Source organism: Candidatus Symbiopectobacterium sp. 'North America' (genome assembly GCF_015762685.1).
GTDB lineage: Bacteria > Pseudomonadota > Gammaproteobacteria > Enterobacterales > Enterobacteriaceae > Symbiopectobacterium.
The window spans coordinates 57672-115342 of sequence record NZ_PEHF01000001.1; the positions used below are offsets into that span (position 1 = coordinate 57672).

The 57671-nt window shown below is 53.7% G+C and carries 46 protein-coding genes and 13 pseudogenes (2 of these 59 cut by a window edge); 20 read left to right on the top strand and 39 right to left on the bottom strand.

The annotated features are described in order from the left end of the window. A protein-coding gene (locus CS369_RS00260) for a helix-turn-helix domain-containing protein (RefSeq protein ID WP_196905545.1) crosses the window boundary here: on the top strand, positions 1-329 show its 3' portion. Its footprint begins 250 nt before the window's first position; only the last 329 of its 579 coding nucleotides appear in the window; the start codon falls outside the window, past its left edge; its stop codon occupies positions 327-329. A gap of 21 nt (positions 330-350) precedes the next feature. Here CS369_RS00260 and CS369_RS00265 read toward each other — a convergent pair. The 3 genes and pseudogenes from CS369_RS00265 to CS369_RS00275 form a co-directional block, all read right to left on the bottom strand. Then, a pseudogene (locus CS369_RS00265) lies at positions 351-1128 on the bottom strand (DUF3750 domain-containing protein). Continuing rightward, positions 1128-1268: a hypothetical protein gene (locus CS369_RS00270; protein ID WP_196905546.1), complete on the bottom strand. Its 141-nt coding sequence runs from the start codon at positions 1266-1268 to the stop codon at positions 1128-1130. The pseudogene CS369_RS00265 and the gene CS369_RS00270 overlap by 1 nt, the downstream one beginning before the upstream one ends. 44 nt (positions 1269-1312) lie before the next feature. Then, the gene (locus CS369_RS00275) at positions 1313-1585 is read right to left on the bottom strand and encodes a helix-turn-helix transcriptional regulator (RefSeq protein ID WP_196905547.1); all 273 of its coding nucleotides are present in this window, start codon (positions 1583-1585) and stop codon (positions 1313-1315) included. A 51-nt stretch (positions 1586-1636) separates the two neighbouring features. On the opposite strand from CS369_RS00275, the gene CS369_RS00280 reads away from it, so the two are divergent. The 4 genes and pseudogenes from CS369_RS00280 to CS369_RS00295 all read left to right on the top strand — a co-directional run bounded on the left by CS369_RS00280 (position 1637) and on the right by CS369_RS00295 (position 3823). Next, positions 1637-1891: a helix-turn-helix domain-containing protein gene (locus tag CS369_RS00280; RefSeq protein ID WP_196905548.1), complete on the top strand. Its 255-nt coding sequence runs from the start codon at positions 1637-1639 to the stop codon at positions 1889-1891. A gap of 169 nt (positions 1892-2060) precedes the next feature. After that, positions 2061-2450 (top strand): annotated as a pseudogene (locus CS369_RS24770) (SHOCT domain-containing protein). Between the two features lie 284 nt (positions 2451-2734). Continuing rightward, complete coding sequence (locus tag CS369_RS00290; RefSeq protein ID WP_196905549.1) at positions 2735-3157, top strand: hypothetical protein; 423 nt, start codon at positions 2735-2737, stop codon at positions 3155-3157. A gap of 15 nt (positions 3158-3172) precedes the next feature. Next, positions 3173-3823, top strand: a complete 651-nt coding sequence (locus CS369_RS00295) for a glycoside hydrolase family 28 protein (protein ID WP_196905550.1) — start codon at positions 3173-3175, stop codon at positions 3821-3823. 195 nt (positions 3824-4018) lie between these two features. Here CS369_RS00295 and CS369_RS00300 read toward each other — a convergent pair whose 3' ends face one another. After that, positions 4019-4789 carry a YdcF family protein gene (locus CS369_RS00300; RefSeq protein ID WP_196905551.1) on the bottom strand — a complete coding sequence of 257 codons (771 nt, stop codon included), beginning with the start codon at positions 4787-4789 and terminating at the stop codon, positions 4019-4021. Between the two features lie 103 nt (positions 4790-4892). On the opposite strand from CS369_RS00300, the gene CS369_RS00305 reads away from it, so the two are divergent. The 3 genes from CS369_RS00305 (at position 4893) to CS369_RS00315 (ending at position 7044) form a co-directional block, all read left to right on the top strand. After that, the gene (locus tag CS369_RS00305) at positions 4893-5747 is read left to right on the top strand and encodes an AraC family transcriptional regulator (RefSeq protein ID WP_196905552.1); all 855 of its coding nucleotides are present in this window, start codon (positions 4893-4895) and stop codon (positions 5745-5747) included. Positions 5748-5804: 57 nt separating this feature from the next. Beyond that, positions 5805-6212: a DUF2000 domain-containing protein gene (locus CS369_RS00310; protein ID WP_196905553.1), complete on the top strand. Its 408-nt coding sequence runs from the start codon at positions 5805-5807 to the stop codon at positions 6210-6212. A 196-nt stretch (positions 6213-6408) separates the two neighbouring features. Further along, the gene (locus CS369_RS00315; protein WP_196905554.1) at positions 6409-7044 is read left to right on the top strand and encodes a glycoside hydrolase family 25 protein; all 636 of its coding nucleotides are present in this window, start codon (positions 6409-6411) and stop codon (positions 7042-7044) included. Between the two features lie 134 nt (positions 7045-7178). Here the strand turns inward: CS369_RS00315 and guaA are convergent, their stop codons facing one another. Together guaA and guaB are read right to left on the bottom strand one after the other, a co-directional pair. Next, positions 7179-8756 (bottom strand): glutamine-hydrolyzing GMP synthase, encoded by a 1578-nt coding sequence (guaA, locus tag CS369_RS00320; protein ID WP_196905555.1) that lies wholly within the window; start codon positions 8754-8756, stop codon positions 7179-7181. A gap of 111 nt (positions 8757-8867) precedes the next feature. Continuing rightward, complete coding sequence (guaB, locus tag CS369_RS00325; protein WP_196905556.1) at positions 8868-10331, bottom strand: IMP dehydrogenase; 1464 nt, start codon at positions 10329-10331, stop codon at positions 8868-8870. Positions 10332-10511: 180 nt separating this feature from the next. Between guaB and xseA the strand changes: the two genes are divergently transcribed. Further along, positions 10512-11888, top strand: a complete 1377-nt coding sequence (gene xseA / locus CS369_RS00330) for an exodeoxyribonuclease VII large subunit (protein WP_196905557.1) — start codon at positions 10512-10514, stop codon at positions 11886-11888. A gap of 218 nt (positions 11889-12106) precedes the next feature. Here the strand turns inward: xseA and CS369_RS00335 are convergent, their stop codons facing one another. The 11 genes and pseudogenes from CS369_RS00335 to ndk all read right to left on the bottom strand — a co-directional run bounded on the left by CS369_RS00335 (position 12107) and on the right by ndk (position 23193). Further along, positions 12107-12337, bottom strand: a complete 231-nt coding sequence (locus CS369_RS00335; protein ID WP_196905558.1) for a zinc ribbon domain-containing protein — start codon at positions 12335-12337, stop codon at positions 12107-12109. A gap of 19 nt (positions 12338-12356) precedes the next feature. After that, positions 12357-13320 (bottom strand): annotated as a pseudogene (locus CS369_RS00340) (AEC family transporter). A gap of 90 nt (positions 13321-13410) precedes the next feature. After that, positions 13411-14895 (bottom strand): ribosome biogenesis GTPase Der, encoded by a 1485-nt coding sequence (gene der / locus CS369_RS00345; protein WP_196905559.1) that lies wholly within the window; start codon positions 14893-14895, stop codon positions 13411-13413. Between the two features lie 144 nt (positions 14896-15039). Further along, the gene (gene bamB, locus CS369_RS00350) at positions 15040-16221 is read right to left on the bottom strand and encodes an outer membrane protein assembly factor BamB (protein ID WP_196905560.1); all 1182 of its coding nucleotides are present in this window, start codon (positions 16219-16221) and stop codon (positions 15040-15042) included. A 10-nt stretch (positions 16222-16231) separates the two neighbouring features. After that, entirely contained in the window at positions 16232-16852 is a 621-nt protein-coding gene (locus CS369_RS00355) for a YfgM family protein (RefSeq protein ID WP_196905561.1), read from the bottom strand. A gap of 13 nt (positions 16853-16865) precedes the next feature. Continuing rightward, positions 16866-18140, bottom strand: a complete 1275-nt coding sequence (gene hisS, locus CS369_RS00360; RefSeq protein ID WP_196905562.1) for a histidine--tRNA ligase — start codon at positions 18138-18140, stop codon at positions 16866-16868. A 122-nt stretch (positions 18141-18262) separates the two neighbouring features. Next, on the bottom strand, positions 18263-19384 hold the full coding sequence (gene ispG, locus CS369_RS00365; RefSeq protein WP_196905563.1) for a flavodoxin-dependent (E)-4-hydroxy-3-methylbut-2-enyl-diphosphate synthase: 1122 nt from the start codon (positions 19382-19384) through the stop codon (positions 18263-18265). A 40-nt stretch (positions 19385-19424) separates the two neighbouring features. Continuing rightward, a complete protein-coding gene (rodZ, locus tag CS369_RS00370) occupies positions 19425-20414 on the bottom strand; it encodes a cytoskeleton protein RodZ (RefSeq protein ID WP_196905564.1) in 990 nt (329 codons plus the stop codon). Further along, positions 20404-21172, bottom strand: a pseudogene (gene pilW / locus CS369_RS00375) (type IV pilus biogenesis/stability protein PilW). Before pilW ends, rodZ begins: the two are co-directional and overlap by 11 nt. A 189-nt stretch (positions 21173-21361) precedes the next feature. Continuing rightward, a complete protein-coding gene (locus CS369_RS00380; protein WP_196905622.1) occupies positions 21362-22570 on the bottom strand; it encodes a bifunctional tRNA (adenosine(37)-C2)-methyltransferase TrmG/ribosomal RNA large subunit methyltransferase RlmN in 1209 nt (402 codons plus the stop codon). Positions 22571-22761: 191 nt separating this feature from the next. Beyond that, positions 22762-23193, bottom strand: a complete 432-nt coding sequence (gene ndk, locus CS369_RS00385) for a nucleoside-diphosphate kinase (RefSeq protein ID WP_196905565.1) — start codon at positions 23191-23193, stop codon at positions 22762-22764. A gap of 422 nt (positions 23194-23615) precedes the next feature. Between ndk and CS369_RS00390 the strand changes: the two are divergent. The 4 genes and pseudogenes from CS369_RS00390 to CS369_RS00405 all read left to right on the top strand — a co-directional run bounded on the left by CS369_RS00390 (position 23616) and on the right by CS369_RS00405 (position 28276). Beyond that, positions 23616-25132: pseudogene (locus tag CS369_RS00390) on the top strand (PTS transporter subunit EIIC). Positions 25133-25145: 13 nt separating this feature from the next. Beyond that, a pseudogene (locus CS369_RS00395) lies at positions 25146-26525 on the top strand (6-phospho-alpha-glucosidase). Between the two features lie 140 nt (positions 26526-26665). Further along, positions 26666-27463, top strand: a pseudogene (gene sseA / locus CS369_RS00400) (3-mercaptopyruvate sulfurtransferase). 21 nt (positions 27464-27484) lie between these two features. Beyond that, complete coding sequence (locus tag CS369_RS00405; protein ID WP_196905566.1) at positions 27485-28276, top strand: MurR/RpiR family transcriptional regulator; 792 nt, start codon at positions 27485-27487, stop codon at positions 28274-28276. 35 nt (positions 28277-28311) lie between these two features. On the opposite strand, the gene sseB is transcribed toward CS369_RS00405, so the two are convergent. The 11 genes from sseB to trmJ form a co-directional block, all read right to left on the bottom strand. Further along, positions 28312-29118 carry an enhanced serine sensitivity protein SseB gene (gene sseB / locus CS369_RS00410; protein ID WP_196905623.1) on the bottom strand — a complete coding sequence of 269 codons (807 nt, stop codon included), beginning with the start codon at positions 29116-29118 and terminating at the stop codon, positions 28312-28314. Between the two features lie 35 nt (positions 29119-29153). Continuing rightward, on the bottom strand, positions 29154-30446 hold the full coding sequence (gene pepB, locus CS369_RS00415) for an aminopeptidase PepB (protein ID WP_196905567.1): 1293 nt from the start codon (positions 30444-30446) through the stop codon (positions 29154-29156). Positions 30447-30571: 125 nt separating this feature from the next. Then, complete coding sequence (iscX, locus tag CS369_RS00420; protein ID WP_196905568.1) at positions 30572-30772, bottom strand: Fe-S cluster assembly protein IscX; 201 nt, start codon at positions 30770-30772, stop codon at positions 30572-30574. Between the two features lie 12 nt (positions 30773-30784). Then, entirely contained in the window at positions 30785-31120 is a 336-nt protein-coding gene (gene fdx / locus CS369_RS00425) for an ISC system 2Fe-2S type ferredoxin (RefSeq protein ID WP_196905569.1), read from the bottom strand. A gap of 2 nt (positions 31121-31122) precedes the next feature. Further along, a complete protein-coding gene (hscA, locus tag CS369_RS00430; RefSeq protein WP_196905570.1) occupies positions 31123-32973 on the bottom strand; it encodes a Fe-S protein assembly chaperone HscA in 1851 nt (616 codons plus the stop codon). An 89-nt stretch (positions 32974-33062) separates the two neighbouring features. Beyond that, the gene (hscB, locus tag CS369_RS00435) at positions 33063-33581 is read right to left on the bottom strand and encodes a co-chaperone HscB (RefSeq protein WP_196905624.1); all 519 of its coding nucleotides are present in this window, start codon (positions 33579-33581) and stop codon (positions 33063-33065) included. A gap of 87 nt (positions 33582-33668) precedes the next feature. Beyond that, on the bottom strand, positions 33669-33992 hold the full coding sequence (iscA, locus tag CS369_RS00440) for an iron-sulfur cluster assembly protein IscA (protein ID WP_196905571.1): 324 nt from the start codon (positions 33990-33992) through the stop codon (positions 33669-33671). A 73-nt stretch (positions 33993-34065) separates the two neighbouring features. After that, positions 34066-34452 (bottom strand): Fe-S cluster assembly scaffold IscU, encoded by a 387-nt coding sequence (gene iscU, locus CS369_RS00445; protein ID WP_196905572.1) that lies wholly within the window; start codon positions 34450-34452, stop codon positions 34066-34068. Positions 34453-34476: 24 nt separating this feature from the next. Then, a complete protein-coding gene (locus CS369_RS00450; protein ID WP_196905573.1) occupies positions 34477-35694 on the bottom strand; it encodes an IscS subfamily cysteine desulfurase in 1218 nt (405 codons plus the stop codon). 74 nt (positions 35695-35768) lie between these two features. Further along, the gene (gene iscR / locus CS369_RS00455; protein WP_196905574.1) at positions 35769-36263 is read right to left on the bottom strand and encodes a Fe-S cluster assembly transcriptional regulator IscR; all 495 of its coding nucleotides are present in this window, start codon (positions 36261-36263) and stop codon (positions 35769-35771) included. 165 nt (positions 36264-36428) lie between these two features. Beyond that, complete coding sequence (trmJ, locus tag CS369_RS00460) at positions 36429-37163, bottom strand: tRNA (cytosine(32)/uridine(32)-2'-O)-methyltransferase TrmJ (RefSeq protein ID WP_196905575.1); 735 nt, start codon at positions 37161-37163, stop codon at positions 36429-36431. A gap of 128 nt (positions 37164-37291) precedes the next feature. Between trmJ and suhB the strand changes: the two genes are divergently transcribed. The 4 genes and pseudogenes from suhB (at position 37292) to CS369_RS00480 (ending at position 41269) form a co-directional block, all read left to right on the top strand. Next, positions 37292-38095 carry an inositol-1-monophosphatase gene (gene suhB, locus CS369_RS00465; protein ID WP_196905576.1) on the top strand — a complete coding sequence of 268 codons (804 nt, stop codon included), beginning with the start codon at positions 37292-37294 and terminating at the stop codon, positions 38093-38095. Between the two features lie 183 nt (positions 38096-38278). Beyond that, positions 38279-39403, top strand: a complete 1125-nt coding sequence (locus tag CS369_RS00470) for an ABC transporter substrate-binding protein (RefSeq protein ID WP_196905577.1) — start codon at positions 38279-38281, stop codon at positions 39401-39403. Between the two features lie 3 nt (positions 39404-39406). Continuing rightward, a pseudogene (locus CS369_RS00475) lies at positions 39407-40482 on the top strand (FecCD family ABC transporter permease). A gap of 5 nt (positions 40483-40487) precedes the next feature. Next, a pseudogene (locus CS369_RS00480) lies at positions 40488-41269 on the top strand (ABC transporter ATP-binding protein). A gap of 58 nt (positions 41270-41327) precedes the next feature. On the opposite strand, the pseudogene CS369_RS00485 reads toward CS369_RS00480, so the two are convergent. The 9 genes and pseudogenes from CS369_RS00485 to glyA form a co-directional block, all read right to left on the bottom strand. Continuing rightward, a pseudogene (locus CS369_RS00485) lies at positions 41328-42456 on the bottom strand (ABC transporter substrate-binding protein). 131 nt (positions 42457-42587) lie between these two features. Further along, positions 42588-43644 (bottom strand): annotated as a pseudogene (locus CS369_RS22700) (nickel/cobalt transporter). 23 nt (positions 43645-43667) lie between these two features. After that, positions 43668-44309, bottom strand: a complete 642-nt coding sequence (locus CS369_RS00500; RefSeq protein ID WP_196905579.1) for a DUF1007 family protein — start codon at positions 44307-44309, stop codon at positions 43668-43670. Positions 44310-44390: 81 nt separating this feature from the next. Next, entirely contained in the window at positions 44391-45539 is a 1149-nt protein-coding gene (locus tag CS369_RS00505; protein WP_196905580.1) for a 3-phenylpropionate MFS transporter, read from the bottom strand. A gap of 135 nt (positions 45540-45674) precedes the next feature. Beyond that, positions 45675-45932 carry a hypothetical protein gene (locus tag CS369_RS00510; RefSeq protein ID WP_196905581.1) on the bottom strand — a complete coding sequence of 86 codons (258 nt, stop codon included), beginning with the start codon at positions 45930-45932 and terminating at the stop codon, positions 45675-45677. 91 nt (positions 45933-46023) lie between these two features. After that, the gene (locus tag CS369_RS00515; protein WP_196905582.1) at positions 46024-47571 is read right to left on the bottom strand and encodes a tetratricopeptide repeat protein; all 1548 of its coding nucleotides are present in this window, start codon (positions 47569-47571) and stop codon (positions 46024-46026) included. A 151-nt stretch (positions 47572-47722) separates the two neighbouring features. Beyond that, a pseudogene (locus CS369_RS24965) lies at positions 47723-48573 on the bottom strand (autotransporter outer membrane beta-barrel domain-containing protein). Between the two features lie 220 nt (positions 48574-48793). Continuing rightward, positions 48794-50518: a hypothetical protein gene (locus CS369_RS00530; RefSeq protein ID WP_196905585.1), complete on the bottom strand. Its 1725-nt coding sequence runs from the start codon at positions 50516-50518 to the stop codon at positions 48794-48796. A gap of 313 nt (positions 50519-50831) precedes the next feature. After that, positions 50832-52085 (bottom strand): serine hydroxymethyltransferase, encoded by a 1254-nt coding sequence (glyA, locus tag CS369_RS00535; protein ID WP_196905586.1) that lies wholly within the window; start codon positions 52083-52085, stop codon positions 50832-50834. Between the two features lie 325 nt (positions 52086-52410). Between glyA and hmpA the strand changes: the two genes are divergently transcribed. The 3 genes and pseudogenes from hmpA (at position 52411) to pemA (ending at position 56693) form a co-directional block, all read left to right on the top strand. Next, the gene (hmpA, locus tag CS369_RS00540) at positions 52411-53601 is read left to right on the top strand and encodes an NO-inducible flavohemoprotein (protein ID WP_196905587.1); all 1191 of its coding nucleotides are present in this window, start codon (positions 52411-52413) and stop codon (positions 53599-53601) included. Positions 53602-53934: 333 nt separating this feature from the next. Then, positions 53935-55496 (top strand): annotated as a pseudogene (locus CS369_RS00545) (GDSL-type esterase/lipase family protein). Positions 55497-55592: 96 nt separating this feature from the next. Continuing rightward, positions 55593-56693 carry a pectinesterase PemA gene (gene pemA, locus CS369_RS00550; RefSeq protein ID WP_196905588.1) on the top strand — a complete coding sequence of 367 codons (1101 nt, stop codon included), beginning with the start codon at positions 55593-55595 and terminating at the stop codon, positions 56691-56693. Between the two features lie 46 nt (positions 56694-56739). On the opposite strand, the gene glnB is transcribed toward pemA, so the two are convergent. Both glnB and glrR read right to left on the bottom strand, forming a co-directional pair. After that, on the bottom strand, positions 56740-57078 hold the full coding sequence (glnB, locus tag CS369_RS00555) for a nitrogen regulatory protein P-II (RefSeq protein WP_196905589.1): 339 nt from the start codon (positions 57076-57078) through the stop codon (positions 56740-56742). 103 nt (positions 57079-57181) lie between these two features. Then, a protein-coding gene (gene glrR / locus CS369_RS00560; protein ID WP_196905590.1) for a two-component system response regulator GlrR crosses the window boundary here: on the bottom strand, positions 57182-57671 show its 3' end. 866 nt of this gene lie beyond the right edge of the window; 490 of the gene's 1356 nt are visible here — the last part of the coding sequence; the start codon falls outside the window, past its right edge — the gene reads right to left on this strand; it ends in the stop codon at positions 57182-57184.

Genomic DNA, 57671 nt, shown 5'->3' on the forward strand with positions numbered 1-57671 from the left:
AGGGTGAAATTGTCGCCGCTGAACAGGCACATTATTTTGTGACACTGCTCGCCGTCTGTCCGAGAGGAATGCAACGCGATATCTACCGCGTGACAGCGCAGCCGGGAAGTATACGTCGCTCAGTCCCCCATCAACCCGGCACACTGGAACATGTCATGCTCAGCCGTGGGCGTGCCGTACTGGGTCCTGAAGGGCATGAGATTACGCTTAACGCCGGTGATTACGTCAGCTATGCCGCAGATGGGCCGCACACCTTTGAAGCATTGGAGGAAGATACCTGTGCGGTGATGATTATTGAGCACCCACTCTTCGCAAGACGTATCGGCTAGCGCGCACCACGCCTTTTACCGTCAGCGTTCTTGCTGCTGATCGACATTGTCAAAATCTAATCGACCAATGAAAGGCAGACGCAACGCTGGCGGATTCACATCAATACCCAGGTTCATCCCCAGCATGTTCACTTCCAGGCCTTCTTACAGCGCCAACATGACGCCCAGCGCCCCCAGAACCGAAATCTGAACGCCCCTGCCCGAGGGAGCCAACCCCACCGAATTCACGATTGAGCGGTAATCTTTACCAATAGCGTTGGCGGGCATATCCAGCTTTAAGGCAGGCACTTCACGGCCAATATGCGCGAGAAAGGTGTTGCTGTTCGGGTCCAAGCCAGGCGCGATAGGTCTGCGGCCAGGGATAGCTTTTGATCGCGGCATCGATCTGCGGGATCATCGCCTGCACCGCCTCACCGCGATGTTCAACCAGCAGTTTCGGCGTGGCCCCGTACCAGAATCCATCCGGTAGCGTGTAATTCAGGCGTACCACATTGTCACTTCCCCAATTGATCACTTAATAACGCCGGTAGCGGGTTTCACCTTTGGCTTTCAGGATAATCCAGGGGTGAACCGCCACCAGACCGCGCCAGCCTTAGGTCGGTGCGGCATACACTTGAACAATAGCAGTATCTCGCCAACGCACGGGATCGGGTGCGACGCCCGCGGAGTCACGCCGAGCGGACCACCATCCTTGGCCGCTCAGCGCTTCACCACCGCGCGTCGAGTGCGCCCAGCTTTGCCAGAATGACAGCAACAATACGCTGACGATGGTCACACCTACGATCTTGGTAAACTTCATCAACCCCATCCTGTTAATGCCGGCAACAAATAACGCTTCATTGTTGCATCATCAAAGAAATCAAGGCTGTCAGCAATACCTTTCGCCGTAAAAACGTGCAGAGCGACCATGATGCCAAACCTGTGCTGAACATCAGGCAATCTCAGCCACCCGCGTAGGGCGGATGGCTATCAAGCTGCCCTGCTCAGTGGCGATTTTTCAGGTAGCGTGAAGGCCAGATCTCTTCCGGGCTCACGTTTATCGCTTGTGCAATAAGCAGCTCCCCCTTAGGCCACCGTCGTGTCAGTGCATTCGCCAGCGTTGATGATGCCAACCCAGACGCCCGAGACAATGCTGCCAGCGACGTCCCCTTCCTTTTTATGGCAGCAATGATATCTGCTGGGTGCCAATCCTGTTTTCCATTTACGCCTCCAGTTCGTTGACTATAAGTCACTGAGTTACCAAAAAATCTTACCATTATGACTAATAGTCCGTGGACTGATAAGCATCAAAAAACAATGCTTACTCCATGAAAACACCCAACTCTATCAAAGCCCATATGGGTCAGCACGTGAGATCACTCAGATTGCAGGCGAATCTGTCGCAAGAAGCTTTTGCTGAAAAATGTGGGTTGGACCGCACATATCTCAGTGGCGTTGAGCGCGGCGTGCGCAATCCAACGCTGGAAGTGCTCTATATCATCGCCGTTGGGTTACACATCGATCTGGTGACTCTGTTTGCTTTTGAAGATGACGTTCAGGCTGCACCATCGCCAGATCAATAGCGCGCAATGTCTTTGGCAGTTATTCCTCACTGCTTATTCATCCATTCATCGCAATAGCCCCCTCATTTCTGTTTTTCCCTGTTGTGTGGAAAAAATAAATCTGTGCTATACCTTTATTATGTTCATCTGGACGCCTAATTTAATTCATTAAATCCTGAGGAAACACAAAATGGCAACGCACCTACTGACGCTGTGGGATATATTGGTCTCGGCATTTTCACTGTTCTTTTTTATTGCCTATCTTTTTATTCTCTTCCAGGTGGTGTCCGATCTGTTTCGCGATCAGGAAGCCATCGGCCTTTACAAAGCGGCGTGAATTGCTTTCTTACTGTTTATTCCGCTACTTACCTCTCTCATCTACCTTATCGTACGTGGCAAGGGCATGGCAGAACGACATCGCGCTCAGGTGAAAAAGTCTGTCTCAGCAACTAACGAGTATATTCGTGAGGTCGCGGGAAAATCGCCCACCGAGCAGATATCCGATGCCAAAAAATTGTTAGACGATAGCATCATAACTGAAGATGAATACCAAAAGCTGAAAGCGAAAGCCCTGGCTTGATTGAGAGATATTATTTATACGCCGCTATTTTATCCTGCTGCGACAGCGGAAAAGGAGCGGCGATAGTGATAAAACGAAGTATAACTTTGTGACACTTTCTTACGCGGCAACGAGAGTGCGGCGTTTGCGGTTCTGTTTTAATTATCGTCTGGAAGAAAACAACGAATTTACCTTAGAAGATGGTTAGCAGACTACGCCGATGAAAGTAAAGACACTCACAACGTTACTGTCGCTTTGCCCCGCATTTTTATTGAGCATCGTGCACGGCCGCCGATCGCCGCCAGGTGCAAGAACCCACCTATCCGCAGCACATTTGTACCACCCTGACGCCCGAACCGGGAAACAATCAGCAACGGATTCAGCAGGCCATCGATCGCTGCCCTGCGGGTCAAGCCGTGAAATTAATCGCCACCAACGGCCAAAATACCTTTTTAAGCGGCCCGCTGACTATGCGTTCCGGCATATGGCTATGGGTGGATAAAGGTGCCGTACTCGTAGCCTCTGCCAACCCTGCCGATTACGACAAAGGCAATGGCATTTGCGGCACGCTCAGAAATCAGAAGGGGCAATGTCAGCCCTTTATTCATATTGATAACGTACAGGGCGGTGGCCTGGTCGGCGAAGGCACAATTGATGGGCGAGGCAACCAGGTCATGGAGGGTAAAACTGAAACCTGGTGGCAGTTGGCGCGACGTGCGCAAAAGTAAGGGGGCAACCAGAACGTGCCTCGTTTTATTCAAATCGATAACGCCAAAAATCTGACCTTTTATCACATCCGTTTAATCAACTCGCCTAACTTTCATCTGGTGCTGAATAAGTTACAAGAGATCACGGTGTGGGGAATTGTTATCGATACCCCAGCGGATGCGCGTAATACCGACGGTATCGATCCAGGCGCAGCAACCGATGTGACAATAGCGAAAAGCGTTATCCGCACCGGTGATGACAATATTGCGATTAAAGTAGGCAACAGCGGGCCAACGCGTTTTATCTCTATTCTGGATAACCACTTCTATTCCGGTCACGGCATGTCTATCGGCAGTGAAACCAACAGTGGCATCAGCGATATTCTGATTAAAGATCTTACCTTGAATGGCACAACGTCAGGCATCAGAATTAAAAGTGATTCCAGCCGCGGCGGAATCGTCGAAAACCTCCAGGTTGAGAATGTGTGCTTACGCAATAACAAATGGCCGATTACGCTGGATACGGCCTATGAAGGCAAAAAAGGTAACCTTATTCCCTGGTACCACCCTATTTCGCTGAAAAATGTGTCCGGTAACGGCGGCAAGGTGGTACTTAACGGCTATTACAGCGATCATCCCCTTGATGTGACCTTTGACGGTGTCAAAATCGATAATCTTCAAGGATGACATCAACAGAACACCATTGTTCATGTAACCGAAGGCGGCTTGACCCCAGCGCCATCGACCATCGCCAACGCAACAGCGGTGAAAACGGCGTATTCCTGTGAAGGCAAATGGCTGCCTTTCCCGGCAACGCGCCAATAATATCAATAACCAAACTTGACAGCGCAACTCTGCCGTCGGCACTATTCGACGGCAGGTTTATCTGACATTCACCTGAACGCCCTCATTTTCAATAAGCCGCCGCCAGGCGTTTTCTACTGCATCAGGAATATCAACATGGCCGATAAAACCGGCTCCTGCTGGCCCATAGCCGGTTGCATCATCGCGCAAGCGCTTGACCTCAAATAATATCATGGCGATATAGCGTTCAAGCGCCCATATGCCCGCACGTTGTCCGCCGGTAATCACCAGAGAACTGCCCACCTTAACTACATGCGGCACAAATACCGGCCAGTTGATAAATCGACCAGTTATATTTTTCTGTCGCCAACTGTGCTGAAAAGATTCGAAGGTTCTGCGCTGCATGAGCGGGTCCTGAACCAGCAGGATCGTCGAGGGAAAAGATGACTGGGCCAACAGCCTGTCTCTGCTGAAATCCGCATTTTGACCACAGTTGGTCGAGTGATTTTCTATCTCTATTTTTTCCCAGGGGATCGCGAAAACCTGATGTGCTATCTCGGCGAGAATATCTGCTTCCCCCTGCCCTTCGGTCTCAATGGCAGCCGTGAGTGGGTCCTGTTTTACCGCCTGCTGTAACAGCGTGGTTGAATGGCCGATCCCCCCGCTCAGTAACACAGGAACGCCAGTTTGCGCGGCAAAATCAAGCGCACCGATAATATTCGGCATGATAGCGTGTCCCGCCAAAATCAGCAGGTCCGGGTTCAGATTTTCATGGGTGCCAAGATCGTAAAGGGCTAACCAGCCCGCCAGCGTATTCAAATCGAGAATGGCTTCATCAGAGATGTGCATTGTGTTTTCTACCCTATCGGATGCACGGAAAGCGACATCGGCGACAACAAGATGGATGATAGTTTAAAACAGAGATACCCTAGACTATGACGGAACTTACCCAATGACAACGACCATTAATCAAACGGCCAGCAGAGATTGGGTGAATCTTCGTCGTGATGAAGAAACTGGCATAGAGAGCTTACATGCCCATTTTCGCGGGCATGCCTATGATTCCCATGACCACGACGAAGTATTAGTCGGGGTCACACAGCAAGGGCAACAACAGTTTACCTGCCACCGCGCGATGCACACCAGCCATCCAGGGCACGCCATCCTGATCGAACCGGAGGCTGTGCACGACGGCCATGCCATACAAGCAGAGGGTTTCACCTACGTCATGCTTTATCTCCCGCAAGCCTGGGCGACAGAAATGATGCAGCGGCGTGGGTTACCCAACGTGTCCGCATTAGAGGCCGCGTTTAAAAATACCCTGACCGACGATCCGAGGTTAATTTTTGCGATTCAACAGGCCTTTTTCGCTATCCATCACCACGAAGGCCGACTCGCTCGCGATCAAAGTCTGGATCATCTGCTTTCGTTGCTCGCTCGGCATATTGTGACCCGGCCAGCCTCCGTTGGGAACGAATCGTTGCGCCAGATGTATCAACTCAAAGATCATCTGCACGACAACATGCATCTGGATATTGGGCTGGATGAACTGGCTCGCCATTCGGGTATCGACCGATTTCGCTTAAGCCGCCAGTTCAAAAGCGCGTTCGGTCAGTCTCCACACGCTTCTCTGGTTCGACTCCGACTGCGCACGGCACGTACCCTACTTGCCATGGGAAATGAGCCCGCCAAGGTTGCCTCTCTGGTGGGCTTTTCGGATCAAAGTCATATGGGTCGTTGGCTTCAACGCGCTTATCGGCTTTCTCCGGCTGCCTACCAACGCCAATGCACAAACGTTCTAGACTGAGGTCGCCCCCATCTCCGATGATTTCCAGCGCAAGTGATAATCGGAGAATGATAACTGATGTTTGATACAAAAATCGTGTTTGTAGTGCGCAATGATTTACCCACCTGGCAGAGATTAAACGTTGTGGCTTTTCTGGAGACCGGAATAGCCTCGGCTCACCCCGATATTATGGGGTTGCCCTATGTGGACGCGCACGGACGCCATTATGGCAATATGTCCGGGCAGCCAATGCTTATTTTTGAGGCCGACCTTAGCGAGTTGCAAACAGCGCATCGCAAGGGGCTTGAGCGTGAACTGATGTTGATTCCTTACGTACACGCCATGTTTTCGACCGGCCATGACAATGCTAACCGAGCGGTATTTATGGCTGAAGAGGCCAATAATATTAATCTAGTTGGTCTTGCGATGCGCAGTTCGAAAAAAACAGTGGATAAGGTAATAAAGGGACTATCGTTGCATAAATAAACCACGATATAGCCGATAAACTTCGGGTGCATCTGTAGTGAGGCACCGCTTTATTTGCCGATGGTTTATATATAGTTTAATGAAATTCTCTCTCAGTGTTGTCCAAGAATGAGGTGTCATTACCTGAACAGGGTAGCGCTTTATCGTTTTGACACCCAAAGGACTATTATTCATGCACAAACAGAGAGGAATAATTATGAACAATAACGTTATTGCCATCTCCAGATTCCAGGGAACCATTGAATGGGATAAAGTAAAAAAAGACGGTGTCAGCATGGCGTTTTCTCGCCTGGGAGAAAGTGAGACCTATATTGACCCGACGTTTTCTGAAAATTTCCGAAAATCCAGAGTGGCAGGTATCCCTTCCGGGGCCTGGCATATTTTCAGAGCCAAATCCAGCACGCCAGAAGCACAGGCAAGAACCATAGTAAACACGCTGAAAGAGGCAGGATTTACCAACAAAAATGCTTTTGCCTTTGAAGTCAATAATAAGGTCGGAAGTAATAAGACTGCTACCAAAAATGAAATGGCGAATAACCTTTACCATCTGATACAGCATATTATTGATTCAGACCTTCCCATTTGTACCAATAATTTATACATCAAAACCAATATTGATACCAGGAAGAACAGCGTTGCATGGGAATTGCATGATGATTTTCTTCGGAAAATAAAAATTTGGCCCGAACACTGGAGAACACAACCTGACTACCCTGATACATTATATCCCTGGGAAAAAGGAAACTGGAGTTTCTGGGAATATTCATCTCACGGAACGATAAAAGGCATTAATGGCGATGTATTGATCAGTAAAGTCAACCCGCAGCGCTAACGCTTGAATCACTAAGCGGTAAAAAAAACCGCGGAGAATGTCACAGGACATTCTCCGCTGAGGTCGATGTAGATTATGCCGCCAGACATAATTCAGTTACAGGGGCAATCCTCTACGTTAACGTTAAATGGCGATTATTCCCACTCAATCGTTGCAGGCGGCTTGCCAGACACGTCATACACCACGCGAGAAATGCCATCGACTTCGTTGATGATGCGGTTGGAAACGCGACCCAGGAAGTCATACGGCAAGTGTGCCCAGTGAGCGGTCATAAAGTCGATAGTTTCAACCGCACGCAGAGAGACAACCCAGTCGTATTTACGACCGTCGCCCATCACGCCTACAGAACGCACCGGCAGGAACACAGTAAAGGCCTGGCTTACCTTGTGGTACAGGTCAGCGTTGTGCAGTTCTTCGATGAAGATGGCATCGGCACGGCGCAGCAGATCGCAGTACTCTTTCTTCACTTCGCCCAACACGCGTACTCCAAGGCCCGGACCGGGGAACGGGTGGCGGTACAGCATGTTGTAAGGCAAGCCCAGTTCTAGACCAATTTTACGCACTTCGTCTTTGAACAGCTCTTTCAGCGGCTCAACCAGACCCAGCTTCATCTCTTTCGGCAGGCCACCCACGTTGTGGTGAGACTTGATGACGTGCGCTTTGCCGGTCTTGGACGCCGCTGATTCAATCACGTCAGGATAGATGGTGCCCTGCGCCAGCCATTTCACCTCGGTCTGCTTGCTTGCTTCTTCATCGAACACTTCGACGAACACGCGACCAATGATTTTGCGTTTGGCTTCCGGATCGTTTTCACCGGCCAATTCAGACAGGAAACGATCTTCCTCAGCCACGTGCACGATATTCAGACCAAAGTGATCGCCGAACATTTCCAGCACCTGATCCGCTTCGTTCAAACGCAGCAGGCCATTATCCACGAACACGCAGGTCAAACGATCGCCAATGGCACGGTGCAACAGCATCGCCGTAACAGATGAGTCAACACCACCGGACAGGCCCAGAATAACGCGATCGTTGCCAATCTGTTCCCGCAGGCGCACTACCGCGTCATCGATGATTTTTGCCGGCGTCCATAGCGCATCACATTGGCAGATATCATGTACAAAGCGTTCCAGCATGCGCTGCCCCTGACGGGTATGTGTCACTTCCGGGTGGAACTGTACGCCGTAAAAGCGTTTCTCTTCGTTAGCCATAATGGCAAACAGGCAGGTATCGGTGCTGGCAACGGTGACGAAATCAGATGGAATGGCCGTCACTTTATCGCCGTGGCTCATCCATACGTCAATCAGCGGCGCACCGCTTTCACTCAGCGCATCCTGAATATCGCGCAGCAGCGCGCTTTCCGCTTTGATTTCGACCTGAGCATAACCAAACTCACGCTCGCTGGAGCTTGCCACATGTCCACCCAGCTGCATTGCCATGGTCTGCATGCCGTAGCACACACCCAACACCGGTACACCGGCCTGGAACACATATTCCGGCGCGCGCGGGCTGTTGTGCTCGGTGGTGCTTTCTGGGCCACCGGAAAGGATGATGCCGTTCGGGTTAAATTCGCGAATCTGTGCTTCGGTAACGTCCCATGCCCAGAGCTCGCAATAAACGCCCAGTTCACGCACGCGGCGCGCGACCAGTTGCGTGTACTGCGAACCAAAATCCAGAATGAGTATGCGGTGTTGATGAATATTTTCTGTCATGAGAGGCGTATTCCAAAATACGTAAGGAGCAAAAAATAAAAGAACCCGGCGAAGTTTACCGGGTTTCTGTCAAATCAGCCATCACATCGGCAGATTGGCCTGTGGGCCCAATCAACCCATCCGATAGTTCGGAGATTCTTTGGTGATGGTCACATCGTGCACGTGGCTTTCCTGAATGCCTGCACCGCTGATGCGAACAAATTCGGCCTGAGTGCGCAGTGCGTCAATAGTGCCATAACCGGTCAAGCCCATGCAGGAACGCAGGCCGCCCATCTGCTGATGCACGATCTCTTTCAGGCGGCCTTTATAAGCAACACGCCCTTCGATCCCTTCCGGCACCAGTTTATCTGCAGCATTATAGCTCTGGAAATAACGGTCAGAAGAGCCTTTGGACATGGCACCCAACGAGCCCATCCCACGGTAAGATTTAAAGGAACGGCCTTGATACAGCTCGATCTCACCCGGAGATTCTTCCGTGCCCGCCAGCATAGAACCTACCATCACACAGGCTGCACCCGCAGCGATGGCTTTGGCGATGTCACCGGAGAAACGGATACCGCCATCAGCAATGACTGGAATGCCAGTACCTTCAAGCGCTGCTACCGCGTCGGAAATCGCGGTGATCTGCGGTACACCCACGCCGGTAACGATACGGGTGGTACAAATAGAACCAGGGCCAATACCGACTTTCACGGCGCTCACACCTGCTTCAGCCAGCGCTTTGGCACCGACACCGGTGGCAACGTTGCCGCCGATGATTTGCAGGTCGGGGTATTTAGCGCGGGTTTCACGAATGCGCTGCAACACGCCCTCAGAGTGGCCGTGCGAGGAGTCGATCAGCAGTACGTCAACACCGGCAGCAACCAGCGCATCGACGCGCTCCTCGTTGCCCGCACCAGCGCCAACTGCCGCACCAACGCGTAGGCGACCATGTTCGTCTTTACAAGCGTTAGGTTTACGCTCGGCTTTCTGGAAGTCTTTCACAGTGATCATGCCGAGCAGATGGAAGCTCCCATCCACCACCAGCGCTTTCTCAACGCGTTTTTCATGCATTTTTTGCAGCACCACGTCACGCGCTTCGCCTTCACGCACCGTTACCAGACGGTCCTTCGGCGTCATCACGGCGCTCACCGGACGTTCCAAATCAGTCACAAAACGCACGTCACGACCAGTGATAATTCCAACCAGTTCGTTATCGTCAGTCACTACCGGGTAACCAGCAAAGCCGTTACGTTCGGTCAGCGCTTTGACTTCACGCAGCGTGGTGGTTGGCGTCACAGTTTGCGGATCGACAACCACGCCGCTTTCATGGCGTTTCACCCGGCTGACTTCTTCAGCCTGGCGCTCAATCGACATGTTTTTATGGATGAAACCGATGCCGCCTTCCTGCGCCAATGCGATGGCCAAACCGGATTCCGTCACGGTATCCATGGCAGCAGAGAGCATAGGAATATTCAAACGAATCGTTTTTGTGAGCTGGGTGGTGAGATCGGCAGTGTTCGGCAGAACGGTCGAGTGAGCTGGGATCAGGAGGACGTCATCAAACGTCAGTGCTTCTTTGGCAATACGTAGCATGGGCAATATCTCATGTGGGGATGCGATAAAATATTGCCGTTGCATTATACAGAGCGTAATCGGTTGCCTCCAGCTTTTTTATAAAAAAACTTGATTAACCTTTCAGGCAAGGTAGTATTGGTCAATTAACCCTCTGTTTTAAAATTTGATCTCGCTCACTAAATCGGGTTAGCCAACGCCATGTCCCAAGCGCCTTCATCCACTATTTTTACCGTCAGCCGCCTCAATCAAACCGTCCGGCAACTGTTGGAAATGGAAATGGGGCAAATCTGGCTGTGCGGCGAGATATCCAACTTCTCCCAACCCGCCTCCGGTCACTGGTACTTTACCCTGAAAGATGAGCGCGCTCAGGTGCGCTGCGCCATGTTTCGCACCAGCAATCGCCGTGTGACGTTTCGCCCACAAAACGGGCAGCAAGTGTTGCTGCGCGCCACGATCACCCTGTACGAACCGCGCGGTGATTACCAACTGCTGGCAGAAAGCATGCAACCCGCAGGCGATGGCCTGTTGCAACAGCAGTTCGAACAGCTTAAGCAGCGGTTAGCGTCAGAAGGATTGTTCGATCAGTCATTTAAACAGGCGCTCCCTCGCCCTTCCAGCAGCGTCGGCGTCATTACTTCACCTAGCGGCGCGGCGCTGCATGATATCCTGCATGTGCTACAGCGGCGCGATCCCGCACTGCAGGTGGTGATTTATCCAAGTCAGGTGCAAGGCGAAGAGGCTCCAACGCAAATTGTTCGTGCCATTCAGCTTGCCAATCAACGACAAGAGTGTGATGTGCTGATCGTTGGGCGCGGCGGTGGTTCGCTGGAAGATCTCTGGAGCTTTAACGATGAACGGGTGGCTTGCGCCATTTTCGCCAGTCGTATTCCTATTGTGAGCGCTGTCGGCCATGAAACCGATGTCACCATTGCCGACTTCGTGGCGGATTTACGCGCCCCCACCCCGTCGGCGGCGGCAGAGTTGGTCAGTCGCGATCGTAACGAACTGCTGCGCCAGCTACATGCACAACGTCAGCGGCTGGAAATGGCGATGGATTATTCACTGGCCCAGCGCCAGCGCGATTTCGCCCGACTCCACCACCGTTTGCAGCAACAGCATCCGCAGTTACGCTTGGTGCGTCAGCTTAACCAATTGATCACCCTGCGGCGCAGGCTCGATGAGAGCATGCAGCAGCAACTGCGGCGCGCGACCCTGCGCAATGAGCGGTTGCAGCAGCGGCTGACGCAGCAGCAACCGCTTTCACGTATTCATCGTGCGCAGCAACACCTGCAACAGATGCAGTATCAATTGCAGCGGCTTATCACCCGGCAACTGAGTGAGAATAAACAGAGGTTGGGTGAGGTTTGTTCCCATCTGGAAGGCGTCAGCCCGCTAAAAACGCTGGCGCGTGGCTATAGCGTGACCACCACCCCCTCAGGGCAGGTTTTACGCGCCACGACTCAGGCAGCACCAGGCGACACGCTAAAAACCCGGTTACAGGACGGCTGGGTGGAAAGCCAGGTCACGCAGGTCACGCCGGATGCTAAAAAGCGCGCACGTCGGAAAACATCTTAACGCTTCAGACTGATGGTAAAGACGCGTATCTTTTCGTCATCCTCGGCGAAAGCCGGGGATCTCCGCCAGAAGAAATGAGTGTAACCCGCGGAGATTCCCGCCTACGCGGGAATGACGTAGGTGGGTGGGAATGACGAAAATAGCTAAAAATGACCGTTTTCGGTCGATTTTTCAGCAATCCAACGCACCTTATCGCTTGTTTTTCACTCAGCGCACACTTAGTCCTGTTCCGACTGATAGCTGAACAGCACGCGTTGGCGTGAAATCAAACCGTGGCCACGTTGGCAGAAATAACTCACCGAACCGCAGGCTGATAAGGTTTGCAGAGGCTGCTGGCATTCCGGGCAATACGCTTGTTGCTGAAAATGGTGATGGCACTGCGGGCACTGGAACCGACTATCGTTCAGCCAGTTCAGGGCATGTTGGCAATGCGGGCACAGGGTTTCCATTGGCTCCTCCGTTTCAGGCTTAAGCGATACCCCAGGCGCGTAACAAATAAACCCCGAGCGCTGTGGCAAAAAACGATCCTACCGTGGTCATGGCGATAATGTTGGCCGCCAGCGTAGCATTCCCCCCATAGCCCGAGTCATGGCATAGCTGCCTGCCGCCGTCGGGGTCGAGGTAAAGAGAAAAATGATCCCCAACTGCACGCCGCGAAATTCTACCAGCCAGCAGCCGAGCGTCAGCAGGCCTGGCACCACCACCAGTTTGGCAACGGTGGAGAACGCCGCGACGTTACTGGTGCGCAGCATGGTTTTGAAATCCAGACTCACCCCGGCGCACACCAATGCCAATGGCAGCGCCAGCCCGGAGATCTGCTGACCCGTTTGTCGCACCACGTCAGGCAGCGCCAAGCCAGACTGAGAATAGCCCACCCCCAGTAACAGCCCAATAATCAGCGGATTGGTCGCGATGCTGGTCAACAGCGCTTTCTTGCTGACGCGGCCGCCATCCAGCCCCCGCCGTAGACTGCGCGTTAGGGTGATCACGGACAGCACGTTGAACAAGATAACAGAGAAGTGACCGTCAGGTAGAGCGAGCCGACCGCAATCCCCTGCTCACCATAAGCGCGTACTGCAAACGCCAACCCCATAATGCCGGTGTTGGATCGAAAGCCACCCTGAACGAAAATACCGCGCTCACGGGGATCTTTCATCAGATAAACAGCCGCATACTCGAGCAATAAAAACGTGGTTACGGTGCCTACGGCACCATAGAGGATCATCGGGAAATGCGTGACAATTGACTGTTGGCTGGTCGCCACGCTGAAAAACAGCAGGAAGGGCAGCGCCAGATTAAACACCAGCTTCATTGCCGAATCGCAAAAGGCGTCATCCAACTGCCCCAAACGGTGCAGCCCCATGCCCATCAACAGGATTAACAGGTTGGGCATGGTGACATTAAAGGCAAAACTCCAGGTTTCCCAAGACATAACGTACACTTTCACACAGGGTTGACGGTCATTGCTGATTCAAAAGCCATAATAAAAATGGGGCGGATCATCGATTACGCCCCATTCTGATTACTTGCCTTTCTTGATGTGCTGCATCAAGCGCTTACGCTTACGCAACTGATTGGGCGTGAGGGTATTGCGCTTCTCGGCAAAGGGGTTTTCCCCCTCTTTGAACTGAATGCGAATCGGCGTGCCCATCACGTTCAGCGAACGGCGGTAGTAGTTCATCAGGTAGCGTTTGTAGGAATCCGGCAGATCTTTGACCTGATTGCCGTGGATCACCACAATCGGCGGGTTGTATCCCCCGGGGTGAGCGTATTTCAGCTTCACGCGACGCCCCTGAACCAGCGGCGGCTGATGATCGTCAACGGCCATCTGCATGATACGGGTCAACAGTGAAGTGTTCACACGCTTGGTAGCGCAGGTATACGCTTCGTGCACCGACTCAAACAAGTTACCGACGCCGCTGCCATGCAGCGCAGAGATAAAATGCACGCGCGCAAAATCGATGAACCCGAGACGTAAGTCGAGCATGTCTTTCACCTGCTCTTTGATCTCTTGCGACAGCTCATCCCATTTGTTCACCGCGATAACCAGCGAACGTCCCGCATTAAGAATAAAGCCCAACAGCGAGAGATCCTGATCGGAAATGCCGTCGCGCGCATCGATAACCAGCAGTACCACGTTGGCATCTTCAATCGCTTGCAGCGTTTTGATCACCGAGAATTTTTCGACGGTTTCCGTAACCTTGCCACGTTTACGTACGCCAGCGGTGTCGATCAGCACATACTCGCGGCCATCGCGCTCCATCGGAATGTAAATGCTGTCGCGGGTGGTGCCCGGCATGTCATATACCACCACACGGTCTTCGCCCAGAATACGGTTGGTCAGGGTGGACTTGCCCACATTGGGGCGACCGACGATAGCCAGTTTAATGGGCATACTTTCCGGATCGAAGTCATCTTCGGTGTCCTCTGGCTCATCGGTATTTTCGCCTAACTGTTCCGCCCAATAGGCAGCGTTAGCCTCTTCTTCCGTCAGTTCAACCGGTTCATCTTCTTGCTTGGCGTAAGGCAGCAACACGTTTTCCAGCAACGAGGTAACACCGCGCCCGTGGGAAGCCGCCATGGGATAGACCTCACCCAGCCCCAGCGAATAGAAATCCGCCATCGCGATATCCGCATCCACGCCATCAATTTTGTTGGCGACCAGGAAGGTGGCTTTCTCGCGGCTGCGTAAATGCTGTGCGATGCCCAGATCGGCAGGCATCAGCCCGGCGCGCGCATCCACCATAAACAGCACGATATCCGCTTCTTCAATGGCGAGCAGCGACTGCCCTGCCATGCGGGTTTCCACGCCCTCTTCCGAACCGTCGATACCACCGGTATCAATGATAATGAACTCCTGCCCTTCCACTTGCGCCCGGCCGTATTTACGGTCACGCGTCAGCCCAGGAAAATCCGCCACCAGGGCGTCACGGGTACGCGTCAGGCGGTTAAACAGGGTAGATTTTCCCACATTCGGGTGCCCAACGAGCGCGACGACAGGTATCATTTCACAACCTCATTTATTATATTTCAATATGTTACAGAAAATCGACTCGCTGACATTTAAAAGACGAAACGGCTCCTGATACGTTCAGGAGCCGTTTCGAGGCTCACACCGCCTGCGCAGTTCTGCCCAGATACCTTCTGTTATCTAGCGAGTAAATGCGTATACGTCGCCGTTCTTGGCCTGAATCAACAGCTTGTCGCTGGCCACCACCGGGTCGCTCAGGAAACCGGAACTGTCCACTTTATGCTGCGCCACGAAGCGACCATCCGCAGTATTGATCCAGTGCAGATAACCTTCGGAGTCACTCATCACCAGATAGCCATTATACAGCGCCGGCCCGGTCAGGTTACGGTGCAGCAGATCGCTTTGTCGCCACAGATTCACGCCACCATTGGTGCTGAGAGCGACCACGCGATCGTTTTGATCCACGACGTAGATACGATCGCCATCGATGACAAAATCCTGCACGCTGCCCAGCTCGCGTTTCCACACGATCTGGCCGGAGCGCAGATCGAGCGCCGCCATGTTGCCGTTATAGCCGAGTGCATAGACCAGCTCACCAGCCACCACTGGCGTCGTATCCACATCGTTCAGGCGATCGATTTCGGTCGCGCCGCTCGGTTGAGAAATGCGCTGCTGCCAAATCAGTTGTCCTTGGTTGATCAGCACCGCATTTACACGACCGTTGTCACTGCCGACAATAGCAGCACCAAACGCGGTGGCAGGCGCAGATTCACCGCGCAGCGACAGCGTTGGGATATCCAGGTTTACGGTCCATTTGATGGCACCGTCACTTTCATCCAGCGCTTGCAGCATACCGTTGCTGGTGTGCACGAGCACCACGCCATCACTCACCACCGGGCGTGATAACACTTCACCGGCCGCCGTGGCCTGCCATGCAAGGGTACCGTCTGCCGCATTAAGCGCAAATACCTCTGCACGCTCACTGCCGACATACACACGATCGCCAGAAACCGTCACACCGCCGGAAAGCAGCGCAGATTCACGCGAAGAGATAAACCCACGTTTGATAGACAGATCGGCGCGCCACAGCTCTTTGCCGTTCGCCAAATCCATCGCCTTCACCAGACCTTTACGGTCGGCGGCAAAAACGCGATCGCCCTGCCAGGCTGGACGCAAATTGGAGTAGTGCCCGTCAAGGCAGCTCCCCACAGAACTGCTCCAAACTTTGGTTGGCGTAAATTGATTTTCAACCTTGGGCAGCGGCGACATGGTTACCACGTCTTCTTCGCCGCTGAACAGCGAACATCCGCTCAAAAAAGCCAGAGAAAGCATTCCAACCACAAGTGTTTTACGCAATTGCATGACGTTCCTCTTAGCCCGGCAGATTATTTAATTTCATACGCAGCAACGCCTGCAATGCCTGTGGCAGATTCGCCGCCACCCCTTTATCGTAAGCCGCGCGCGCAGCCGCGTTATCGCCTTTGCTCACCAACGCATCGCCGCGCACATCCGCCACCATGGCAGCCCATCCTGCCTGTGTGATGGTATCCAGCGTTTTCAAAGCGTCATCGGCCTTACCCTGCTGCACCTGAACGCGCGCCAAACGCAGCGCGGTCAATGCTTGCAGATCGACATCTTTGGTTTGCGCCAACGCGGTGCGCAATTGGGTTTCCGCCTGAGCGAATTCCCCTTTATCGGCGTGATAGCGCGCCAGTTGCAAGGAAGACAGCACGCCATAGCTGCTCTTATTCTCGGCCGAGAATTTTTCCGCCGCCGAAACGCCCGCAGCATCACCTTTCACCAATGCTTCACTGGCCTGCTGGTAAGCCAACGAGGAAGACATGGCCCCTTCAGACTGATGATTCTGCCAGTAACGCCACCCAACCAGGGCACCGATACCGAGCACAATCCCCACCACCAACGCTTTGCCGTTTTCAATCAAAAAGCGGCGCAACGCATCAACCTGCTCATTCTCAGAGGTATAGACTTCCACGGTGTCTCTCTCCTCAACCCAGTAACTTTGCCAGACGCGCGGCAACGTCCGCCTGCGCCAATGTATCCTGCTCGCCGCTGCTCAGATTTTTCACCACCACCTGACCGGAAGCCACTTCGTTCTCGCCCAGCATCAGCGCAATACGAGCGCCCCATTTATCCGCGCGAGCAAACTGTTTCTTGAAATTTCTGCCGCCATAGTTGGTCATCAGTTTCAGCTCTGGCAGCGCATCACGCAGTGTTTCAGCCAGTTGCATGGCCGCTGACTGCGTGCCAACGCCGGAGGAAATCAGATACACCTCAACGCCAGGCAGTGTGGTGAAATCAGGGTTAACCGACTGCACTAACAACACCAAACGCTCCAGCCCCATGGCAAAACCGACAGCAGGCGTGGCATGCCCACCAAGCTGCTCCACCATGCCATCATAACGGCCGCCCGAGCACACCGTGCCCTGCGAACCCAGACTGGTGGTGACCCACTCGAACACCGTGCGGTTGTAATAATCCAGACCGCGCACCAACCGCGGATTCACCGTAAATGGGATACCCGCTTGCGTTAAAAGTTCATCCAGTTGCTCAAAGTGTTGGCGAGATTCGTCATCCAGATAGTCCGTCAACACCGGCGCATCATTGAGAAGTGCCTGCACCTGCGCGTTTTTGGAATCCAATACGCGCAGCGGGTTGGTATACATGCGACGCAAACAATCTTCATCCAACTGATCTTTGTGTTGTTTCAGAAAAGCGATCAAGGCGTCACGGTAGCGCGCCCGCGCTTCCAGCGAACCGATGGAGTTCAGTTCCAGCGCAACGTGTTCGGCGATACCCAGTGCGCGCCACCAGCGCGCACTGAGCAGGATCAGTTCGGCATCGATATCCGGCCCTTGCAGACCAAAAACTTCACAGCCTAACTGATGGAATTGACGGTAGCGCCCTTTTTGCGGACGTTCGTGACGGAACATCGGCCCCATATACCACAGGCGCTGTTCCTGATTATAGAGGATGCCGTGTTCAATACCGGCACGTACGCAGCCTGCGGTCCCTTCCGGACGCAGTGAGAGGCTATCGCCGTTACGGTCGTCAAAGGTGTACATCTCTTTTTCGACCACATCGGTCACTTCGCCAATCGCCCGTTTAAACAACGGCGTCTGTTCAACGATGGGCAGACGGATTTCACTGTAACCGTAACTGCGGAGTACTTTTTTCAGGCTATCTTCGATACGCTGCCATAAGGCCGTTTCGGCAGGCAGATAATCATTCATGCCGCGTATGGCTTGGATATTTTTTGCCACGTCAGTTCTCTATGCGTTTTAAAATCGTTTTTCCAATGGACCCTATTATAGGGGGTTCAATGTGCTCTGTTCAACGTTAAAGCCACCGCCGGGTTTAACAGTCACTGACGATGCGAGGCTGATTACTTGTCCACCACATTGACCGTGATGCGTTTATTTTCATCCAGCATCGCCGCTTTGGCGCGAATTTTCGCTTCCAGTTGGTCAATCATGTCGTCGTTGTCAAAGCGCTCTCTCTGACGCACGCCATCTTCATAAAAGCCGCTTTTCTTGTTACCGCCGGTCACGCCCAACGTTGAGACCAGCGCTTCGCCCGGCCCGTTGACCACGCAACCAATAATGGAAACGTCCATCGGCGTAATGATATCTTCCAGACGCTGTTCCAGCGCGTTGACCGTGCCGATAACATCGAATTCCTGACGAGAGCAGGTAGGGCACGCGATGAAATTGATGCCATGCGCGCGAATACGCAGCGATTTCAGGATATCAAAGCCGACTTTGACTTCTTCAACCGGATCGGCCGCCAACGAAATACGCAGCGTATCGCCAATGCCTTCCGACAGCAACAGCCCCAGACCGATAGCCGATTTGACCGCACCGCTGCGTGCGCCACCCGCTTCCGTAATCCCCAGATGCAGCGGCTGATCGATACGCGCCGCCAGCAAGCGGTAAGACTGCACTGCCAGAAATACATCCGACGCTTTCACACTCACCTTGAACTGATCGAAGTTGAGGCGATCGAGGATGTCGACGTGACGCATTGCAGATTCCAACAGCGCTTCCGGCGTGGGTTCTCCGTATTTTTCCTGAAGATCCTTTTCCAGTGAACCGCCGTTGACCCCGATACGAATCGGAATGTTTTTATCGCGCGCGCAATCGACCACCGAGCGAATACGCTCTTCGTTGCCAATATTGCCGGGATTGATACGCAGGCAGTCTACGCCGTATTCCGCCACTTTCAGCGCGATACGGTAGTCAAAGTGGATATCGGCCACCAGCGGAACGTTAACCTGCTGTTTGATAAGCTTAAACGCTTCTGCTGCGTCCATGGTAGGCACGGAGACGCGAACAATATCCACGCCAACGCGTTCAAGGGACTTGATCTGTTTTACCGTGGCGTCCACATCGGTGGTTCGGGTGTTAGTCATAGACTGCACAGCAATCGGTGCGCCGTCACCAACAGGCACCTTGCCGACGTAAATGCGCGTTGATTTGCGACGGACGATGGGTGCAGGGTTATGCATTACTTCTTCTCCACATTTACAGCATCACCGGCACCGGAAATTACTCCGCTGCCAGCGTCAGACGAGCAATCTGGTTGCTTCTTACAAACCGGCTCAAATCCACCGGTTTACCTTGATACTGAATTTGCACTGCTGCTGGTGCGCCGATCTTCAAGCGATAAGGCGCCTGACCGCTCAGGTTTAACACACTGCCGCTGCGCTGCACGCCGCTGTAGAGTTTTTTGCCTGCCGCATCGATCACTTCCAGCCAACAGTCGGCGCTAAAGGTAATAGCAATGGTATTGCCGTTGTCACTGACAGGCGTTGCGCTCGGTGAAGCAACGGGCTCTGTAGCAGTAGAAGGGGGCGTGGTAAACGGTGCAACAGGCTGATGCCCATTACCTGCCTGCGCTGACGTCACTGGCGCACCCGTGGTCGTTGCTGCATTGGCAGCAGGCGTATTCACCGACGCTGAATTCGCGGCGGTGTTTGCACCTTCCGGCACGGCCGGCGCAATCTGCGTCAAATCGATAGTCTGTGAACCCGTCGTGGCGAGCGGAACCGCCGTTTGAGTCTCAGACTCTTCCGGTGTGTTAGCCGCTGCGTGATCGACCATCGAGCTGATCTCTTGCTGCTGAACCTGATAATTCTGCCACCACCAGGCACCGGTTAACCCGAGCACGATAAGCACCACCAGCCAAGTAAAGGTCATCAACCAGCCATCGCGTTTCTTACGGCTTTTTCCCAAGGCAAAGCCTTGCATTGACGCCACGTTGGCGATTCTCGGCACCACGTGTTTATCCAACGCTGGCAGCAGTTCGCTTTCCGGCAAATGCACCAGCTTGGCATAAGAGCGGATATAACCGCGCAAAAAGGTAGGTGCTAAATCGGGAGAGGTGCTGCCCTCTTCGATCTCTCGCACGGTAGTCACTTTGAGGCACAAACGTTCAGCGACAGTTTGCTGTGTCAATCCCATATGCTCACGCGCCTGACGCAGACGCTCGCCAGGAGTGGCAGGGGTGATATTTTCTAGAGTGGCTTCAGTATTCATTAGCTAAGAACTGCTGGTACTGTTTAGAGTGTGGAAAACTTCGCGCCAGCCTGTCGCCATGATAGTTACGCTCATCATCACGGCCCGCCAACGCGGCGAAACGAATCTCTAACCACAGACTCTCAGCGCTGGCTGGAAGGCTATGGTGATAAATATCCAAAAGGTGCCTGGCTTCGTTAAAGTGTTGGGCAGTCAGTCGATGCCCCACTTCACTGAGCACCCTGTCGCCTTTTGTCAGGTCATAGTGTAGCGCCCGAACTAACAATGTGCGTGCCTCATCACATTTTTCAGCTTTGAAATGGCAGTATCCCGCGTTTTCCAAAGCCTGCGCAACTTCCCGATAATCAGGATGTTGCGCCGCAGCGCTGAACTGTTTCTGCGCCGCTACATACTGCCCTAAACTACAGAGAAACGCACCGTAATTATTCATTACGCTGGCATTTTCCGGTGCCTGACGCAACGCGGTTTGATAACGCCGTTCTGCCGCACCATACTCACCAATGCGCTGTTCGTACAACGCCATACCCAGTTGGGTACGGTAATCGTCTGGAGCCGCCTCAACGGCGCTCGACAAGTTGCGCCGCGTCAAGATCGTCTCGTTTCAGGTATGCCATACCCAATTGCAACTGCGTAGTTACCAACGCTTCTGTCGCCGACGGGCGCTGCACCTTGGCACACCCACTCAACAGTGGCACTACGATGCCGAGCGCGAATAAAACACGACGTTGTACATACGCTTGCTGAATACGAGGTGTCATCCTGACCCTCCGCTAAAAAACGGATTCCCTGTCCGCTCGCTGCCGCATCCGCATTGTCGTTAACGCAGCAAACACCAGCGCGTATTCAGCCAATACACGCTAGCTACGCGGACGCCATCATATGCCGATGAAAGGCGTTTGGCACCCTGATTCGATGCCAAATGCCATTTCGCCAAGCACATTAAGGCATTAGACCGCTTTAACCTGAATTGGTTCACTCGCGCGTTTGGTGCGCAGCGTCCGCTTGGTACGATCGACCACTTCGCCCGCCAATTGACCGCACGCCGCATCAATATCGTCACCGCGCGTCTTACGCACGATGGTGGTGAAACCATACTCCATCAGCACCTTGGAGAAACGGTCTACGCGGCTGTTGGAACTGCGACCATAAGGCGCACCCGGGAACGGGTTCCAGGGAATCAGGTTAATCTTGCTGGGGATATCTTTTAAACACTCGGCAAGCTGATGCGCATGTTCGGTGCCATCATTGATGTGATCCAGCAGCACGTATTCCACTGTAACACGCCCCTGATTGGCATTGGATTTCTCCAGATAGCGACGTACAGCGGCTAAAAAGGTCGCAATGTCATGCTTTTTGTTGATGGGCATGATTTCATTGCGGATATCATCCGTCGGTGCATGTAGCGATATCGCCAAAGCGACATCGATCATATCACCCAATTTATCCAGCGCCGGTACCACACCAGAGGTAGAAAGCGTGACACGACGTTTGGATAAACCAAAACCGAAATCATCCAGCATGATCTCCATGGCGGGCACCACGTTGTTCAGGTTCAGCAACGGCTCACCCATGCCCATCATCACCACGTTGGTGATTGGGCGCTGGCCGGTGACTTTCTGAGCACCGATGATTTTCGCGGCACGCCACACCTGGCCAATAATTTCCGATACGCGCAGGTTGCGGTTGAACCCCTGCTGCGCGGTCGAACAAAACTTGCATTCAAGGGCGCAGCCCACCTGCGAGGAGACGCAGAGCGTGGCACGATCTTCTTCCGGGATGTACACGGTTTCGACCCGTTGCCCACCGACCAGAATCGCCCATTTGATGGTGCCGTCCGAAGAACGCTGTTCAGCGACCACTTCCGGCGCACGGATCTCGGCGATCTGCTGTAACTTCTGACGCAGCACCTTGTTGATGTCCGTCATTTCGGCGAAATCATCGCTACAGTGGTGATACATCCACTTCATCACCTGATTGGCGCGGAATGGCTTTTCACCAATAGAGGCAAAAAAGGCGCGCATTTGCTGGCGATTCAAATCCAACAGATTGATCTTTTCACCATCGGTTTTCACGACAGGTGCAGCATCAGTAGCAGTGGAGGAACAGGTGGCGGCAGACAGGGTGGTGCTTTCCGCTAAAGACGGAGGCTGGGACATGCTCATAATGGTAACTCTTGGCCTCGTTATTACACGTTGTGGCGCGACAGATGACGATAATATGAATAAGAAACGCCCCGGACAAACAGTACGTGCTCATCCGGGGCGCGGCATTGTACAAAGTTTAAAACAGCGATGCTACCGCCGTCGCGTTTTTTTACGCTTGATGCGAGAAAAACCGCCGCACCAGATTAACGCAGGCGCGGGCAGATCTCTTCAGCACTGAAGAAATAAGCGATCTCACGTGCGGCAGATTCCGGAGAATCGGAGCCGTGTACCGCATTTTCGGTAAAACTGTCTGCGTAGTCAGCACGCAGTGTGCCTGCCAGCGCATTCGCCGGATTGGTCGCACCCATGATGTCACGGTTGCGCTGAATGGCGTTTTCGCCTTCCAACACCTGCACCATGATCGGATCAGAGGTCATGAAATCCACCAGGCCATCAAAAAACGGCTTGCTTTGGTGCTCAGCATAGAAGCCTTCCGCCTGCGCACGAGTTAATTGCACCATTTTGGCGGCCACCAGCGTGAATCCGGCGCTTTCAAAACGCGCGTAAATGGCACCGATGGTATTCTTGGCTACGGCATTGGGTTTTACGATGGAAAAGGTACGTTCTACCGTCATATTGACCTCATTATGTCACACGCTAATAACGACCGGATTAAAAGAATTATCATACCAGTCAGTGAAAGTGGCACCGATTATAGGGTGGCCACATTCCCTTGCCTATCGGCTTATATAACATTTTCTTAAAAAAATCGTATCTTTTTGTCTCGTCATTGCGCACATCGCCACACAGGAGGGCAAATCCCCGTGTCATGGCAATCGCTGTGCGATCACAGTTCCCAGAGTAATTTGTTACCTTTTGAGTAATTTATTTTTAAAACAATAAGATAACTAGAATTACTGCACGATTCACTGCTAGGCTTTACCCGTACGCTACACCTTCTCAGGTGACACCTGACAGACGTTACCCTTAACAATAGCCACGAAGAGGGCAAAAAATGAAAAGAGCCGTCAATGCGTTGCAGAATTTCGGCAAATAGCTGTACGGTCCGGTGCTGATCCTGCCAATCGTCGGGTTGTTTATCGCGTTTGGTAATGTGTTCGGTAACGGCAACCTGGCCGAATATCTGCCTTTGCTGCACCACCCCATTATTCAGAATTTTGGTCAACTGATCGCCAAATCCGCCGTTGCCATCCTGGCCAACCTGGCTCTGGTGTTTGCCGTCGGCATCCCCATTGGCCTTGCCACGCGTGACAAAGGCTATGCCGCGGTGACCTTTATAATTTTCATCAACGCGATGAACATTACGCTGAAACTTCAGGGCAAACTGGTACCTGCCGCAGAAATGCGTCCTGCCGGGCAAGGCATGGTGCTGGGCGTGCAAGTGCTGGAAATGGGCGTGTTCGCCGGTATCCTCATCGGTGCCTTTGCCGGTTATCTGTTTAACCGCTATTCCAGCAAACAGTTTAACGGCGTGATGGCTATCTACTCAGGCCACTGTTTTGTCACCATTCTGGCAATCCCCAGCGCAATACTGCTCGGCTTTATCATGAGCGCCGTCTGGCCTTATGCCCAACACGGCATTAGCGCACTGGCATTAGCGCACTGGCCTTTGCGATTAAAGGCGCTGGACCGTTTGGGGTAGCAATTTACGGCTTCCTTGAACGAATTCTGATCCCAACCGGACTGCATCATCTGGTCTATACCCCGTTCCTGTATACCGAACTCGGTGGAACCGCGGATGTGTGCGGCAAGCTGTATCAGGGTGCGCGTAATATTTATTTTGCCGAAATGGCCTGCCCCAGCGTCACACAACTGAGCCCGACCGTCGCCTGGGATGAACGCGGTATCAGTAAAATGTTTGGCCTGACCGCAGCGGCACTGGCGATGTATGTCACCGCTAAGCCAGAAAAACGCATTGCCGTAAAGGCTATCCTGTTTCCAGCTGCCTTTACCTCTTTCCTGCTCGGCATCACCGAGCCGCTGGAGTTCTCCTTCCTGTTCGTCGCGCCGTTACTGTTTGTGGTGCACGCGGTGTTGACCGGGTTGGGGATGATGCTGTTCTCGCTGCTTGGCGTGCACGCCATTGGCGCTAACGGCGTGATCGATTTTCTGCTGTATAACCTGCCACTGGGCATCGCCAAATACAACTGGCCGATGTACATCACGGTCGGTCTTACCATGTCGGTTATCTACTTCTTTGTGTTCCGCTCCCTGATCTTGTACTTCGACATGCCGACACCCGGACGTGAAGCGGATGAAGAAGAGACGCGGCTCTACTCCAAAACCGACTATCAGAGTAAAGCGCAGGAAAAAGTCAGCAACGCCCCCGACGGTGCCATCGTTATCGCCGGACTGGGCGGCAAACCCAATATTGAGGTGGTCGACAACTGCTACACCCGATTGCGGGTGACAGTGAAAGACACTGCGCTGGTCGATGACCAGCAGTTGAAAACCACCGGTGCCAAAGCCGTTATCCGCCAGGGCAACAATGTCCAGGTGGTGTATGGCCTGCATGTAAAAACCGTTCGTGAAGCCGTAGAAAATGCGCTTTAAAAGGAGACAGACGATGACCAAACCCCCTTTCATCCTGACCATTGCCGGTGGCGGCAGTACCTATACCCCTGGCATCGTGAAAAGCCTGATGGTGCGCCTGGCCGATTTCCCGCTGGCTGAGATCCGCTTGTACGACATCGACAGTCAACGTCAGGACACCATCGCGCCGGTGGTCGAAAAGGTGATTCGCGATCACAGCGACAGCATTCGTTTCTGTGTCACCACCGATCCAGAAGTGGCGTTCACCGGTGCGCATTTTGTGTTTGCACAGATGCGCGTTGGACAATACAAAATGCGCGAGCAGGATGAGAAGATCCCGCTACGTCACGGTGTAGTGGGGCAGGAAACCTGCGGCCCCGGTGGATTGGCCTACGGCTTGCGCACCATCCTGCCGATGGTTGAACTGATCGATCTGGTTGAGCGCTTTGCGCATAAAGATGCCTGGATTGTTAACTACTCCAATCCGGCGGCGATTGTCGCGGAAGGGATCCGCCGCATGCGCCCTGATGCCCGGGTACTGAATATCTGCGACATGCCGGTGGCTGCGATGCGCAATATCGCCGCCGTGCTGGGCGTAAAACGCGAAGAAATTACCGTTGATTACTTCGGCCTGAATCACTTTGGCTGGTTTACCCGCGTGCTGGTCGAAGGTTAAGATCGTTTGCCGGAATTACGCGAGCACATCGCCCGTTATGGCCTGCTAACCGCCAATGCCGCAGACACCGATCCGCAGCATGCCGATCAGTCCTGGGTGAAAACCTGGCGCAATATCAAACCGGTGATGGATCACTTCCCGGAATTCGTGCCAAACCCTTATTTGCAGTACTACCTGATGCCTAACGAGATCGTCGCGCATCAGGACCCCAACTATACTCGCGCCAACGAAGTGATGGACGGGCGCGAGAAGAAACTGTTTGCTGCCGCCGCGACCTACAAACAAACCGGGATTTTGCCAGACGCGTTCCACGTTGGCGTGCACGGCACGTTTATTGTCGATGTTGCCTGCTCGCTGGCGTTCGACCTGCGCCAGCGCCATCTGGTGATAGTTGAGAACAAAGGGGCTATTGCCAATCTGCCCTATGATGCGATGGTGGAGGTACCCGCGTATATCACGGCAAACGGACCGGAGCCGGTTCGCATGGGCAATGTGCCAACATTCCATCGCGCGCTGCTGGAACAGCAGTTGGTGTCCGAGCAGTTATTGGTGGAAGCGACCCTTGAAGGCAGCTATGAGAAAGCGTTGCTGGCATTTACGCTCAATCGTACTGTGCCCACCATGCAGCATGCCAAAGCGATCCTCGATGAGATGATCGTGGCAAACCAGGAATATTGGCCGCAGTTGAAACAGGCCTACCGTGACGGCGTGGCGGTGAACGCAGGCAAATCCGAATAGCTGCTTGTCGGAAAAGGAAAAATGGCTGACAATATTTACCACTGTTTCACTCAGGGCAGCATGCACTGCCCATGCGTGAGGTTTATATGTCAGCTTCTTCTTCCCGTTTGTTTGTTTCTGCCAACTGACTCGCGGAGCATCTGGCTTCCGATGACATCACACTGATCGATGCGCGCATGTTACCGCCGGGTGAAACCAGCCGGGATATCCATGCTGAATACCGCGCAGGGCATCTGCCCGGTGCGGTTTTTTTTGATATTGAAACCCTGTCCGATCCCAACACCGCATTGCCCCACATGATGCCCAGCGCAGAAGCGTTCGCCAAAGCGATGGGTGAATTGGGCATCAGCGACCAGCAACCGCTGGTGATTTACGATGAAGGTAACCTGTTTTCCGCTCCGCGTGCCTGGTGGATGCTAACCCACTTCGGCGCTCGTCAGGTGGCTATTCTTTCCAGCGGGCTGGCGGAGTGGAAAGCCCAGGGTTATCCGATTGAGCAGGGAGACGTACACCCCACGCTAGCACATTTTAATGCCGTGTTAATCGAAAGCGCAATCCGCTCTCGGGAACAGGTATTGGCGATCAGCCGTGACGGCTCGGCGTAAATCGTCGGTGCGCGCCCCGCCCCACGTTTTCGTGGTGAAGTGGATGAACCGCGCCCCGGCCTGCATCGCGGCCATATTCCCGGCAGCCTGAACGTACCGTGGGGCGACCTGGTGACACAGGGCACCCTGAAACCCAGCCCTGAGCTGGCGACGATTCTGCACAAAGCGGGCCTGGATTTCAGCCGCCCGATTGTTGCCAGTTGCGGCTCTGGCGTCACCGCCGTGGTGGTGATCCTGGCGCTTGCGCAGTTAGGCGTGTCCAATGCCACGCTGTATGACGGTGCCTGGAGCGAATGGGGCGCCCGTGATGATACCCCTATAGCATTAGGCTGATTGCCGCGCAGGAGCAGCACCATGGATAGCCGGTTGACATCACTGGTTCACCACGGCAGAGATTTGACGCGCGCGGAACACCGCGTGCTGGTGTTTATCGCCGAGCACGCTTTGCTAGTCGGCAAGATCACCGTGCGTGAACTGGCGCAGCAAACCTATGTCTCGACGGCAACCATTATGCGCCTGTGCCAAAAAATGGGGTTTAGCGGCTACAGCGAGTTTATCTATCACTGCAAGCAGTTGCTCGCCGATGCGCCACGTTCGTTTCCGGCAACCCCCACGTCGGTTGCCAGCGATGGCATCCCCGAAGCCTATCGCCATTTTGTTGCCAATTACGAAAAAACCTTCACCTATGTGACGCCCGCGCTGATGGACGCCTTCTGCCATATCCTGCGTCACGAGAGCCATTTTTTTCTTTACGGTGCCGGGTTCTCCCACCTGTTTACCGAGTACTTCGCGAAAAAGCTGCAAATACTGAGTAAGGATGCGTTTGTCTCCGGTCTGGGGGACAGCAAAGGGATTTTTCTTAGCAATGCCCCCAAATACCGCATCTTTATCGCTATCTCGCGCAGCGGAGAAACCGAGCAGGTAGTTGAAAAAGCGCAGATCGCCAGAAACATCGGCATGACCGTGGTCGCCTTCACTCGTGCATCGTTTAATCCGTTGGCCAACGTGGTGGATTTGCATTTTCGCTTGCATGATGACGCTATTCATTTTGCGGCCGAAGCGGGAGAGGTTAGCTCGTTCGAGTCTAATTTGGTGTTGCTGATTGATTCACTGCTGCTGCGGGCAACCACGGGCAACCTGGTCTAGTTGGCATCCCCTGAACAGGGGATGCACAAGGTAAATTACGCTTTGCCCGTTTGTTTGAACTCACGCAGGAAGCTGCCCCACTTACGTTCATAAAACGGCGTGGCGTGGTGCAGAAAATATTGGCTTACGCCGCCCTTTTCATCCTTATCGACGATACAAATATCCACCGGCTGATCGCCGACGACGGTATCGCTGGCAACCGTGCCTACCGCCTGGATAACCGCCTCCACGTCATCCAAATCGACCAGCTCCAGACCGATCAGCAGATTGGGTTCGGCTTCACCTTCCTTGATCTGCACTACCCACGCACGGCGCACCGGGCGATGCTTGGCAAGCAGTTGCGTCAGCGAATCGATCATTTGGTCCGGCGACGGATCCGGCAGGCTAAGATGCACTTCTACCGACTCGTCAACCACACGGCTTTGCACAAAGCCATTGCCTTCACCCGCTAGCATGTGTTCCACCTCCTGCGGCAGGAACTCTTTGCCGTAGGGGAGTTTAGGGTTAAGGAACAACGTCTGCCCATGCGTTAATTCAAACAGCGAACGGGCTGGCAGCGCCAGAAAAGCGGCTTCCGTTGAGATAGCCATCTGCAAGGCTTCCAGCGACGAGAAAAACGGGATAGCGGTACTGCCATCGGTTTTTTCCCAGTGCTGAATCTCAACCTGACTGCCAACAGGCAGCGTACTGGCACCCTGTTCGCTCGCATCATCGCTGCCGCCAATGATAATGATATAGACGGTAGCGTCCATCAGCTCGGTGAAAAACTCAGGCCGATGGGCAGGCTCGGTCGCCGCCTTCATCAGCACCTCTTCCAGCTTGTTTTGCGGTGTAAATGTCATACTTTGATTATCACTCACGCCTTATTCACTCAATGCTAGTCTTCGCTCAGCAGCAGATTGGCCAGCGTGCGCACGCCCAAGCCGGTCGCTCCGGTCGCCCACTGCTCCACCGCCCCTTTACGGTAGGTCGCCGAGCAGTCGATATGCAGCCACCCTTTCTGGTAGGACGAGACAAAATGCGACAAGAACGCCGCGGCCGTGCTGGCACCCGCGCTGTGCGCCGCGCCTGCAACGTTATTCAGCTCGGCAAAACTGGACGGCAGTTGCGAACGGTGAAATTCCTCCAGCGGCAAGCGCCAGAACGGTTCGTTCTCCTGTTTTGCGCTGGTGAGCAGGCGTTCAGCAAACGCATCATCAAAGCTGAACAACGCGTGATAATCGTTACCCAGCGCCGTTTTGGCCGCACCGGTGAGCGTGGCACAATCGATAATCCACTGTGGCGCTTGCGCACTGGCATCGATCAGACCATCCGCCAGCACCAGACGCCCTTCCGCGTCGGTGTTCATTACTTCGACGGTTTTACCGTTGCGATAGCGCAAAATGTCACCGAGACGGAAAGCGTTACCGCTCACCATATTGTCAGCGCAGCACAGGTAGAGTTTTACGCGACGGGTTAACCCTTGAGCAATTGCCAGTGCCAACGCACCGGTAACCAGCGCCGCACCGCCCATATCGGATTTCATCGAATCCATAAAGCCGCTCGGTTTCAGGCTGTAGCCGCCGCTGTCAAAGGTGATGCCCTTGCCCACAAGACAAGCAAACACCGGCGCATCCGGGTTACCCGTCGGGTTAAAATCCAGCGCCAGCAACACCGGTTGGCGTTCTGAACCACGCCCTACCGTATGCAGCCCTATATAGTTTTGATCGCGCAGATCTTCACCCTTGGTGATGCGATAGTTGACCGCGTTGCCGCCCACATCGTGCAGCAAATCCACCGCACGCGTTGCCAGTTGTTCTGGCCCTAAATCTTCGGCGGGCAGGTTAATGGTGTCGCGTACCCAATCGACAACTTTCAGACGCAGATCCAGCGCCTTGCGCTGCGTCTCTTCCAACGGCGCCCATTCGACGGTACGTTTACCTTTCGGTGCGCGGTAGCCTTGCCAGAACGCCCAGCTAGTTTCCAGATCCCAGCCATCGCCCACCAGTTTGACGTGCTTGATGCCTTGCCCGTCAATTTTGCGCGCCGCGCGCTGAATGATGCCCAACGCTGCCGTTTCGGGCACATGAATGGTGAACCCCTGTTCGTTAGCGCTCAACGACGCTTTTTCTCCCCAACGCGCATCGGCAGGCTGGGTGAAGAGTGAAATTTGCATAGCTTCGCTTGTCATATCAGCTCCGTGGATAATGTACTTAACAGCAACCTATACCCGTTATATTTCAACTCGAATTATGTAGAGTATATTTACGGTATCGCGCTGAAAAAAAGTGCCGCCCGTCAGGCAGCCCAGAATTGTCATTCCGCTTCGTCTAACCACACCAGCAGTATCGCTTCCAGGATTTTTTCGTTGGAAGCGTCCGGCGCGTCATCAAACTCATCCAGCTCGCAAATCCAGCGATGCAGATCAGTAAAACGCACCGTTTTCGGGTCCGTATCGGGAAACGCGTCATACAGCGCTTCACCAATGGCACGGCTATCTGTCCATGTCAATCCCATGTTCAGCTCCTGTTAATGCTCGCGGGCATGGTTAATGGTGTAACGCGGGATCTCAACCACCAAATCGTCGCCCGCGACACGCGCCTGACAGCCCAGACGGCTTTCGGGCTCCAGCCCCCAAGCTTTGTCCAGCATGTCATCTTCGTCTTCTGTGCTTTCCGCGAGAGAATCAAATCCTTCGCGCACGATGCAATGGCAGGTAGTACACGCGCAGGATTTCTCACAGGCGTGTTCAACTTCGATACCATTGCGCAGGGCGACTTCCAGAATCGTTTCACCCACTTTGGCTTCCAATACCGCGCCTTCAGGACACAGATCCTGATGCGGTAAAAAAGCTATCTTAGGCATGCTCACACCTCGTCCACAGAGTGTCCTGCCAGCGCCCGACGAATGGAAGCATTCATACGACGCGCAGCGAACCCCTGGGTTTGTTGATCTACTGTTTTTATTGCGGCTTCAATCAGCGCAACGTCATCACCGGCACTCACCTGTTTCAGCGCCAATACCGCCTGAACGATAGCCGCCTGTTCTTCGGCGCTCAGCAAATCCGCATCGGCGGCCAACGTGCTTTGCACGCTTTCCAGCACCCGCGCAGCTTCGACTTTCTGCTCCGCCAACATGCTCGCAGCAACGTCACTCTGCGCATTCTGCATCGAGTCGGTGATCATCGCGGCAATTTCATCATCGCTCAGCCCATACGACGGTTTGACCTGGATCGCCGCTTCTACGCCCGTGGATTTCTCCATTGCCGTGACGCTCAGCAGGCCATCCGCATCCACCTGGAAGGTAACACGAATATGCGCGCCACCGGCGGGCAACGGCGGAATGCCGCGCAGTGAGAATCGTGCCAACGAACGACAATCCTGCACCAGTTCGCGTTCACCTTGCAGCACGTGGATCATCATGGCGGTCTGACCGTCTTTAAACGTGGTGAACTCCTGCGCGCGCGCCACCGGAATGGTGGCGTTACGCGGAATCACTTTCTCGACCAGGCCACCCATGGTTTCCAGACCGAGCGACAGCGGGATCACATCCAGCAGTAACATCTCGCTGTCTGGCTTGTTACCCACCAAAATATCCGCCTGAATGGCCGCACCCAGCGCCACCACTTTATCCGGATCGATGGCGGTCAACGGCGTGCGGCCAAAGAAATCGCCGACGCGGGTACGCACCAATGGCACGCGGGTCGAGCCACCCACCATCACCACTTCCTGCACCTCATCGGCCTGAACGCCCGCGTCTTTCAGCGCCCGACGGCAGGAAAGCAGCGTGCGTTTCACCAGCGGCTCGATAAGCGCATCAAACTGTTCGCGGCTCAGTTCGCCCTGCCAGGTGCCAACCTGTACCGTCACTGACGGCGCGGCGCTGAGCGCAACCTTGGCATGCAAGGCCGTTTCAATCAATTCACGCTGCACGCGCGCATCGGAACGATCGTCGACGCCAGCCTGCTCGCGCAGCCACTCCACCAACAGGTGATCGAAATCGTCGCCGCCGAGCGCAGAATCACCACCGGTCGCCAGCACTTCAAACACCTCACGACTTAAACGCAGGATGGATATATCAAAGGTGCCACCGCCCAGATCGTAGACGGCAATCACCCCTTCCTTACCCGAATCCAGCCCGTAAGCGATGGCTGCCGCCGTCGGCTCATTGAGCAAACGCAGCACATGCAGCCCAGCCAGACGCGCCGCATCTTTGGTGCCTTGACGCTGAGCGTCGTCGAAATAGGCAGGAACGGTGATCACTACACCATCCGGCACGCCGCCCAGCGCGGCTTCAGCACGCACCGCGAGCGCAGAGAGGATATCGGCAGAAATCTGAATCGGGTTTTTATTGCCCGCCGCCGTTTGCAATAAAGGCAAGCCGTTTTCACTGGCCTGAAAATGATACGGCAAATGGGGATAACGTTGCTGAATATCGGCCAGCGAACGGCCCATCAGTCGCTTGACGGAACTGACAGTGTTGGCGGGATCGTTTACCGCCTGCGCCAGTGCCGCCCAGCCGACATCGATACTTTCGGCATCATAGCGCACCACCGATGGCAGCAGTTCGCGCCCTTCGGAATCCGCCAGCGGCTGTGCTTCGCCGCTGCGCACCGTTGCCACCAGCGAATTGGTGGTGCCGAGATCAATACCCACGGCAAGACGGCGCTGGTGTGGTGCTGCGCTGAGGCCAGGTTCACTAATTTGTAATAGGGCCATATTGAGCTTCCATCAATTGGCTGTCGGTGCCACTGTTGCGCCGACGAAATAAAAAAAACGTTATTCGATTATGTGCATCATTGCGCAGATTAGCGGTCCAGCAGTTGTTCTTCGAGTTGTTCCACCTGCTGTTGCAGCTTATCGAAAAAGCGGAGTTTACGCACCGTATCGGCCGCCGCCGACCACGAGGCCTGCGCCAGTTCGGACTGCATCTGCGCCGTGCGCTGCCGTGTCATGGCGGTTAACTGGTTGGCAAAATCGGCCAGTGCGGCTTCAGCCTCTTCCTGATGTGAAATCGCATCCAACTGCTCGCGCAGTTCCAGTTGCTCCATCAGAAAGGCAGTATCGCGCATCGTATGTTGCTCGTTACTCAGATCAAAACCGTACAACGATAACATATATTCTGCGCGTTTCAGCGGATGTTTCAGCGACTGGTAAGCATCATTAACCGTTGCCGCCTGCTGTACAGCCAGCAGACGCTCCCGTTCGGGCTGCGTGGCAAAGCGATCGGGATGGAACTGGCGTTGCAGTTCCTGATAACGAGAAAGGAGCAGGCTGCCATCCACATCGTAGTGAACCGGCAGCCCGAATAACGTAAAGTAATCCATAGTGCGCTCGGACATTCTGGCGCTAACGGGTAGCCGCCCTACGCCAATGCGTCACGAGCATGCTCCCGTTAACACGGGCAAAACTAATCAGACCGTAAAGCTTTCGCCGCAGCCGCATTCGCCGTTAACGTTGGGATTATTGAACTTGAATCCTTCGTTCAGACCTTCTTTGACGAAATCCAACTGCGTGCCATCGAGATAAACCAGGCTTTTGCCATCGATGATGACCTTTACCCCTTTATCCTCAAACACCACATCGTCGTCGTTAAGGTCGTCAACAAACTCAAGCACATAAGCCATGCCAGAACAACCTGACGTCCGCACACCCAAGCGTAGACCGACGCCTTTGCCTCGATTTGCCATAAAAGCGCTGACACGTTGTGCTGCGCTATCGCTAAGAGAAATAGACATACAACAACCTCAATATCGTTAGCACGCCTTCTGCCCAACGAATTCACGCCGGGCAGCACGGTTCACCGACAGATTATTTCGCTGTGCGTTTGCTTTTGTAATCTGCGATCGCTGCTTTGATCGCATCTTCCGCCAGAATAGAACAGTGAATTTTCACCGGAGGCAGTTCCAGTTCCTCAGCGATCTGGGTGTTCTTGATCGCTTCGGCTTCGTCCAGATACTTGCCTTTCACCCATTCAGTGATCAGCGAACTGGAAGCAATGGCGGAGCCACAACCGTAGGTTTTGAAACGTGCGTCTTCGATAATGCCGTTGTCGCTGACTTTGATCTGTAATTTCATTACGTCGCCACACGCCGGTGCACCCACCATGCCGCTGCCAATCGAAGGATCGGCGTTGTCAAAGGAGCCGACGTTGCGCGGATTTTCGTAATGATCGATAACTTTTTCGCTGTATGCCATGATTAACGTTCTCCGTGCTGCGAATTAATAATGATGAGCCCATTCGATGGTGGTCAGATCCACGCCCTGCTTGAACATCTCCCACAGCGGGGAAAGATCACGCAGACGTCCGATGGATTTCTGGACCAAATCGATGGTGTAGTCGATCTCTTCCTCGGTAGTAAAACGGCCGAGAGAAAAGCGGATCGAGCTGTGCGCCAATTCATCATTCATGCCCAGCGCACGCAGCACATAGGATGGTTCAAGGCTCGCAGAGGTACAGGCAGAACCGGAGGAGACAGCCAGGTCTTTCAGCGCCATGATCAGGGATTCACCCTCAACATAGTTAAAGCTGACGTTCAGGATATTCGGCGCGCCCTGCTCCAGGTCACCGTTAAGGTACACTTCTTCAATATCCTTGATACCGTCCCACAAACGATGACGCAGTGCGCTCAGGCGAGCGACTTCTGCCACCATCTCTTCTTTGGCGATACGGTACGCTTCGCCCATGCCGACGATCTGGTGCACGGGCAAGGTGCCGGAACGCATACCGCGCTCGTGACCGCCGCCGTGCATTTGCGCTTCAATACGGATACGGGGTTTACGACGCACATACAGCGCGCCAATGCCTTTCGGGCCATAGATTTTATGACCAGAGAAAGACATTAAATCGACTTTGATCTTGCTGAGATCAATAGGCAGTTTGCCCACGCTCTGCGTGGCATCAACGTGGAACACGATACCACGGCTGCGGCACATCTCGCCGATAGCGGCAATGTCCTGTACCACACCGATTTCGTTGTTCACGTGCATGATGGAAACCACAATGGTGCCTTCACGCATTGCCGCTTCGAGTTCGTGCAGGTCAATAATGCCGTTACGCTGCGGCGCGAGGTAAGTGACCTCAAAGCCTTCACGCTCTAACTGACGGCAGGTATCCAGCACGGCCTTATGTTCGGTCTTGCTGGTAATTATGTGCTTGCCTTTATTCTGATAGAAGTTGGCGGCACCTTTGATAGCCAGGTTATCGGCTTCGGTCGCGCCGGACGTGAACACAATTTCACGCGGATCGGCACCCATCAGATAGGCGATTTGGTTACGCGCGATATCCACTGCCTCTTCCGCCTGCCAACCAAAGCGGTGAGAACGGGAAGCCGGGTTGCCAAACGTACCGTCCAGGGTCAAAAACTGCATCATTTTTTCAGCCACGCTCGGGTCAACCGGCGTCGTGGCTGAATAGTCTAGATAAATGGGTAACTTCATTGCTCATAAACTCCGTACATCACTTCAAAACGTACAATGCGTTTTGTTTTTATTATTCCTGCGAGGATGAACTATCAGGCGCGCAGATTAACATTAATGGTTTCTTGAATACGTCCATTGGCGGTACGACGAATGTCAGCATCCTGACGATCCGCCACGTCCAGCACTTCCTGATTATTCACCAGTTCGTCCAGCGTGATATTGTTCAAGAAATCGGTGATACGGTCGCTGAGATCGCGCCATAGCGTGTGCGTCAGGCAGCGATCGCCACCCTGGCAGCCTTCACGCCCCTGGCAACGGGTCGCATCGACGGATTCGTCTACGGCAGAGATCACGGCACCAACGGCGATTTCATTAACGTTTTTGCCCAGCAGGTAACCACCACCCGGCCCACGGACGCTGGAAACCAGCCCGTTTTTGCGCAAGCGAGAGAACAGTTGTTCCAGATACGACAGCGATATTCCCTGCCGCTCGGAAATATCCGCCAAAGGAACCGGCCCTTCTTTGGAGTGCAGCGCCACATCAAGCATGGCGGTAACGGCATAACGGCCTTTTGATGTCAGTCTCATAATAGTGGTACCTGTAGATAAAACAGCTTATTATCGAACACGGTTATTATAAACATGCACTGTGAATGCATGTACTTACATAGCACCCTTTCAGTCTGACATTCTCGAGTGTTTTAGTCAACTATTTAACCGAGTAATTCACTCAAGTATTTCTTCGCTACTTTTCTACTCCTGACCGTCATGTCGGTTTTTTTGTACCGAGCTTAAAATGCCGCGCAGAATGGCCAACTCCTGCTCTTCCGGGCGGGCGCGGGTAAATAAACGGCGCAGCTTGTGCATCACCTGCCCCTGATGAGCCTTACGAATAAAACCGGTGTAGTGCAGCGTTTCTTCCAAATGGGTATAGAAGCGTTCCAGATCGTCAACCAGCGGGTAAGGTTCTTCCGCAATCTGCGGTGCTCCCTGCGCCTGCAAATCCAGATGCGCAACGCGAACTTCATAAGCGATCAGCTGTACTGCCATCGCCAGATTCAACGAACTGTACTCGGGATTGGCGGGAATGCAAACGTGATAGTGGCATTTTTGCAGTTCATCGTTGGTCAACCCCACGCGTTCGCGGCCAAACACCAGCGCCACCGGCGCGTGCTGCGCTTCGTGCGCACTGAGCACGCCACACTCGCGCGGTTCGAGCATCGGCCAAGGCAGCGAACGGGAACGTGCGCTGGTGCCAACCACCAGGTTGCAGCCAACCAGCGCTTGATCCAGGTTATTGACCAGCGTAGCGTTACCAATAATATCGCTGGCACCGGCGGCCAGTGCGATCGCCTGTAAATCAGGTTTAATCAGTGGATTCACCAGATAGAGGTTCTTTAACCCCATGGTTTTCATCGCTCTGGCGGTGGACCCCATGTTGCCCGTGTGCGAGGTTTCCACCAGAACGATACGAATATTCTCTAACATGTTGACTCGGCAGTAAGAAGAAAAAGAGTGAAAAACAAGATTAGTGTATCACAGACTTCGCTATTTTCTCTTTCCCCTGCTATAGTGCGCCTCGCTTTCTGTTCTTTAACATCCTAGTGGACGATACCATGCATCCGATGCTTAACATCGCTGTGCGCGCTGCGCGCAAGGGCGGTAATTTAATTGCCAAGAATTATGAAACCCCTGACGCCGTTGAAGCGAGCCCAAAAGGCACCAACGACTTCGTTACCAACGTTGACCGCGACTCCGAACGCCTGATTATTGAGATGATTCGCAAATCCTACCCCCAGCACACCATTATTGGTGAAGAGTGCGGCGAAGTAGTCGGTGAAGACGACACAGTGCAATGGATTATCGATCCGCTGGATGGCACCACCAACTTCGTTAAACGTCTCCCCCATTTTGCTGTTTCTATTGCCGTGCGCATTAAAGGCCGCACTGAAGTCGCTGTGGTTTACGATCCGATGCGCAATGAGCTGTTTACCGCCACGCGCGGTCAGGGCGCACAGCTGAACGGCTATCGTCTGCGCAGCGACAATGCGCGCGATCTGGAAGGCACCATTCTGGCGACCGGCTTCCCTTTCAAGCAGAAACAGCACGCGACCCCTTACATCAATATGGTGTCAGCCCTGTTTACCACCTGCGCTGACTTCCGTCGCACCGGTTCTGCCGCGCTGGATCTGGCCTATGTGGCTGCGGGCCGCGTAGACGGTTTCTTCGAGATTGGCCTGAAACCCTGGGATTTCGCCGGTGGCGAGCTGCTGGTGCGTGAAGCAGGCGGTATCGTGACTGACTTCGTTGGCGGCCACAACTATCTCGCTTCTGGCAATCTGGTGGCGGGCAACCCGCGCGTGGTGAAGTCCATTCTGGCAGCCATTCGTGAACAACTTAGCGAAGCGCTGAAACGCTAAGGCAGTCCTTTGTCCCGTTCGCCGTTGGTGGGCGGGGCAACATCTGATATTTTTCCTTACATTGCGTTCCTGTTAAGTTTTGGCGTATGGTAATACGATAATGATTATCAAATGCATTACATCTGTCTGATTTGTATTAGGAGAGGCCTAATTCATCAGGACAGGTGGTAACGGGACGACACCATGTTTAAGAAATCCATCAACTCGCTGTTTTTCACCGCACTCCTTGCCACACCGCTTTTCAGCCACGCCACACAATATCCTTTAACTGTCACCGATATGGCGGGCAATACTGTCACACTGCAACAAGAGCCGAAGCATCTGGTGCTGCAAGACGGGCGCGATATTATGGCACTGGCGTTGCTGGATCGCGACGATCCGTTCCAGCGTTTAGTGGCGTGGAACAACCCGCCGAAAAAACAGGATGCCGCTACCTGGAACCTGTTGAAGGGCAAATGGCCGAACGCAGAAAATATCCTTGATATGGACTTTGGTGACAAAGGCGATATTGAGCTGGAAAGCGTGCTGGTGAAAAAACCGGATTTGATGGTGGCGCAACTGCGTGCCAAGGCGTCACTGGAAGGCAATGGCGTCGTTAACAAGCTGAACGAACTGCACATTCCATTGCTGTTTGTCGATTATGAAATCGATCCGGCCAAGAACACCACGGACAGCATCGACCTGCTCGGCAAGGTGCTTAACCGTGAAGAGAACGCCAAAGCCTATACCGACTTCTACCGTCAGCACGCCGCAGACATTCAGCAAAAAACCGCAGCGATTACGCCGAAACCGCGCGTGTTTATCGAACCTATCGCGGGTAACAGCTATGCCTGCTGCTTTAGCCATAAAGATAACGGCTGGGGCGGTTTACTGAGAGCGGTTGGGGTGACCAATATCGCTGCCGATCTGCTGCCGGGTGCCACTGGTTTTATCTCACTGGAAAAAGTGATTGCGGAAAAACCGGATGCTTACATCATGACCGGCTCCAAACGCGGTAACAGCGCCAACAAAATTCTGTCATTCGGCTATAACGCCACCGCTGAGGATATTCAAGCCAAAGCCGATGTGCTGTTAAGCCGTCCGGGTATCGATCAGGTCCCTGCCATCAAGGCCGGTCAGGTTTACGGGGTGTATCACCACTTCTATAACCATCCGTATAACATTGTCGGCATGAAATATCTGGCGAAAATTGCCTATCCGCAAGCGCTGGTAACGTTAAATCCTGATCAAACTTACCACGATATCGTGCGTCGCTTTACCGCGCTTCCAGACACACCGTTTATTTTCAGTCAAAAGTTGGCCAAGTAGTCGATGAGTACAACCACTGACATCAGCCGCCAAAAGGCGGCTGACTCGGATATCCTCCGTCATTATCAAGATATTCTACGCCATCGGTTGCTGATTATGCTGTTGCTGGTCGCCGCCATCGTGGTTTCCCTGCTGTTGGATTTCACCATGGGGCCATCCGGGCTTTCACTCGATGTGCTCTGGCAAACGCTGACCAACCCCGCGCAGGCAGATGCCGGCACGCGGTGATTGTGTGGGATATTCGCCAGCCCTACGCGCTGATGGCGCTAATCGTCGGACTGGCCTTAGGGTTGGCAGGCGCAGAGATGCAAACCATCCTGAATAACCCGTTAGCCAGCCCGTTCACGCTGTGCGTCTCTTCAGCCGCTGCCTTCGATGCAGCTCTGGCGATTCTGCTGGGGATTGGTATTCCCAGCATTCCGGCTCAGTGGTTTATCTCCGCCAATGCCTTTCTCTTTGCGCTGATGGCCGCATTGTTACTTGATGGCATTACCCGCAGGACCAACGTCGCGACGTCAGGCGTGGTCCTGTTCGGTATCACGCTGGTGTTCACCTTCAATGCACTGGTATCGATGCTACAATTCATCGCCAATGAAGATACCTTGCAAGGGCTAGTATTCTGGACCATGGGCAGCTTGGCGCGCGCCTCATGGGAAAAGCTGGGCGTACTGCTGTTGGCGCTGGTGGTATTAATGCCGCTGTAGTTTATGAGCTCATGGAAGCTCACCGCCTTGCGTCTCGTGGAAGATCACGCCACCAGTTTTGGCATCAACGTACGCCGTTTAAGTCTGGCGACGCTGCTACGCATCAGTATTCTCTCGGCGCTGTCGGTGGCGTTTGTCGGTCCGATCGGTTTTATTGGTCTGGTTGCGCCACACATTGCCCGCATGGTATTCGGCGAAGATCACCGCTTTTATCTGCCCGCCAGCGCCCTGATTGGTGCACTGGTGTTATTGCTGGCGTCGGTGGCGTCTAAAAACCAGATCCCCGGCGTGATTATTCCTGTTGGGATCGTGACATCGCTGGTTAGGGTGCCTTTCTTCCTGAGTATTATTCTGCGCCACCGGGGGAATGTATGAACCAGATGCTGTCGCACGCCGGTTTGCGCATCTCCCGTTTCGAAGCCGGTTATCCGAAACGACAAATCATTCACAACCTCAATGTGCCGCTATTACCGCGCGGTAAAATCACGGTACTGCTTGGCCCCAACGGTAGCGGTAAATCAACGCTGCTGCGCGCGCTGGCCGGACTAGGCAACGCCAACGGTGAACTGCATCTGGACGACACCAAACTGATGCAATTGCCGTTTGCCAAGCGTGCCGAACAGGTGGTTTATCTGCCACAATCTTTGCCCGCAGGCATGCATTTGCACATGCTGGAGTCGATCATCGTGGCACAACGGGCTTCCGGCGGTTTGAACTCGCGCGAGAAAGAGAATGAAGTGTTGACGCTGCTACGCCAACTCGGTATTGAACATCTGGCGATGAGCTCTCCGGCGGCCAAAAACAGCTGGTAGTGCTGGCGCAATCGCTGATTCGCCAACCTTCACTGCTGTTACTGGATGAACCGTTAAGCGCGCTGGATCTCAATTACCAGTTCCACGTGATGGATTTGGTGCGTAAAGAGACGCGCAAGCGCAATATCGTCACGCTGGTGGTGGTGTACGACATCAATATCGCCCTGCGCCACGGCGACCATGTGCTGATGCTGAAAAACGGTGAGCTGATTACCGACGGCGCGCCTGCCGAGGTGATCAGCGCTGACAGTCTGGCACAGGTGTATGGCGTACGCGGGCCCATTGAGCGCTGTTCGCAGGGCATACCGCAAGTGATGATTGATGGGTTGGTGTCTGAGCCGACGATTTGATTGCTAGTGCATTGAATGACCATAAAGCCCGTATAAACGTGGGCTTTTTCATCAGTAATTATTTCTGCTGCGGTGGCAGCGTTACCCAATATCCCGGTTGATACGGCAGCGGCAAGAACTTCTCATGAAAGGTTCTGAACGTCGCGTCCGGATCGATATCCTTAAACAGATCCGGATGCAGCCATTTCGCCATCGCCTGAATCGCAACAAACTGATACGGGCTATCGTAGAACTGATGCCAGATAGCGTGGGCATTGCCGTTGGTCGCCACCGGCAAGGTTTTGAACGCAGAATGCTGCATCAACGCAGCCAGACGTTTAATGGCTTCCGCCGTGTCCGCTCCTGGCCCCACGCCAACCCACTTGTTCGCCGTGTTGTAGTTCTTCCAGTTAGCCCACGTGACAATCACCACATCCGGACGAGCACTGATGATAAATTCCGGATTCAAAGTGCCAAAGGTACCGGGGATCGCCGTTTTGGCGACATTGCTCCCACCGGCGACTTCCAGCATTTTGCCAAAGTTTTCATCACCAAAGGACATGCAGCACTCATCATAGCCGCCAGCACGATCGATCATGACTTTCAGACGCGGTCCCTGATAATTTTTCAGACGATCTTCCACCACGGCGATCTGCTCGCGGCGGAACTGAACGATCTCCTCGGCACGCTGCGGCTTGTTCAGCAGTTGCCCCATGATACGGATGCTCTTTTCCGCATTCTCAAACGGCTTCTCGCGGAAATCGATAAACACCACCGGAATACCCAACAGCTCTAGCTTTTCAATCAGTTTGCCTTCATCCGTCGCCGCTTTCGATTCCAGGTTCATCAGCACCAAATCGGGTTTGAGCGTTAACGCCTGCTCAACGTTAAAGGTGCCGTCCTTCGCGCCGCCAAACGTTGGCAACGATGTGATGCTCGGCAACTGTTTTTCATAGGCCTTATAGCCATCAAAATCCGGCTTTGGGCAGATCGTCACGCCAACCAACCACGCGTTTAAACGGTGCTTCGGTGTCAAAGGCCGCCAGCAGGTAAATCTGTCGCCCTTCTCCCAAAATGATGCGTTTGGCTTCCGCGGCAATTTCAACCTTGCGACCACTGACATCTTCGATAACGATCGGGGCGGCATACGACAGGCAGGTGACACTCCATAGCGAGATGGTAGCTATCCAGTGTAGCGTTTTCTTCATTTTTATCCCTGATTTTATATAAATAATGAGACTCATTATCATCATTTAAAATGATATGCTGCGCGCCACAGAGCAGATGCAATGGCTTTTTGACGTCAGGCACGTTCAGAGAGAAAAATCAGAAAGGCACGTCAGGAGAGCGGACGGATACCACCGGTAATGGCAGGTTGCGCTGAGAGATAAAGCAGAACGCCAGCGCCAAACAGCACCATGCCACCCGCCAGCGACAACGTGCTCCAGGCGGTCTGTTGCCACAGCGTAGGCGCACGTGAGCGTCCCATGCGTTCAATCACCCGGCGACAAAAGAACACCAGCAGTGCCAACACCGAGAGGGTAATGGCCGTGCCCAGTGCTATGGCGAGCGCAGAAGCAACGCCCCAGGCAAACACGCCGATCACTTTGAAGAACAACAGCACAAGGATGGCCCCCGAGCAGGGACGCAACCCCATGGCAAACACAATCGCCACTCGGGTACGCCAGCCATCACCACGTTGCAATTCTTCCTGGGAAGGGAGATGACGATGGCCGCAACCGCATACGCCATCATCCGTCACGGGCTATAACGGCGCGAACGGTAACAGACGCGCCTCTGCGGTTGACACGTGAATACGCTGAATTTGGGTTTGTTGGCATGTCTTGCATGGGTAATCGCCGCCCACAGACGTTTAAGGGCACGCACGCTGAGCCACAATCCCAGTAGCGCCACCAGCATAAAACTGGCCTTTTCCATCCAGAAAGTGCAGGCATGCAGTGCCCAGCTGGAGAGTTGCAAAACCCCCAACGTGACGCTCACAAACCCAATCGCCATCATGCCTTGCAGCAGCGAGGATGCTAGCGTCAGTTTTAGACTGTTTTTAAGCTGCGTCGGATGAGTGCAAGGTAGGTGGCGATCACCACTTTACCGTGTCCCGGCCACACCGCGTGCAAGATGCCGTAGACCAGACTGAACGCCAGCAGGCTCAGCACCGCCTGATGCGGCTGTTCGTGCACCGCCTCAAGCAGCGCTGACATCTGCTGATGCATCACCTTCTGCCAGGCAACGCTTTGCAGCAGAATATCCGGCCAGTAGCGCAGCGCCACCTGAGCACCCAGCGCGAGCAGCAGTAAAAAAGCCGCTAACGGCCACAGTCCAAGGCACAGTCTCAAGGTGCGATTGCGTTTTCGTTTTTCAAACACGGTCAGTGGCATTCCAACGTAATGTATTGTGCAAACTATTTGCCCAACGCCAGATCCTCATCGGGGACATCGGCTTTATCCAGCGACAGCGCATAAGAGCGTAAATCAGCGCTGGGTTTCGGGGTAAACAGCGCGGTTTTACAATGTTCCGCCAGCGCAGGCGCAAGGCGAACAGCGTTTTTATCCTGATAGGACATATCGACAAAATAGGTCGGGTCATAGGTAGAAATCTGTAGCGACGCACCTTTCAAAGGCTGCGGATGCGCCAGCGGCAGCACAAACTTCAGCACCGCTTTATTGCCCTGCCGCGACAAATGATATTCTGTCGGCAGCAGTTGGAATTTCACCGCCGTGTTATCCAGATAGATCTCAGTAAAATAGTGCTGACCCAACACGTTCGCCATCACTTCCGCCGCCAGTTTTTTCCAGATTTCAGCGTCACTTTTCGCCTTGCCCGCATCGTAGAGCAGATCGGCTGAGGTGATCGGATCCATCGTCCAGTTCATACTCAACCCGGTGATGGTGTCATTCTCACCTTCAACCGTGGTTTGGATATCGATAAAACTGTGGGGATGCGCCCACACCGAATGCGAGGCAAGCGACAGAAGCGAGAACAACACGCCCGACCGCCATCCTAACCGAGCACAACAGCGACCGAAAGTGTTATAAAGTAACATAATGTATCGTCTCTTGACGCAGACGATGACACCCGAACTTTCCAAGCGTCATACTATTCCGAAATGAACGTGATGCCCAGTTTATGCGTGTTGAGCGGGCGTCGCGGGTCGTAAAAACAGCGTGGGAACCACCAGCGCCGCCATCACCCAAAAGGTGGCATGTTGCAGATGTTCAAACAAAAAGCCCGACACCACCGTCATCACCGCAATGCTGCCGCCCATTGCCAGTGCCGAGTAGACGGCCTGCAAACGCAGCACGTCGCCACCGCTACGCGCAGAAATAAAGCGCATGGCGGCCAGGTGGCACAGGGTAAAGGTACCGCAGTGCAATATCTGTATCACAATCAGCCAGGGCAACGCTACGGTGGCCCCCATCAGCCCCCAGCGAACAATGCCTGCCACCGCTGACAGCAGCAACAGGTCGCGGACGCTGAAACGCGCAAACCAGCGTTTGCTGAACATAAATACCACTACCTCAGCCACCACCCCCAGCGACCACAAATAGCCAATCACCGCTGGCGAATACCCCACATCCTGCCAGTAGATAACGCTAAAACCGTAATAGGCTGCGTGCGCCCCTTGCAACAACGCCACGCAGAGCAGAAAGCGCCACACGCCCTCTTCACGCAGTAATTTCGGCCAGGAGGTTACCGCCGCGGCGTGCTCCCCCCCCGCGCTGGCCAGCGGCATCACAGAAGGTCGCAGCAACATGCCCAACAGCATACACACCAACCCGGCGGTCAACGTTGCCAGGATTGCCGTGTGCCCCCAGGCGGCCACCAATTCACCGGTGACGGCAGAACCAATCACAAAGGCTATCGAGCCCCATACACGCACTTTTCCATAGTCCATGGCGATCTGGCGTTGCCAGGTGGCGGCCAGCCCATCGTTAAGCGGCACCAGCGGTGAAAAGAACAGATTAAAGCCCACAATGACCAGCAGCAGCCACACCCAGGCATTGCCCAACCAGAAACCCAGCGCAAGGAGCAGTGACAGCAACGCCAAAAGACGTATCGCATTAATCAGATGAGCGGGATTTTTTACACAAGGCGTAATGAAGAGACTCCCTATACAGCGCGCAACCAGCCCGGCACCAAGCAGCAAACCGATATTTTCCGCGCTAAGACCTTCCCCTTTTAGCCAGCCGCTCCAGAACGGCAGGAAAATGCCGTAGCAGAAAAAGTAGGTGAAATAACTGAGCGCCAGCCAGTAGGTGGATTGCAAAACCATCGTCTCTCCTTGTCAACTGCGCAGCACATAGCGTCACTACGGCGGCTACAGCCCGATCATCGCGCCCTAAAAAGGCGTCTTAGCCTAACAGGTAAAGCGGTGGCTTCCCAGCGCAGGCTCGCAAAATTCAGTTTATCAGGCACGGAGCAGAGAACGCTGTGCAGGGTCTTCACAGGGAACACGCATATGCAACAAGGCAGGCCAAAGCGCAGGCCAATCGCCCTCATGATCCACGTCGTGCACTTCACGCACATCGGCACAACGCCCGACAGCAGTAACAAAAAAGTGGGCAATAACCGAAGGCACAATGCGATCGGTATCGCCGCTGAAATGCAGTTGTGGCACAGCGGCAATCTCGCTCGCGACATCGTCCGGGTTAAGCGAATCGGGCATGGGGGCGACACGGTGTAAGCGATTAACCGCGACATGATTGAGGTTGCCCCCACCGTGCGTAGCAGGGCAATGTCTTTACGACGTGCAGCAATCAACACCGCAATAGCGCCACCGCCGGAGGTCGTCCTGCCCAGACCAGCCCCACTAACGGTCGCGGTAAATGCGCCAGACGCTGTTGCCAGAGCTCGATACGCTGGGGATCGGCAAACAGATAAGGCACAGTACCGGGCAAATCCGTCAGTTGCAGGCCCAGCTCCATCGGCAGGCTCATCAGCTCACAATGATAATCAAAGGACTGCGGTAAGTTTCCACGCACAACGATCTCATCCCAGCCAGTACAGCGGCGTGCCAGTGCCAGACAATCGCTGTTCACTTGCAGAATAATGCGCGCACCACTGCGCTCGCGCGCGGTCTGGACCAGACGTAAAAACTGAATGGTATCGCCAAAGCCCTGCTCGTCATGGATCAGCAAGCGTTTCCCAGCCAGCGGCTGCCCTTCCCAACGCGGTTTCTGCACATGACGGCACACCTTAGCTGTGTGCTCCATCTGGTAGCGAAAGCGGTATTCTCGCCAGCCTTGAGTAAAATCGCCGGTGACTAACAGCAGTGAAGCCAGCGCGAAACGTGCCGTCATCTCACCGAGCCGAACCCGCACCAACATGCTCATAATGCGCAACGCAGGTTCCATTTTTAACTGAGCGCGCAGCGCCCGCGCCAGCAGATGCCACAGCGTCGGCGGCCCGTTGCCGTTCGCCAGCGTTTGCGTCAGCAAAGCTTCCACCTCGGCATGGCGACCTTCGGCATAAAGATCGAGCACTTGCTGATGACAGGCGGCAATCACCTCGGGGGACAGCACCGTACCGGACGTCGAACGCTGCGCGTTAACCCGGTCCGGAGCAAAGGCGCGTAATGCGTCCAGCCAGCGGCTAGCCTCTTCAGGCCGTTGGCGCACCCTCGCCAGATCGGCAAGATTAAGATAGGCTTCCGCGCAGCGTGGGTCGAGCGCTATCGCCTGCTCGGCTAACTCGGCGGCTCGCGCTAGATGACCAAGTTCGCGTAACAGAGAGGATTGGTTGATGCAGGCTTGAACAAACTGAAGGTCGTGCGCCAGCGCCTGCTGGTAATGATGCAATGCTTGCTGACTCTGCCCTAAACGGCGCAGCGTATTCGCCAGATTATTGTGTGCCTGCGGATTGTCGGGATTAGTAGTCAACACCTTGCGCAGACAGGATTCACTGAAAGTCAGATTGCCACACTCTTGTGCGATGATACCCAGGTTGTTCCATGCATCCATCAGTTGCGGATCGGCAGCAACTGCCTTGCGCGCCGACTGTTCAGCGTCCTTCAACTGTCCCTTTTGACGATACATCTCGGCCAGATTGCTGTGAAACAGTGCAGGCGCTTGCGGCGAGCGGGTCGCTGCCTCTAAATAGGTGACCGCACGCTCCTGAAAACTATAGACATGGGCCATAACGCCGAGCAGATGCATGGCCCCCGGTTGCTGAGGGACTACACGCAAAATACGCAGACAGAGTTGCTCTGCCTGCGCCGCCTGACCAGCCCACCAGTGTGCATACGCGCGCCGCAAGGCCGTTTCAACGGTAAGCGGTGTCGCCACTGGATGAGTCGGATTAAGCACAAAATCTCCCTGATGCCAGAACATGAACTGAAACAATGCGCCAGCGGCATAGCCACACCGCTGGCGCAGGGGAATCAGAACTGCCAGCGCAGTTGCAGATTACCGGTGTGACTTTGATAGTGTCGGGCCGCTTCGCTGGTATATTTTATCGTCACACTGAGGTCACGAGAGAGACCCCTGCCGAGAACACGCCGGTATCCACAATCGGTTTCGAACCGCGTGCCACAAATGAACTTGCGCCGGTGCTGTCGGCAGAGAAGCTGGCTACTGATTGCAACGCATCGTCATGGTATTCGTGACGCCATCCGCCCTGAATAAACGGCTGAATTTCACCGTCTGACATTTTGAAACGGTGATCCAACTTCAACGCCAGGTCACTTTTGAGTGAGGTTACCGTGGTATCGTCAACCCGCAATCCCGCACCGTTGCCACCCGCTTCGGTATAACCGTCCTGCCCCAGTTGCTGTACGTCAAGGTAGCGATCGGTGTCAATCGAGTCCACTGGGTTCCCATCGAGAGCGGATACCCCACCAGACCGGAGGCAATGAACTGGTTACCTTTGAATGTCGCAGTGGTATTACCGTTAAATCCGGTGAAATCCAGCTGACGCTTGGTGCCGTAATGGTGGAAGATACCGCCAGTCGTTAGGTTGACGTACCAAGGGTCACCCTCATAGTTGGCATAGCCGAACACGCCGTAAGATTTGACATGGGCCGAACTGCCCAGATTATCGCCGCTGCTGTTCACCATAGTGATGGTGTAACTGCCTAATCCCCCCAAACGCCAATTATCGTTGACCTCACCATCGCCCCCTAACATCACACCAACGAAGTGTCCGTCGTAACCCGCGATATCCCCCTGCTGGCCTCGGTTGACCTTGCCGCCAAAGCCTTGCCCCCAGGCTACCGGACCGTCATCATTTTCCCCGGTCGAAATACCGCTGCCTGCACCTGCCAGACGAATGGCTTCACCGCGTTGCGCCAATACGTCCAGTACCGACATGGAGTGCAGTACTGCAGCCTGCACCGAGGCTGAGGCGATCGCCGCCGGGCTAAGTTGCGCCCCCGCACGGTTAGCCTCTGCTGTATTGCCTACCGCAGCACCAGCGTTAAATAGATTGAGCAGGGACGACTCCGTACCGCCATAATTAAACAGGCCGTTCAATGCAGTGATGGCGTTTGACGTCGTCGCGTAACCAATCGGTTTGTAATCGCCATTGCAGTCACCCAACGTCACCACCAGATCGCTGGTGCTGCCGTGTGTTACCGGTTAGCAGCCCGGTGTAATTCTCAGCCCAGTAATCCAGTTTGTCGGCGTTGTAATCGGTGCCATCACTATTTGCTCGAATCACCACATAGTGCTGCCCTTGTGCAAACGCATATTGGCCGTTACCCATTAGCCCCACGTTAGATCCGCTGGCGATATTGGCACTGCCGGACACCACCAGGCGGCCATACCCGTTGTAGGCGTTGATATCACCGTTGGTGGCAAGGTAGTTATTGACACCAAACAGCAGGCTGGCACCGCCTCCCTGTTGATAGTCTCCGTCGATCGTGAGCACATTGTTGACCATCAGTTGGGCAGAGCCATTCACCAGTTGGCCTTCCCCCAGAATCACGTTGTCATTCAGCACCGTATTGCCCGTAACAAAAGTCAGGTCACCGGCCGCAATGGAAATAGTGCCGATACTGCCTTTGTCATAGCCAGTCAAGGTCCCGATGTCCTCGCCTTCACTGCCAAAGAAGGTCAGGCCGCTGGTGGAGTAGATATTTCCTGCTATCACCCCATCGTTATAGATCGACCCGATACTCCCGCCATCGATGGAGAGCGCGGCAGACTCACCGCTTATAATGCCTTCATTGCTGAGGGAGCCAAGGGTACCACCGTTGTAAATTCCCATGGCGATATTGGTGTCGATGGAGCCCGAGTTGAAAAATGTCCCGACATAAGAGCCACCTTCCACCACCAGGCCATCCTCCGCATCAATCAGTCCGCTGTTATTGATGGCGGCGATCGTACCGACAGCGTCTTCCGGGTTACCAAACGCACCGATGCCCAGATTGGCACTCAGGGTACCCGAGTTGAAGAAGGTACCTACATACCCGCCGCCTGATACAATCAGCCCGTCATCAGCATCAATAAGGCCAGTGTTGGAAATAGATCCAATCGAACTTAACTCTTCGACATTTTCACCAAACACGCCAATACCCAGACCAGAACTGATGGTACCGCCATTAATTAACGACGCTACGCCGGCATCATTTTTCAGAACGATCCCAGCATCACCTTTAATCAATCCAGTGTTACTAATGGAACTGATGCTGGAACTATTTAGCAGGATAGCGGCATCGTTATCAGAGGAAATCACACCGGAGTTGACCAATTCATACAGCTTGGAATCCTTTTCCAGCACGACGCCCTGCTCACCACTGATCTCACCAGAGTTCTCGAAAGAGCATAGGTTGCTGGCGTTGATTAAAACGGCCGTATCTTCATCACCTTTGATATATCCCGAGTTGTTGAATTCCGCCAGAAAGCTGTTGTTCTCGAGGTAAACGCCCTTATATCCTGAAATGGTGCCGGTGTTAAACAGCGAATCAATGTTACCCGCATCACTCCAAAGACCACTGTTGTCACTGGCAGAAATTAAACCGGAGTTGGTTAATGGTCCGATCGACCCGGTGTTATAGATCCCATCACTACCAGTGATAACGCCAGCGTTGCTGAGCGTACCAATGGTTGAGGTGTTGGTGACACCGAAATCGGTTCCGGTGATCGTACCGGTAGTGGTTATGCTCAAATAATCCTGCGCAGTTGTGATGCTCAGGCCGCTGATGTTCGTGGAAACATCGATCGATGCAGCAGATGATGGGTAAGTAGAAAGAACACATAGTACGGCACTTACTGCCACCACCAACGGTTTGACTTTGAATGACGAAGACCTCATCCGGCACTTCCCCCAAATAATATAACAAATTGATATTTCATCATTAATATGATATCGATAGCATTTTAATTAATAACGATGAATAAAAATGATTTACCGTTATTAATTAGAATAAAACTTCCTGAAAACAACGTCTTTTCGATAAGAACTGTCTCAAAGGGTAGACGGCGCGTGGGAGAAAACTTTCATATTCTGATTCTTGCGCTAAGAGCACATAGGATTTTATATCAGATGGTTACGTGAAGATAGTGAGGAAAAGAGGTAAAAAAAACGCCAGCCCGAAGGCTGGCGTTAACTTACAGGTTATTGGCGATCAGGCATAAACCGGGAAACGCTCGCAAATAGCGAGGACTTTTTGTTTCACGCGTTCAATGGTCGCTTCGTCATTGATGTTATCCAGGACGTCACAGATCCAGCCTGCCATCTCACGCACTTCCGCTTCCTTGAAGCCACGACGGGTTGCCGCCGGCGTACCGATACGGATACCGGAGGTCACAAACGGGCTCTTCGGATCGTTCGGTACACTGTTTTTGTTAACAGTAATGTTAGCGCGACCCAGAGCCGCATCGGCTTCTTTACCGGTCAGGTTTTTGCTTACTAGATCGACTAGGAACAGGTGGTTGCTGGTGCCACCAGAAACCACGTTGAAACCGCGCGTCAGGAACACCTCAACCATAGCCTTGGCATTCTTCGCCACTTGTTGCTGGTAAACTTTGAACTCAGGTTCCATTGCTTCTTTCAGCGCTACCGCTTTACCGGCGATAACGTGCATCAACGGGCCCCCCTGACCGCCAGGGAACACAGCAGAGTTCAGCTTTTTGTACAGTTCTTCATCACCGCCCTTGGCCAGAATCAGGCCGCCGCGCGGACCCGCCAGCGTTTTATGGGTAGTGGTCGTGACGATATGCGCATGAGGAACCGGGTTAGGATAAACGTCAACCGCGACCAGACCCGCAACGTGTGCCATATCCACAAACAGATAAGCACCAATGCTGTCAGCGATTTCACGCATTTTCGCCCAGTCAACCACGCCTGAGTAAGCAGAAAAACCGCCTACGATCATTTTCGGTTTGTGGATTTGTGCCAGTTCAGCCATTTCTTCGTAATCGATTTTACCGCTTTCATCGATACCGTAAGGAATCACTTTGTACAGTTTGCCAGACAGGTTAACCAGAGAGCCGTGGGTCAGGTGACCGCCGTGAGCCAGGTTCATCCCCAGAATGGTATCACCCGGTTGCAGCAGCGCAGTATACACGGCAAAGTTGGCCTGGGAACCGGAGTGAGGTTGCACGTTAGCGTAGTCAGCACCGAACAGCGCTTTAGCACGGTCAATCGCCAGTTGCTCTACGATGTCAACATATTCGCAGCCGCCGTAGTAACGTTTGCCGGTATATCCTTCCGCATATTTGTTGGTTAACTGAGACCCTTGAGCCTGCATAACACGTGGGCTGGTGTAGTTTTCTGACGCTATCAGTTCAATATGCTCTTCCTGACGCACCACTTCTTGCTGCATCGCGTGCCACAGTTCGGCATCGTAATCGGCAATGTTCATTTCACGCTTTAACATCCGCATCTCCTGACTCAGCTAACTATATGTACAGTAAAAATGCCCGCAACGGGTATTGGCCTATAGTGTAAACCGTTTATCCCCTTGCATGATAGGGCTTGACAGAGGTTTTTACGCAAACGATTAGCTTCAAGCAGCACAAGGCTTAGCGGCCTAATGCCTTCATGCACTGGCAAGGGAGTTTTCTTCATCTGCATCCTGCATTTTCTTCATTTTGTGTTCCCGTCGACACAATAAACACCAACACAAAGCAGGGATTTACAACGGGTCAACGCTCAAATAAGATGCATTAAAAATACATTTTATAAAGCCACCTGGGGTCACCATGCTAGACGCAAAAACTATCGCTATCATAAAATCGACCCTGCCCTTGCTGGCAAAAACCGGCCCGGCACTGACCGCTCATTTTTATCAGCGCATGTTCAGCCACTATCCTGAACTAAAAGACATTTTCAACATGAGTAATCAGCGCAATGGCGATCAGCGAGAAGCCTTATTCAACGCTATCTGCGCCTATGTGGCCAACATCGACAACCTCTCGGCGCTGCTGCCTGCGGTGGAGCGTATCGCACAGAAACATGCCAGATTCTCGATCCAGCCTGCGCAATATAGCATCGTTGGCGAGCATCTGCTGGCCACGCTGGACGAATTGTTTAGCCCCGGCGAGGAGATATTGGATGCCTGGGGCAAGGCGTATGGCGTATTGGCTGATGTTTTTATTCAGCGTGAACGCGCCATTTATCAGGATGCAGCCAGCCAGCACGGCGGCTGGGAAGGCACGCGCCCCTTTCGCATCGTGAAAAAACAGACGCAGAGTGCGCTGATCGCCAGTTTTACACTGGAACCTGTCGATGGCAAACCGGTGGTGGATTTTAAACCCGGTCAATATTTGGCAGTCTACATTCGCCACGACAGCCTTACTCATCAGGAGATTCGCCAATATTCCCTGACGCACGCCCCCAATGGCCGCACTTATCGCATTGCGGTAAAGCGCGAGGCTCAAGGAACCGTTTCCGGCTATTTGCACGACATGGCACAGGAAGGCGATATCATTTCACTGGCTGCGCCCCACGGGGGTTTCTTTTTAACGGCCTCCCCAACCACACCGGTCACGCTTATCTCTGCGGGCGTAGGGCAAACACCGTTACTCAGCATGCTGCACCAGTTAAAAGATCGGGCGCATGAAGCGGACGTCCTGTGGTTGCATGCCGCTGACAACGGCGATGTGCATGCCTTTGGTGATGAGCTGGCGCAGATTAACCAGCAATGGCCCACATTGACACGTTACGTATGGTACCGTCAGCCCGGTAAAGACGATCGTCCCGGTGAAGATTTTCGCTATCAAGGCGTAATGGCGCTGGACAAACTGGCGTACCGTCTGAGCGATGCCAGCATGCATTTTTATCTTTGCGGCCCGGTGGCCTTTATGCAATTCGCCGCTCATCAACTCCTCGCATTGGGCATCGCCCCCTCACAGCTACACTACGAATGCTTTGGACCACATAAAGTCGTGTAATGCGCCGACTCGCAAGCCCCTACCGCACGGGCAAACGCACGCGCGGTAATCTTATCCACGATCACAAATTTATGCTCCCACCCGATCCGGTAATGATAAAAAACAGTATCGATCACAAAAATCCGCCACGCCATAATTAAAATAACGCTTCATTTTAAAAAAACGCAGTTTTAGCTTATTGATTTGCTCCACGGCCTGTCTGCATCCCACTTTTTTGGCCGAACTAACAAGGAGTTTGTGTAAGAATCATTAGCACTGCGGCAAGCCTGTTGCACACCACCAAAACGACGTCGTCTTTTTTACTACTTTTTGCGATAAGGGATGTATCTGACCATGTCTACACGATTTTCTCACCGCATTACGCTCGCGCTGTTGATTAGCGCTTCCGTGGGCTATGCCCATGCACAAAAGAATGCAGCACCAGCTAGCGAAACGCTGCCCGCCACGGTGTTGGGAGAACACACCACGCTCGAAGGCATCGTTGCACACCGCGATGCGCGCCTGCCCGCCACCATTATTGTGCGTGACCAACAAGGGCACCGCTGCGACTGTCTGCGGTCGAGTCCGGCGGCAATAACTGTTTGTTGAACAATCAGGCGCGTGCCATCTGCCTGAGCGCGTTGTTGCCAACCGCTCAGTCGGGTAAAGGAAACATCGCCAACATCAACCCGTTTACCGATCGCATCGCCTCCGACATGGCCGCGGCGGCAGGCTACATCGGCCCGCAGCAACTCTCCGATGATGCAGGCACGCCTGCGCTCTCAGCCACAATCTGGAAACAGGCTAATGCGGTGTTTCATGCCGGTTTCGGTCCCGCGTTAAAACAGGGGGGCATCACTAACCCTGCACAGTTTGATCCCCTGCACTACCCGGCAACGCAGCAAAAAGCCTTTCGCCAACTGGTCGACGTAATCAATCACAACCGCAACTACCATAACGACAGCGGGCAAGCGGGCCACACCGTACTGACGGACAGCTTGTTCCGACCGATCGTCGGTCTTAGCGCCGATGGCAGCTACGAAGGGCTGGATTATGGCTATGCGCGTCGTCAGTTGGATGAGATCAAAAAGGCCAAGACGTGCATCTTTATCGTTGGCGACTCCACCGCCGCCAACTACGAGAAACTGCGTTTCCCACGCATAGGCTGGGCACTGGTGTTTGAACAGCAATTCCGCCATGACGGCAGCGTCAAAGTGATCAATGGTGCCCGCGCCGGACGCAGCTCGCGCGATTTCTTCTATGAAGGCTGGTTCCGACAGATGCAGCCCGGCGACTACATTTTCATTCAGATGGGCCACAACGATCAGAACTGTAACGGTGCCAGAGCGGTACGCGGCGCAGCGAATGTCGGCAACCTGTGTACCTACCCCAATGATGCGGCAGGCAAGCGCCAATTCCCGCAGGGTAAACCAGATATGTCATTCCAGAACGCGCTGGAACGCTATATCACCTATGCCCGCCAGCATCAGATGATCGCAGTGCTGTTAACGCCAACAACCCGCGTGAAAGATGCACAAGGCAAAGACAGCACCCCAGCCGTTCACAGTCACTTCACCCGTCAAAATGCTGAAAACGGCTTTGCCTTTATCGGTGACTACAGCCAAACCATCAAAGATACCGCGAAAGCCAACAATGTCCCGTTGCTGGATGTTGAACCCGATATCATTGCACTGGCTAACCGGGATAACGGACATCACTGGAAACAGTACTGGCTGGTGATCGATCCTAAACGCTACCCGTACTACAAAGATCAGGCGGGCAGCACCAGCAAACCGGATACCACCCATTTCCAACAAAAAAGCGCGATTGCCGTGGCCGAGATCGTCGCAGACAGCATTCGCGCCGACGACGCACTGCGCCCGCTGGCTGATCATCTGCTCAAGAAAAAACACTAAGGCTTTACTCCTCTGAGCGTTTGCTCAGGGGCGCTTTTCCATAGTGCGAATAGATGGGTTTTACCTCTCGGACACTACAGTTAAGGAATGATCGGTATGTTTAAACCCCTCTCAGGCGCAATTGCGCTGGCCGTTCTGGTGGCCGCCCCCTGGCAGCACGCCATTGCCAGTTCAGATGTTAACGCGGTGGTTTCTGCCACGGCACCTGCTGCACCCAACACCTTTAAAACCATTGGTGAGGCTATCGCCAGCGCGCCTGCCGATACCACACCGTTTGTTATTTACATCAAAAAGGGCACCTACCACGAGCGCCTGGTGATTACCCGCCCCAACGTGCATTTTAAGGGCGAAGACCGTGACCACACCATTATTGCTGTGGATACTGCCGCCGGAGCCCTGAAGCCAGACGGTTCCAAATGGGGTACCTCCGGTAGCTATACGGTAAAGATCGATGCGCCTGATTTCAGTGCCCGTATGCTGACCATCCGCAATGATTTTGACTATCTGGGCAATGAAGCCAAGAAGAGTGATGACCCGACCAAGATAAAAGACACTCAGGCCGTGGCACTGTTGGTGGCGGAGAAGAGCGATCGTGCCTACTTCCACGATGTCAGCCTGGTGAGTTATCAAGACACGCTGTATATCAAAGGGGGTCGCAGTTTCTTTGAGAAATGCCGTATCAGCGGCACCATGGACTTTATTTTCGGTAACGGCACGGAGCTGTTTGATGATTGCGATATCGTCGCCCGCACGCGCGTTAATCCCGGTGATGAATCCTATGGCTACCTGACCGCTCCCAGCACTGATATCAACCAGAAGTACGGTCTGGTGATTACTAACAGCCGGGTGTTCAAGGAAGGCAGTAATATCCCCGCGAAAAGCTATGCGCTCGGTCACCCCTGGCATCCGACGACCACCTTCCCTGATGGCTGCTATGCCGACCCTAACGCTATCGGACAAAGGGTGTTTATCAACACCGAGATGGACGATGTGATCTACGGCTGGGACAAAATGTCCGGCAAAGATATCAAAGGCGAGAAAATCTGGTTCCAGCCGCAGGATTCGTGTTTCTTCGAATACCACTCAACCGGTGCGGGCGCAGAAAAAAATGACGGACGGCATCAGCTCACCGCAGAACAGGCCGCAGAATACAGTAAGGAAAAGTTTCTGGCGGGCTGGACACCCACCGCACCTTGACAGGACGTTCCACGATCCTCGCTCGGCGGGGATCGTGGCTAAAGCATCAGATAGCCGCTTCGTCTTCTTCGCCAGTACGGATACGCACTACGCGTGCCACATCAAACACGAAAATCTTGCCGTCACCAATTTTACCGGTCTGGGCGGTCTGAATGATGGTTTCGACACAGGTATCGACGATGTCATCGGCAACCACCAGCTCGATTTTTACCTTGAGCAGAAAATCGACCATATATTCTGCACCGCGATACAGTTCGGTATGGCCCTTCTGGCGCCCGAATCCTTTTACTTCCGTGACGGTCATGCCGGTGATACCCACTTCGGCTAACGCTTCACGCACGTCGTCCAATTTGAACGGTTTGATAATTGCATCTATTTTTTTCATGAAATAACCTTTGTGAACCTGTTACTCTTCGACCGCAGTCGGGCATCAGTAACAAACATTCAGTGAAACGGTAACGCCAGGTGCAACAACGTCAAACGCGTTGTCACTCTTTAAAATCGTTAGCATCCAATGCGTGACGTCCAAGCAATTTATAGAATTCGGTGCGATTACGCCCCGCCATTCTGGCCGCCTGCGTCACGTTGCCTTTGGCAATTTGCAGCAACTTACGTAAATAGTTCAGCTCAAACTGGTGACGTGCCTCCACAAAGGTCGGCAACGCGGTATTCTCACCTTCCAACACCTGTTCTACCAGCGCATCGTTAATCACTGGCGCACTGGTCAACGCCACGCAGCGTTCAATCACATTCACCAGTTGACGCACATTACCGGGCCAACTCGCCGTCATCAAGCGTTTCATAGCATCACTGGAAAAACTGCGAACGAACGGCTTATGGCGATTGGCCGCTTCACGCAGCAGATGATTTGCCAGCAGCGGAATATCCTCGGCCCGTTCATGCAGTGCGGGCAATTTCATGGTCACTACATTTAAACGGTAGTAGAGATCTTCACGAAATTCGCCTTTTTCCATGGCT

What these genes read in the sequence shown, in the direction of transcription:
- CS369_RS00275 (WP_196905547.1), bottom strand. Translation starts at nt 1,585, where the DNA reads ATGGTAAGATTTTTTGGTAACTCAGTGACTTATAGTCAACGAACTGGA.
- CS369_RS00280 (WP_196905548.1), top strand. Translation starts at nt 1,637, where the DNA reads ATGAAAACACCCAACTCTATCAAAGCCCATATGGGTCAGCACGTGAGA.
- CS369_RS00300 (WP_196905551.1), bottom strand. Translation starts at nt 4,789, where the DNA reads ATGCACATCTCTGATGAAGCCATTCTCGATTTGAATACGCTGGCGGGC.
- CS369_RS00305 (WP_196905552.1), top strand. Translation starts at nt 4,893, where the DNA reads ATGACAACGACCATTAATCAAACGGCCAGCAGAGATTGGGTGAATCTT.
- CS369_RS00310 (WP_196905553.1), top strand. Translation starts at nt 5,805, where the DNA reads ATGTTTGATACAAAAATCGTGTTTGTAGTGCGCAATGATTTACCCACC.
- CS369_RS00315 (WP_196905554.1), top strand. Translation starts at nt 6,409, where the DNA reads ATGAACAATAACGTTATTGCCATCTCCAGATTCCAGGGAACCATTGAA.
- guaA (WP_196905555.1), bottom strand. Translation starts at nt 8,756, where the DNA reads ATGACAGAAAATATTCATCAACACCGCATACTCATTCTGGATTTTGGT.
- guaB (WP_196905556.1), bottom strand. Translation starts at nt 10,331, where the DNA reads ATGCTACGTATTGCCAAAGAAGCACTGACGTTTGATGACGTCCTCCTG.
- xseA (WP_196905557.1), top strand. Translation starts at nt 10,512, where the DNA reads ATGTCCCAAGCGCCTTCATCCACTATTTTTACCGTCAGCCGCCTCAAT.
- CS369_RS00335 (WP_196905558.1), bottom strand. Translation starts at nt 12,337, where the DNA reads ATGGAAACCCTGTGCCCGCATTGCCAACATGCCCTGAACTGGCTGAAC.
- der (WP_196905559.1), bottom strand. Translation starts at nt 14,895, where the DNA reads ATGATACCTGTCGTCGCGCTCGTTGGGCACCCGAATGTGGGAAAATCT.
- bamB (WP_196905560.1), bottom strand. Translation starts at nt 16,221, where the DNA reads ATGCAATTGCGTAAAACACTTGTGGTTGGAATGCTTTCTCTGGCTTTT.
- ispG (WP_196905563.1), bottom strand. Translation starts at nt 19,384, where the DNA reads ATGCATAACCCTGCACCCATCGTCCGTCGCAAATCAACGCGCATTTAC.
- rodZ (WP_196905564.1), bottom strand. Translation starts at nt 20,414, where the DNA reads ATGAATACTGAAGCCACTCTAGAAAATATCACCCCTGCCACTCCTGGC.
- CS369_RS00380 (WP_196905622.1), bottom strand. Translation starts at nt 22,570, where the DNA reads ATGTCCCAGCCTCCGTCTTTAGCGGAAAGCACCACCCTGTCTGCCGCC.
- ndk (WP_196905565.1), bottom strand. Translation starts at nt 23,193, where the DNA reads ATGACGGTAGAACGTACCTTTTCCATCGTAAAACCCAATGCCGTAGCC.
- CS369_RS00405 (WP_196905566.1), top strand. Translation starts at nt 27,485, where the DNA reads ATGGATAGCCGGTTGACATCACTGGTTCACCACGGCAGAGATTTGACG.
- sseB (WP_196905623.1), bottom strand. Translation starts at nt 29,118, where the DNA reads ATGACATTTACACCGCAAAACAAGCTGGAAGAGGTGCTGATGAAGGCG.
- pepB (WP_196905567.1), bottom strand. Translation starts at nt 30,446, where the DNA reads ATGACAAGCGAAGCTATGCAAATTTCACTCTTCACCCAGCCTGCCGAT.
- iscX (WP_196905568.1), bottom strand. Translation starts at nt 30,772, where the DNA reads ATGGGATTGACATGGACAGATAGCCGTGCCATTGGTGAAGCGCTGTAT.
- fdx (WP_196905569.1), bottom strand. Translation starts at nt 31,120, where the DNA reads ATGCCTAAGATAGCTTTTTTACCGCATCAGGATCTGTGTCCTGAAGGC.
- hscA (WP_196905570.1), bottom strand. Translation starts at nt 32,973, where the DNA reads ATGGCCCTATTACAAATTAGTGAACCTGGCCTCAGCGCAGCACCACAC.
- hscB (WP_196905624.1), bottom strand. Translation starts at nt 33,581, where the DNA reads ATGGATTACTTTACGTTATTCGGGCTGCCGGTTCACTACGATGTGGAT.
- iscA (WP_196905571.1), bottom strand. Translation starts at nt 33,992, where the DNA reads ATGTCTATTTCTCTTAGCGATAGCGCAGCACAACGTGTCAGCGCTTTT.
- iscU (WP_196905572.1), bottom strand. Translation starts at nt 34,452, where the DNA reads ATGGCATACAGCGAAAAAGTTATCGATCATTACGAAAATCCGCGCAAC.
- CS369_RS00450 (WP_196905573.1), bottom strand. Translation starts at nt 35,694, where the DNA reads ATGAAGTTACCCATTTATCTAGACTATTCAGCCACGACGCCGGTTGAC.
- iscR (WP_196905574.1), bottom strand. Translation starts at nt 36,263, where the DNA reads ATGAGACTGACATCAAAAGGCCGTTATGCCGTTACCGCCATGCTTGAT.
- trmJ (WP_196905575.1), bottom strand. Translation starts at nt 37,163, where the DNA reads ATGTTAGAGAATATTCGTATCGTTCTGGTGGAAACCTCGCACACGGGC.
- suhB (WP_196905576.1), top strand. Translation starts at nt 37,292, where the DNA reads ATGCATCCGATGCTTAACATCGCTGTGCGCGCTGCGCGCAAGGGCGGT.
- CS369_RS00470 (WP_196905577.1), top strand. Translation starts at nt 38,279, where the DNA reads ATGTTTAAGAAATCCATCAACTCGCTGTTTTTCACCGCACTCCTTGCC.
- CS369_RS00500 (WP_196905579.1), bottom strand. Translation starts at nt 44,309, where the DNA reads ATGTTACTTTATAACACTTTCGGTCGCTGTTGTGCTCGGTTAGGATGG.
- CS369_RS00505 (WP_196905580.1), bottom strand. Translation starts at nt 45,539, where the DNA reads ATGGTTTTGCAATCCACCTACTGGCTGGCGCTCAGTTATTTCACCTAC.
- CS369_RS00510 (WP_196905581.1), bottom strand. Translation starts at nt 45,932, where the DNA reads ATGCCCGATTCGCTTAACCCGGACGATGTCGCGAGCGAGATTGCCGCT.
- CS369_RS00530 (WP_196905585.1), bottom strand. Translation starts at nt 50,518, where the DNA reads ATGAGGTCTTCGTCATTCAAAGTCAAACCGTTGGTGGTGGCAGTAAGT.
- glyA (WP_196905586.1), bottom strand. Translation starts at nt 52,085, where the DNA reads ATGTTAAAGCGTGAAATGAACATTGCCGATTACGATGCCGAACTGTGG.
- hmpA (WP_196905587.1), top strand. Translation starts at nt 52,411, where the DNA reads ATGCTAGACGCAAAAACTATCGCTATCATAAAATCGACCCTGCCCTTG.
- pemA (WP_196905588.1), top strand. Translation starts at nt 55,593, where the DNA reads ATGTTTAAACCCCTCTCAGGCGCAATTGCGCTGGCCGTTCTGGTGGCC.
- glnB (WP_196905589.1), bottom strand. Translation starts at nt 57,078, where the DNA reads ATGAAAAAAATAGATGCAATTATCAAACCGTTCAAATTGGACGACGTG.